Annotated in this window: 43 protein-coding genes, 1 tRNA gene and 1 pseudogene; 25 read left to right on the top strand and 20 right to left on the bottom strand. The window is 54.9% G+C overall.

What is annotated here, in order from left to right:
• From IK012_RS07100 to IK012_RS07075, 6 genes and pseudogenes are all read left to right on the top strand, one after another.
• Positions 1 to 462, top strand: a pseudogene (locus tag IK012_RS07100) (hypothetical protein); the annotation flags it as partial.
• A 141-nt stretch (positions 463 to 603) separates the two neighbouring features.
• A complete protein-coding gene (locus tag IK012_RS07095; protein ID WP_290952406.1) occupies positions 604 to 792 on the top strand; it encodes a hypothetical protein in 189 nt (62 codons plus the stop codon).
• Positions 789 to 2,330 (top strand): glycoside hydrolase family 11 protein, encoded by a 1,542-nt coding sequence (locus IK012_RS07090; RefSeq protein WP_290952403.1) that lies wholly within the window; start codon positions 789 to 791, stop codon positions 2,328 to 2,330. The genes IK012_RS07095 and IK012_RS07090 overlap by 4 nt, the downstream gene beginning before the upstream one ends.
• A gap of 149 nt (positions 2,331 to 2,479) precedes the next feature.
• Positions 2,480 to 3,490, top strand: coding sequence for a hypothetical protein (locus tag IK012_RS07085; protein ID WP_290952400.1), 1,011 nt, complete (start codon positions 2,480 to 2,482; stop codon positions 3,488 to 3,490).
• A 23-nt stretch (positions 3,491 to 3,513) separates the two neighbouring features.
• Positions 3,514 to 4,776, top strand: a complete 1,263-nt coding sequence (locus tag IK012_RS07080) for a CsgG/HfaB family protein (protein ID WP_290952397.1) — start codon at positions 3,514 to 3,516, stop codon at positions 4,774 to 4,776.
• 53 nt (positions 4,777 to 4,829) lie between these two features.
• The gene (locus IK012_RS07075; RefSeq protein ID WP_290952394.1) at positions 4,830 to 5,837 is read left to right on the top strand and encodes an outer membrane beta-barrel protein; all 1,008 of its coding nucleotides are present in this window, start codon (positions 4,830 to 4,832) and stop codon (positions 5,835 to 5,837) included.
• A 229-nt stretch (positions 5,838 to 6,066) separates the two neighbouring features.
• Here IK012_RS07075 and IK012_RS07070 read toward each other — a convergent pair whose 3' ends face one another.
• Both IK012_RS07070 and dapA read right to left on the bottom strand, forming a co-directional pair.
• On the bottom strand, positions 6,067 to 6,744 hold the full coding sequence (locus IK012_RS07070; RefSeq protein ID WP_290952392.1) for a hypothetical protein: 678 nt from the start codon (positions 6,742 to 6,744) through the stop codon (positions 6,067 to 6,069).
• Between the two features lie 106 nt (positions 6,745 to 6,850).
• On the bottom strand, positions 6,851 to 7,807 hold the full coding sequence (dapA, locus tag IK012_RS07065) for a 4-hydroxy-tetrahydrodipicolinate synthase (protein WP_173383040.1): 957 nt from the start codon (positions 7,805 to 7,807) through the stop codon (positions 6,851 to 6,853).
• Positions 7,808 to 8,570: 763 nt separating this feature from the next.
• Here dapA and IK012_RS07060 point away from each other — a divergent pair.
• The 4 genes from IK012_RS07060 to IK012_RS07045 all read left to right on the top strand — a co-directional run bounded on the left by IK012_RS07060 (position 8,571) and on the right by IK012_RS07045 (position 12,967).
• A complete protein-coding gene (locus IK012_RS07060; RefSeq protein ID WP_290952387.1) occupies positions 8,571 to 10,184 on the top strand; it encodes a phosphomannomutase in 1,614 nt (537 codons plus the stop codon).
• 18 nt (positions 10,185 to 10,202) lie between these two features.
• On the top strand, positions 10,203 to 10,943 hold the full coding sequence (locus IK012_RS07055; protein WP_290952384.1) for a hypothetical protein: 741 nt from the start codon (positions 10,203 to 10,205) through the stop codon (positions 10,941 to 10,943).
• Positions 10,944 to 10,984: 41 nt separating this feature from the next.
• Positions 10,985 to 11,728 (top strand): YebC/PmpR family DNA-binding transcriptional regulator, encoded by a 744-nt coding sequence (locus IK012_RS07050; protein ID WP_290952381.1) that lies wholly within the window; start codon positions 10,985 to 10,987, stop codon positions 11,726 to 11,728.
• A 177-nt stretch (positions 11,729 to 11,905) separates the two neighbouring features.
• Positions 11,906 to 12,967, top strand: coding sequence for a hypothetical protein (locus tag IK012_RS07045; RefSeq protein ID WP_290952379.1), 1,062 nt, complete (start codon positions 11,906 to 11,908; stop codon positions 12,965 to 12,967).
• Between the two features lie 51 nt (positions 12,968 to 13,018).
• Here the strand turns inward: IK012_RS07045 and IK012_RS07040 are convergent, their stop codons facing one another.
• From IK012_RS07040 to IK012_RS07005, 8 genes are all read right to left on the bottom strand, one after another.
• Positions 13,019 to 14,167, bottom strand: coding sequence for an N-acetylmuramoyl-L-alanine amidase (locus IK012_RS07040; protein ID WP_290952376.1), 1,149 nt, complete (start codon positions 14,165 to 14,167; stop codon positions 13,019 to 13,021).
• 8 nt (positions 14,168 to 14,175) lie between these two features.
• Positions 14,176 to 14,649 carry an SsrA-binding protein SmpB gene (gene smpB, locus IK012_RS07035; protein ID WP_173383768.1) on the bottom strand — a complete coding sequence of 158 codons (474 nt, stop codon included), beginning with the start codon at positions 14,647 to 14,649 and terminating at the stop codon, positions 14,176 to 14,178.
• A 3-nt stretch (positions 14,650 to 14,652) separates the two neighbouring features.
• Positions 14,653 to 15,693, bottom strand: coding sequence for a GTPase ObgE (gene obgE / locus IK012_RS07030; protein ID WP_290952373.1), 1,041 nt, complete (start codon positions 15,691 to 15,693; stop codon positions 14,653 to 14,655).
• A 24-nt stretch (positions 15,694 to 15,717) separates the two neighbouring features.
• Entirely contained in the window at positions 15,718 to 16,683 is a 966-nt protein-coding gene (argC, locus tag IK012_RS07025; RefSeq protein ID WP_290952372.1) for an N-acetyl-gamma-glutamyl-phosphate reductase, read from the bottom strand.
• A gap of 104 nt (positions 16,684 to 16,787) precedes the next feature.
• The gene (locus IK012_RS07020; protein WP_173343098.1) at positions 16,788 to 17,285 is read right to left on the bottom strand and encodes a YchJ family protein; all 498 of its coding nucleotides are present in this window, start codon (positions 17,283 to 17,285) and stop codon (positions 16,788 to 16,790) included.
• A 145-nt stretch (positions 17,286 to 17,430) separates the two neighbouring features.
• Positions 17,431 to 18,051, bottom strand: a complete 621-nt coding sequence (locus tag IK012_RS07015) for a methyltransferase (protein WP_290952368.1) — start codon at positions 18,049 to 18,051, stop codon at positions 17,431 to 17,433.
• Positions 18,051 to 19,118 carry a 23S rRNA (adenine(2503)-C(2))-methyltransferase RlmN gene (rlmN, locus tag IK012_RS07010; RefSeq protein WP_290952365.1) on the bottom strand — a complete coding sequence of 356 codons (1,068 nt, stop codon included), beginning with the start codon at positions 19,116 to 19,118 and terminating at the stop codon, positions 18,051 to 18,053. The genes IK012_RS07015 and rlmN overlap by 1 nt, the downstream gene beginning before the upstream one ends.
• Before the next feature lie 124 nt (positions 19,119 to 19,242).
• The gene (locus IK012_RS07005) at positions 19,243 to 21,498 is read right to left on the bottom strand and encodes a penicillin-binding protein 1A (RefSeq protein WP_290952362.1); all 2,256 of its coding nucleotides are present in this window, start codon (positions 21,496 to 21,498) and stop codon (positions 19,243 to 19,245) included.
• A gap of 117 nt (positions 21,499 to 21,615) precedes the next feature.
• Between IK012_RS07005 and IK012_RS07000 the strand changes: the two genes are divergently transcribed.
• The 4 genes from IK012_RS07000 to IK012_RS06985 all read left to right on the top strand — a co-directional run bounded on the left by IK012_RS07000 (position 21,616) and on the right by IK012_RS06985 (position 25,477).
• Positions 21,616 to 21,689 (top strand) — tRNA-Arg (locus IK012_RS07000).
• A 105-nt stretch (positions 21,690 to 21,794) separates the two neighbouring features.
• Positions 21,795 to 22,787, top strand: coding sequence for a metallophosphoesterase (locus IK012_RS06995; RefSeq protein ID WP_290952359.1), 993 nt, complete (start codon positions 21,795 to 21,797; stop codon positions 22,785 to 22,787).
• A gap of 42 nt (positions 22,788 to 22,829) precedes the next feature.
• Positions 22,830 to 25,112, top strand: a complete 2,283-nt coding sequence (locus tag IK012_RS06990) for a cytochrome c biogenesis protein (protein WP_290952356.1) — start codon at positions 22,830 to 22,832, stop codon at positions 25,110 to 25,112.
• A gap of 53 nt (positions 25,113 to 25,165) precedes the next feature.
• Positions 25,166 to 25,477 carry a YbjQ family protein gene (locus IK012_RS06985; RefSeq protein WP_173378289.1) on the top strand — a complete coding sequence of 104 codons (312 nt, stop codon included), beginning with the start codon at positions 25,166 to 25,168 and terminating at the stop codon, positions 25,475 to 25,477.
• Positions 25,478 to 25,631: 154 nt separating this feature from the next.
• On the opposite strand, the gene IK012_RS06980 is transcribed toward IK012_RS06985, so the two are convergent.
• The 3 genes from IK012_RS06980 to IK012_RS06970 all read right to left on the bottom strand — a co-directional run bounded on the left by IK012_RS06980 (position 25,632) and on the right by IK012_RS06970 (position 32,458).
• On the bottom strand, positions 25,632 to 27,224 hold the full coding sequence (locus tag IK012_RS06980; RefSeq protein WP_290952353.1) for an NAD(P)/FAD-dependent oxidoreductase: 1,593 nt from the start codon (positions 27,222 to 27,224) through the stop codon (positions 25,632 to 25,634).
• A 102-nt stretch (positions 27,225 to 27,326) separates the two neighbouring features.
• On the bottom strand, positions 27,327 to 30,539 hold the full coding sequence (locus IK012_RS06975) for a right-handed parallel beta-helix repeat-containing protein (RefSeq protein ID WP_290952351.1): 3,213 nt from the start codon (positions 30,537 to 30,539) through the stop codon (positions 27,327 to 27,329).
• Positions 30,539 to 32,458: a FecR family protein gene (locus IK012_RS06970; RefSeq protein WP_290952348.1), complete on the bottom strand. Its 1,920-nt coding sequence runs from the start codon at positions 32,456 to 32,458 to the stop codon at positions 30,539 to 30,541. The genes IK012_RS06975 and IK012_RS06970 overlap by 1 nt, the downstream gene beginning before the upstream one ends.
• A 114-nt stretch (positions 32,459 to 32,572) precedes the next feature.
• Here IK012_RS06970 and IK012_RS06965 point away from each other — a divergent pair, with 114 nt between their 5' ends.
• Genes IK012_RS06965 through IK012_RS06955 form a run of 3 tightly spaced genes read left to right on the top strand, consistent with a single transcriptional unit; the run spans position 32,573 to position 34,652 of the window.
• Positions 32,573 to 32,863 (top strand): hypothetical protein, encoded by a 291-nt coding sequence (locus IK012_RS06965; RefSeq protein WP_173378285.1) that lies wholly within the window; start codon positions 32,573 to 32,575, stop codon positions 32,861 to 32,863.
• Complete coding sequence (gene ybeY, locus IK012_RS06960; RefSeq protein ID WP_173378284.1) at positions 32,863 to 33,321, top strand: rRNA maturation RNase YbeY; 459 nt, start codon at positions 32,863 to 32,865, stop codon at positions 33,319 to 33,321. Before IK012_RS06965 ends, ybeY begins: the two co-directional genes overlap by 1 nt.
• On the top strand, positions 33,321 to 34,652 hold the full coding sequence (locus IK012_RS06955) for a hemolysin family protein (RefSeq protein WP_290952341.1): 1,332 nt from the start codon (positions 33,321 to 33,323) through the stop codon (positions 34,650 to 34,652). The genes ybeY and IK012_RS06955 overlap by 1 nt, the downstream gene beginning before the upstream one ends.
• Before the next feature lie 187 nt (positions 34,653 to 34,839).
• Here the strand turns inward: IK012_RS06955 and IK012_RS06950 are convergent, their stop codons facing one another.
• The gene (locus IK012_RS06950; protein ID WP_290952338.1) at positions 34,840 to 36,609 is read right to left on the bottom strand and encodes a long-chain fatty acid--CoA ligase; all 1,770 of its coding nucleotides are present in this window, start codon (positions 36,607 to 36,609) and stop codon (positions 34,840 to 34,842) included.
• A 79-nt stretch (positions 36,610 to 36,688) separates the two neighbouring features.
• Between IK012_RS06950 and IK012_RS06945 the strand changes: the two genes are divergently transcribed.
• Positions 36,689 to 37,018 carry a hypothetical protein gene (locus IK012_RS06945; RefSeq protein ID WP_290952335.1) on the top strand — a complete coding sequence of 110 codons (330 nt, stop codon included), beginning with the start codon at positions 36,689 to 36,691 and terminating at the stop codon, positions 37,016 to 37,018.
• A 104-nt stretch (positions 37,019 to 37,122) separates the two neighbouring features.
• Here IK012_RS06945 and IK012_RS06940 read toward each other — a convergent pair whose 3' ends face one another.
• The 4 genes from IK012_RS06940 to IK012_RS06925 are packed head-to-tail and all read right to left on the bottom strand — an operon-like array spanning position 37,123 to position 40,579.
• Positions 37,123 to 37,356 (bottom strand): hypothetical protein, encoded by a 234-nt coding sequence (locus IK012_RS06940; protein ID WP_290952332.1) that lies wholly within the window; start codon positions 37,354 to 37,356, stop codon positions 37,123 to 37,125.
• 15 nt (positions 37,357 to 37,371) lie between these two features.
• Positions 37,372 to 38,766, bottom strand: coding sequence for a hypothetical protein (locus IK012_RS06935; RefSeq protein WP_290952329.1), 1,395 nt, complete (start codon positions 38,764 to 38,766; stop codon positions 37,372 to 37,374).
• A 56-nt stretch (positions 38,767 to 38,822) separates the two neighbouring features.
• On the bottom strand, positions 38,823 to 39,380 hold the full coding sequence (locus IK012_RS06930) for a hypothetical protein (protein WP_290952327.1): 558 nt from the start codon (positions 39,378 to 39,380) through the stop codon (positions 38,823 to 38,825).
• Positions 39,381 to 39,394: 14 nt separating this feature from the next.
• A complete protein-coding gene (locus IK012_RS06925; protein WP_290952324.1) occupies positions 39,395 to 40,579 on the bottom strand; it encodes a hypothetical protein in 1,185 nt (394 codons plus the stop codon).
• Positions 40,580 to 40,890: 311 nt separating this feature from the next.
• Between IK012_RS06925 and IK012_RS06920 the strand changes: the two genes are divergently transcribed.
• The 5 genes from IK012_RS06920 to IK012_RS06900 all read left to right on the top strand — a co-directional run bounded on the left by IK012_RS06920 (position 40,891) and on the right by IK012_RS06900 (position 48,014).
• Complete coding sequence (locus IK012_RS06920; protein WP_290952321.1) at positions 40,891 to 42,885, top strand: pectate lyase; 1,995 nt, start codon at positions 40,891 to 40,893, stop codon at positions 42,883 to 42,885.
• Between the two features lie 74 nt (positions 42,886 to 42,959).
• Complete coding sequence (locus IK012_RS06915; RefSeq protein ID WP_290952318.1) at positions 42,960 to 44,315, top strand: tetratricopeptide repeat protein; 1,356 nt, start codon at positions 42,960 to 42,962, stop codon at positions 44,313 to 44,315.
• 125 nt (positions 44,316 to 44,440) lie between these two features.
• Positions 44,441 to 45,463: a fibrobacter succinogenes major paralogous domain-containing protein gene (locus IK012_RS06910; RefSeq protein ID WP_290952316.1), complete on the top strand. Its 1,023-nt coding sequence runs from the start codon at positions 44,441 to 44,443 to the stop codon at positions 45,461 to 45,463.
• A 59-nt stretch (positions 45,464 to 45,522) separates the two neighbouring features.
• Complete coding sequence (locus IK012_RS06905; protein ID WP_290952315.1) at positions 45,523 to 47,082, top strand: family 16 glycosylhydrolase; 1,560 nt, start codon at positions 45,523 to 45,525, stop codon at positions 47,080 to 47,082.
• A 29-nt stretch (positions 47,083 to 47,111) separates the two neighbouring features.
• Positions 47,112 to 48,014, top strand: coding sequence for a hypothetical protein (locus tag IK012_RS06900; protein WP_290952313.1), 903 nt, complete (start codon positions 47,112 to 47,114; stop codon positions 48,012 to 48,014).
• Between the two features lie 80 nt (positions 48,015 to 48,094).
• Here the strand turns inward: IK012_RS06900 and IK012_RS06895 are convergent, their stop codons facing one another.
• On the bottom strand, positions 48,095 to 49,288 hold the full coding sequence (locus IK012_RS06895; protein ID WP_290952311.1) for a class I SAM-dependent methyltransferase: 1,194 nt from the start codon (positions 49,286 to 49,288) through the stop codon (positions 48,095 to 48,097).
• Between the two features lie 50 nt (positions 49,289 to 49,338).
• Here IK012_RS06895 and IK012_RS06890 point away from each other — a divergent pair, with 50 nt between their 5' ends.
• Entirely contained in the window at positions 49,339 to 49,755 is a 417-nt protein-coding gene (locus tag IK012_RS06890; protein WP_290952310.1) for a VanZ family protein, read from the top strand.
• Positions 49,756 to 49,848: 93 nt separating this feature from the next.
• Positions 49,849 to 51,366 carry a hypothetical protein gene (locus IK012_RS06885; RefSeq protein ID WP_290952308.1) on the top strand — a complete coding sequence of 506 codons (1,518 nt, stop codon included), beginning with the start codon at positions 49,849 to 49,851 and terminating at the stop codon, positions 51,364 to 51,366.
• A 78-nt stretch (positions 51,367 to 51,444) separates the two neighbouring features.
• Here the strand turns inward: IK012_RS06885 and IK012_RS06880 are convergent.
• Positions 51,445 to 51,896: Holliday junction DNA helicase RuvB C-terminal domain-containing protein (locus tag IK012_RS06880; protein ID WP_290952306.1), on the bottom strand; the 452-nt coding region annotated here is incomplete at its 5' end.

Here is a 51,896-nt window from a genome sequence, read left to right as displayed (position 1 = left end):
TGGGATGAACTCTTCACCGGTCAGAACAAGCAGCTCCGCGGTTCGAAGGGTGGTGCTTCTGCTTCGCTCAAGTTCGGTAACGTGACCGAAGTTATGCTCATGACCGAAGCCGGTGGTAACGCTACGGGTTCCGTGGACTACACCTACTTCAACATGACCGACAAGGCTGAAACTCCGAAGTCCAGCTCTTCTGAACCGCCGAAGTCCAGTTCTTCTGTGACTCCGAAGTCCAGCGCCACGATTCCGCGTTCCAGCAGCTCGACCATCGCTATTCCGATGGAAGTGCGTCTGAGCGCCTCTACCGGCATCTTCCAGGTGTTCGATATGCAGGGTCGCCATCTCGGTTCTGTCGAACTCGAACCGGGTATGTCCGTGACCGACCTCCTGAAGGCAAACTTCCAGAATTCTGGAATCTACCTCCTGAAGCAGGGCAGCACGATGTACCGCGTCTCGGTGCGCTAATACGGAATTTTTGATTCCTTAAGGGAACACTCCGGTTCAAAACCGGGGTGTTTTTTATTGCCTGCGCCGGGGGATGCAAAAGCTCGGTCGGGACGCTTTTTAATGCAAAAATGTAAAAAGATTTAAACAAAAATTCGGGTTTTGGCGATTCTGTTCAAAAAACGCCAAAAAAGTGCGTTTTTTTTGCGAAAATGGCGGATTGCTAATTTGCTTGAAAATGAGCGGTTTTTCGGTGTTGTTTTTTGCAACAACACAAAAAATGGGGAAATTAGCCTGTTTTGGGCGGTGAAAAGTATTTTCAGGGCAGATTTTATCCAGGAGTTAATATGATTAAAACGAATCTTTTTAAGGCTGGAGCCCTTTTGGCTTTCGGTCTTGCAACGTCTGCATTTGCAGTCGATGCCTGTAAGGACGCGATGTCTGTTCCCCAGGGACAGGGTCACTCCGTGAACGGCAACATGACTGGTAACATCAGCGGCACCAAGTGGGGCTATGAACAGTGGTCTGCGGGTGGTTCCAACTCCATGACGTACTACGATAACGGTACGTTCAAGGCCAACTGGAGCAACAACCAGGACTACCTGGCTCGCGTGGGCTTCCGCTATGGCGACAGTGGTCCGGGTAAGAATGTCAATGGCATGCAGTACACTGCCGATTACAAGTACACCAAGACCGGTAACGCCTCTTATGGTTACATCGGTATTTATGGCTGGACGGTGAATCCGCAGGTCGAATACTACATCGTGGATGACTGGTACAGCAAGCCGAGCGAACAGTATGTCGGCCCGAAGCAGGGTGAAATCACGGTTGACGGTGCTACCTACACGATCCATACGTTCATTCGTGACCAGGAAGCTTCCAAGACGGGTACTTCTACCTTCTTGCAGATCTTCAGCATCCGCCAGTCTCCGCGTCAGTGCGGCCATATCGATATCCAGGCCCACTTCAACAAGTGGAACGAACTCTTCACGGGTCAGAGCAAGACTTTGCCGACCTCTAAGAATGGCCAGAAGAGCATTGAACTCAAGTTCGGTAACGTGACCGAAGTTATGCTCATGACCGAAGCCGGTGGTGGCGCTTCGGGTTCCGTGGAATACACCTACTTCGATATGAGCGAAAACGGCCAGCCGTCTGAACCGCCGACTCCGATCGATCGCAAGCCGTTCGGTGGCAAGGCTATCACGCTCCCGGGCACCGTTGAAGCCGAAAACTTCGACGAAGGCAATTACGGCGATTCTTACTCCGGCACTCAGGGCGCCTCTAATGAAAATGGTGACCATGAATACCGCGGCGAAGACTATCCGACTGTCGACATCGTGAATGGCGGTACAGGTAAGGCTATCGGTTACACCGCTAAGGACCTCTGGCTTGAATACACTGTGAACGTGGCCCAGGATGGCGAATACGACATCGAAGCCAATGTTTCTAACGGCACCAGCGCCGGTACCTTGGAACTCTCTTGGGATGGCAAGGCTCTTGCTTCGCTTGAGTTCACGGGTGTCGAAAATGACTGGGATACCTACGAACTCGCCAAGGGCAAGGCAACCCTCACCAAGGGTGAACACGTGCTCCGCATTACGATTGCCAACGACAACACGAACGTTGACTATGTGAAGTTCTCTCTGCCGGGTGTCGTCATTCCGCCGGATACGGATTCGATTCCGCATGCGATTGCGCAGATGATCCGTATGAACAACATCGCAAGCACCGTCCAGGTGTTCGACATCAGCGGTAAGTTCATGGGCAATGTCGAAATCCTCCCGGGCAAGACTGTTTCTGAATCCATTGCCACCAAGTTCCAGAAGTCTGGTGTGTACATGGTCAAGAGCGCTAACGGAGTTAAGAAGGTCCGCGTCACTCAGCGCTAATCTCGACTTCAGGGTGTTTAGGGAAACACCGCCGAAAGGCGGTGTTTTTCTGCTTTTTAGGCGATTTTTGCCCTATGGAATCCTGTTGACCATGCCTGCCTTTAAAGTTATATTTAGGCAGGAATGTAATGAACTAAAGAGGTCCTTGCATGAAAAAGATAACGGCTCTTTCTGTTGCTTTTTTCGCGCTTTTCGCGATGGTATCTGCGGGCTTTGCCTACGATCTTACAGGTAGCGGTTACGATGCCGTGCAGAAGTCGCGCCCTTCTATCGCGTTCGTTCTCACCACATGGGAAAAGAAGGGAATCGTGACGACCTCGGTCGACCAGAAGAGCGAATCCACTTCGGCAAGCGAAGAGGTCGCGGATGAGGAATCGGACGTTTCCGCAGACAACAAAACCGTGCAGTTGGAGACTACGGTCGGCTCGTTTACGGAAGACGTGTGGAAGAAGGTTCCCGACAACCAGATTGTCGACAAGTTCCAGCAGCAGTTCGTGAAGTTGCAGTTCAACGTGAAGGCCACCGATATGGCGCGCAAGATTGCTATCGCCCCGAGCCTTGCGAAGACTGCGGTGAACCCGTCCGACCGTGCGGCGGTGCGCAAGTTCGCCGAGAAGGAAAACGTGAATTTTATAGCCCGCGGTGAAGTCGCCGTGCTCAGGTATGCGAGGGTGAACGGCGGCAAGATCAAGGCGTCGCTCCAGATTGGCGTCGAAGTCATCGACGTGAATTCGGGCGAGGTGGTGGCCGCTTTCTCGAATGCGGTACACACCGTCGCGACCTCCGTGGAAGTCGCCCGCAATGGCGGCATCAACAAGGCGGCGGTTGTCGCTGCCGGCAAGCTTTCGGAGCAGGTCATGGACGCCTGGATCAATGCGGCGGATAATGGTTCGCAGTTTACGGTGGAACTTCGCAAGATGAAGTCCGCGCGCAGCCAGAAGATTCCGTTCGAAAAAACTTTGAAGTCCGTCGTTTCCATCAATTCGCAGACCCAGCCCAAGAAGGACGTGGTGACTTACGCCGTTACATTCAAGGGCAGCAAGAGCGACCTCGGGATGGCGATTCTCGAGGCGGTGGGCGACAAGCCCGGTTTCGACGAGAAGTCCTTCGAAGGCCCGCAGGATATCGATGGCAAGATCGTCTTTGAATTCTTGAAGTGAGCGCAGTTAGGAGTTTTTACGCAATGAAAAAAATCTGGCTTTCCGCCGTCACCGCAGCCGCATTTGTTTTGGTTTCGTGTGCAGCGTCTGGCCCGCATGTGGATGCGTTCAAGCGCGCGCAGGCGGCCTACAACGACGGCAAGGACGACAGGGCGATTGAGGAGGCTCTCAAGGCCTTGAAGATAGAGCCCGATTACAAGCCCGCTATCGAATTTTTGAACAAGACCTTCGACGATGTGATTGCCGCGAAGAACGATACGATTGCGATGTTCAAAAAACGCCATGACCCGAATCCGAAGCGCTGGGAAAAAATCGTATTCATGGAAGAGCAGAAGGCGGAATACGCGAAGCAGCTCAAGCTGATAGCCCGCCGTAACGACAGGATCAAGTTGAGCGTGGAAGTCGACCCGTTTTCGATTCAGCTGGCACGCGACAGCGCCGCCGCGTCGCATTACGCCGCAGGCCTCGAGAAGATGAACGAACGCGGGAAGGCCGCTCAGCAGGCTGCCGCCATTCACTTCCGCAAGGCGTTCACGTACCATGCCGATTACGAGGATTCCAGACGGCTCTATGCGGAATGCAAGAACCGCGGGACCATCCGCGTGGCGGTGGACAAGTTTACCAACGATTTCAGCGCTCGGATGGATGCGGCCCTGATTGCAGAATTGCAGAAAGACAAGGGAGCCTCTGAATTTTTGCAGTTCTTGACCCGTGCCGATCTCGACCGCGTTCTCGAAGAGCAGACGCTCGCCGCCTCGGGCGATTTCCAGAACAGCGAGGGCGAGAACATGATGGGCAAGCTCAGGAGTGCCGAATACCTCATCGCGGGTTCCATCGGCAAGGTGGTCTGTTCCGACGAAGAAGACGGGGTTGAACGTACCCGCATGGAAAAGCGCAATTCAGTCCGCGTGAAGGTGGGGAGCCACCAGGAATGTGAAACGCTTTCGAGCGGCAAGCGCAGGTGCTTCAATGTGAACGAGTACGACGACGCATATGCGGATATCATTACGGATTCGCTCACGAAGAAGGCCGCCGTTACCGGGGCCATCCAGATTCTCGATTTTACTACGGGCGAAATCAAGAAGAAGGCCGATGTGCGCGTGGGCGTGCTGACCTCGGATATTGTCGCGGCCTGTTTTGGCGATTCTCGGGCCTACAAGCCCATTTGCAAGCGTACCGAGGTGTCGCTTCGCCCCTGTAGCGAGATGCAGGATCAGTTGACTGTTGATTTTGTGCGAAAAGCGGTCAAGGAAATCACGGATTTTACGAAAAATTTTTCTAGATAGCGTTAAATAAGTTATATTACAAAAAAGTTTAACTAATCAAGGAGAAGACCAAGATGAAAAAAATGTTCATGTTTCTTGCCTCGATGAGCCTCGTTGGCACCATGGCGTTTGCACAGGATGATTATGATTATGGTGACGGCTACGGTGACGATGGCTACGGCAGTTCCGAGCCCGCTCCGGCCCCTCCCGTTTACGATGAAGGCGCTTACGAACAGCCCAGTGCACCGGCTGGCGAACAGCTTGGCGCTACTGATGTAGAATACAAGAACATGGATGCCAACAAGGCGCCAGTCGAAGAGAAGGAACCGTACTTCCTCGACACTCCGTTTAGTATCGGCCTTCATTTGGGCTTGGGCTTCTCCATGCTCTCTTCCACTGAAATTTGCGGTAAGGATACTACTGGTGCCAGCCAGTGCACCAACTACGGTGACGACCTGTTGGGTGGCGCTTTCGAAATCGGTGCCGCTGTGTCTTACGCTGTAGCCCCGAATCTCGGTTTGGCCGTGGTGGCGGAACCGTCCTTCGAATTCAAGGTTTATAGCGCGAACCTCGGCTTGTACAGCATCGGCACTACCTACACGGATGAATATGGTTGGGACTATGACTCCTACTACCTGAGCAACGTGACTTTGGATGCCATGATGTTTGCGCTCAAGGTTCCCGTGTTCCTGCGCTTCTATCCGAAGAAGGACCTCTTTGTGCAGCTCGGTGTTAGCTTCGAATTTAACCTCGGTACCTCCGTCAGCTACTCCGACGAAGACGGCCATGAAGTCAAGGGCATTGAACACCAGGATTTGAACTACAATGGTTCCGACAAGAACGTTTACAAGTTCTTCGACGTGAATTCCACGGTCGTGGCGCTTAACTTCGGCATGGGTACCACGGTGCACATGGGCAATTACTTCGCCGACGCCGAAATCCGCTTTATCCTCGACATGACTCCGATGACCAAGTTCAACGGCGGATTCCACGATTACACCATGAAGACCTACGGGTACAAGTTTGAAGACAGCGAGGCCAAGGCCTGGCAGATTCAGCTTGTCCTGAAGCCCTGGTTCTAATCGATCAGTTTAAGAACAAACGAAAGGCCCCGCAAACGCGGGGCTTTTCTTGTATGAAATCGACATGCCTGAGTTGCGGTTCGCCTGATTGGCGCTAATTGAAGAATCGTCATGCCGCAGTCGGGCTCTGCCCGACAAAGGCATCCAAAGCATTTGTAGACCTTCCATAAACGACAAAGCCCCAGTTATTAAACTGGGGCGGTTGTGAGAGCAAAGTCAGACCGGAGTATTACTTCTTGCTCTTAGACTTTGCAGATTTCTTCGGCGGATGAGCAGCGATTTTCTTCACGCTGTTGTCAGCCTTCTCCGCAGCTTCGTAAACGGCCTGAGCCTGACGGAGAGCGTCGGTCGGGTCGATTTCGATAGCTTCGGAAGCTTCGTCCACGAGTTCGGCGAATTCGTCGTACCAGTCAGCGAAGATTTCCACTTCGAGGTGGTCGACACCCGGAACCGTGAGGCGTGCGCCGCAGGCTTCGCCGATGCGGTCGAGGAACTTTGCCATCTGCGGCTTGAGGAGCGTGAGGTCGAGACCGTCGAGGTCTTCGGGTTCAAAGTAGACGGCGTCGACATCGCTGTCGTCGTCCTTGGCCTTCTTCTTGCCCTTGCCGCACTTGCAGTCTTCGCCGCACTGGCATTCGACATTCTCGTTGCCGTAGAGCGCCATGTATTCGTCATCGTCCATGCCGCTGTCGTAGTAGAACTCGTCATCTTCGAGGTAGAGTTCTTCCACGAAGATTCCCTTTGCGCCGAGCGTCTTTGCCGCAGCGATGAATTCCTTGAGGTCGCCGCCGAAGTAGCGGGTCGATTCTGCTTCCTCGTTCAGGGTCTGAATGGGAATGGGGGAGAGTTTCTGCTTCTTGATGTAGTCGCAGATTTCGTCGATAATGGATTTTTTGTTCTTTGCCATTTTTTTATCTCCTATTTTAAACTTTAGGGGTCAATGGTCGTTGGTTGTTAGTTCCAATGATCGCGCCGTAGGCGCCTAACATCAACCAGCAACTATTGACTAATGACTAAACGTGATACTTCTTCAGGCTCGGAGCCTTCTCGTCGATGAGCTTCATGATGCGGGCGACAGCGTCTGCACCGTTGGCCGTGTCCTTCACGCTCACGAGCGGCTGGAACAGCGGGCTGTTGAACAGCGTGCCCAGCGGAATCGGGTTCTTGCGGCAGAACGTGATGTCGATGAAGTCGCGGGCGTCCTTCTGCAGGTTGTGCGCCTTGTCCTTGTCACCGGCCTGGAAAGCCTTGTAGAGGTCGACGAACGTCTTCGTGGCCTCGGGAATGTTGCCCGAAGCGCTGATGAGGCCCGTGCCGCCCATTTCGAGGAGGTCTGCGAACAGGCCGTCTTCACCGCTCATCACGGCGAAGTCCTTGCCCTTCGTTTCCTTGATCACGCGCATCGTGTCCTCGTGGAACTTCTCGCCAAAGCCGAACTCGACGGCCTGCTTGAGGCCGATGATGTTCTTGTCTTCGGCAAGTTCGATGAGGGTGTCGGGATGCACGTAGCTGGAGGTGCGGCCCGGGACGTTATAAATCACGATCTTTGCGCCGGTCTCGCTGCTGAGCGTGCGGTAGTGCTTCAGGAGGCCTTCCTGCGGCGGGTTGTTGTAGTAGCCTGTGACGCAGAGGACCGCCACCGGGGCAATCTTCTGGACGTTCTCGATCATTTCGATGGATTCGCGGGTGCAGTTGGAACCGGCACCGGCAATGACGGGCACGCGACCGTCCACATAGTCGAGCGTAAACTTGATGACATCGAGGTGCTGCTGCGGGGAAACCGTCGCACTCTGACCCGTGGTCACGGCAGGGAGTACGCCACTTGCGCCGTTTGCAATCACGTCGTCAATCATCTTGCCCATCTTCTCGTAGTCGATGGAATTGCGAAGGTTCTTGGGGTCGTCGTTCTTGAGCGGGGTGAACAACGCGGGGAAAACACCAGTAAGTTGAGAAGCGTTAGTAATCTGCATAGTGTCCAAAATATAGTATTAGACGAGAGCCGAATGTTGAAACTCGGAATAAAAATGGGCCCAAAGGTTGATGCTAGAACACGTAACGGAAGTCCAGAAGCAAGGAGTGCGATGTTTCGGATGGCCAGATTGTTGGAGTGAATATCAATATGTCGATGCCGAAATGTTTCCCGAAGTCTACGTTTATGCCGTTGGCCACTTCGGCTCCGTAATTTCCGAAGGGACTGTATTGGAAACTGTTTAGGGTACCAAAGAATACGACGTTTATTAATGTTCCGCCGGTAACGAAGTGGAAGTGATCCTCATCTTCATGCCAAGACCTAAATCTGCAAGGCCTCCATGTATAAAGAAACTTGTCCTTTTCCATCCGGTGTTTTCTTTCGTTACCGTGGACGGCTGTAAATCGGCCTTGTCGAGATAAACGTTGTCGGCAAAGCAGAAAATTGCAGAAAGCAACAGGCTCCCCAAAAAAATTTTATGTTCATAACAAACAAATTAGCATTTGCGCTTTGCTTTGTCAATTCTCGGTTGAGTCTATGCATCTCGACGGGCGATTTGCTTTTGGAAGGAAAAGAAAAGTTTTTCGCTTTGGTTTCCGAATGGGGTTACACTTAATGTAATGCGTCGAAGAGCTGTTGCTTGCCCAATTTATATAGGAGGCTTTCTTCCATGCTTTTTTTCATGTCAATCTGCAATTTTGACGCCTTGTTTTTTTTCTCTTTTTTCTAAATTTCACCCGTAAAACTTTAATATAGGAACCCCTATGGAAAACATTACGCAGATTTGGAAAAAGATCCAGTCCCCGGAATTCAACCCCGCAACGGATATGGGTTTGGTCGAACAGGTGAAGCAGGTCGCCCTGACCTCGCAAGAAAGTGCCAAGGTGAGCTTCGGTACTTCCGGCTGGCGCGGCGAAATTGGTTCTGAATTTACCCTCCGCAATCTGCAGGTCGTGGGTGCCGCTATCGTGCGCCTCTACAAGGAAGCCACCCCGGAACTTTTCGAAGCTCTCGGCGTGAAGGACTTTGCCGAACTCCAGAAGAAGGGCGTGGTCGTGGGGCACGACAACCGCCTCCTCGGTCATGAATTCTGCGAAGCTGTTGCCGACCAGTTTGCCAAGGCTGGCGTGAAGGTCTACTACGGTGGCGAAATGCCGACTCCGGAATTCAGCGCCGCTATCGAGATGCTCGGTGCCGCTTGCTCCATCAACATGACTCCGAGCCACAACCCGAGCCACTACAACGGCATCAAGTTCAACCCGGCCGACGGCGGTCCTGCCGGTCCGGAAATCACGAACGTCATCACCAAGCTTTCTAACGAAATGATGGCCACCTGGAAGTTTGAACCGGTGGGCAAGGTCGACTGGGAATTGATCGACTCCCTCAAGATCTACAAGGAATTCCTCGTGAAGCAGGGAACCATCAAGTTCGACCGCATCAAGGAATTCATCAAGAAGGGGCGTCTGACCCTCGTGTGCGACCACGTGCACGGCTCTACCCGCCGCCGCCCGGCCGCCCTCCTCGACAATCCGGAATGCCTCATCACGCTCCGCAACGAAGACGACTCCCTGTTTGGCGGTATCGCTCCGGAACCGTCCAGCAAGAACCTCGAGAAGGTCCGCAAGGCCCTCGACGAAAGCAAGAGCGAATTCCGCCTGGGTGCGATTTTCGACCCGGATGGCGACCGCATCCGCTTCTACGACGGTACTCGTGAAATCGACATGAACCAGTTCGGTGCCATCGCGTTCCACTACATGGCTACCTGGCGCAAGGAACAGGGCTGCGTGGCCAAGTCCGTCGCTACCTCCAACTTCGTGAACATCATTGCCGAAAAGCTCGGCGTGCCCGTGATGGAAACTCCGGTGGGCTTCAAGAACTTCCGCCCCTGGCTTTCCCGCAACGCCAAGCAGAAGGCCCTCGTCGCGTTCGAAGAATCCGATGGTATTTCCGGCCTCAACAACACGCTCGAAAAGGACGCCCAGTTCGGCCTCCTCATCGCGCTCGAAATCATGGCAGTCACCGGCAAGAACCTCGGTGAATACCTCGACGCCCTCTACGAAGAATACGGCCGTTTCTATCCGACCCGCTCGGGCTTTGAAGTGGACAAGTCCCTCGTTGGTGCTCCCTTGAAGGCCAAGGTCGACGCCATCGCCGATATCGCGAAGCCGGGTGCGAAGGTCATGGTTGGCAAGAACGAAAAGACTGTGAAGCAGCTCCTCACGCTCGACGGCGTGAAGGTCATCTTCGACGACGATTCCTGGATGCTCGTGCGTCCGTCTGGTACCGAACCGAAGGTGCGTATCTACACCGAATGCCGCGAACCGGACGAAAAGGACCCGATGTTCGAGGCTGCGAAGGCGCTGTTCTTCAAGAACTAATTTTAGGAAGGAGAGAAAATGAAGAAAATATTGGCATTGCTTGTGCTTGCGCTGGCTATGGTCGGCTATGCACAGGAGGGTAACATCAAGCCGAAGTTCCAGGCGTTCTCCGGCGCACTTCTCAAGCTGAAGGAAGCCGATAAGGGATTCCACAAGTTCTCGCTGAAGGTCGATGTCGCGCCGTGGGCGTTCCAGGCGATCGGTGAGGTGCGTGTGCCCAATGGCGATACGGAAGCTTTGCGTGAAGCGCTTTTTGAAGGCGACCTCTATGCAGTGCTGGCCTACATTGACAATTCCCCTGTCGAAGTGAAGGGCGAGGAATATCAGGTAGGGCTGTTCGACATTATGCTCTATTTCGACGACGAACCGACTACAGTCCGTAACGTGAAGTTCAAGTTGCTGCCTCCGGTCGACGATGACTGGTCCAAGTCGGGCCTGCAAGACGCTCAGTCTTCGGGCTCGCTGCTGGGCAAAATCTGGGACGGCAAGTACGAACGCGAAATCACGAAGGCTTCCGCCGACCCGATGGACAAGGGCAAGCTGAATGCGCTCAAGCGCAAGAAGGCTGCCGCCGCCGAGGAAGCCGCCGCCATGAGCGTTTCCGAAAAGAAGAAGAAGCGCATGAAGGAATTGGCTGAGGAAGACGCCAAGTCGAAGAAGAAAAAGAAGAAGAAGGCTTCTAGGAACGAGGACGAGTGCGACGATCCGAGTCTCACTCCGAGAGAAAAGAAGCGCTGTCTCATGAAGAAGAAAGGCTAAATTTTTAACCAAAACGAAAACCGCAATATTTGAGGTAATCTATGTCCGGTCACTCCAAATGGGCCACCACCAAACGCAAGAAAGCCAAGACTGACGTCGCTCGCGCCAAGGCTTGGAACAAGCTTATCAAGGAAATCTCTATCGCTGCCAAGCTCGGTGGCGGAAACCCCGATTCGAACCCGCGTCTGCGTGCCGCTATTCTTAAGTCCAAGTCCCAGAGCTTGCCGACCAAGAACATCGAAAGCGCCATCGCCAAGGGTACGGGTGCCAACTCCGGTACCGAAATGACGGAACCGCTGTACGAAGGACGCGGCCCGGGCGGAATCGCCATCATGGTGCAGTGCATGACCGACAACAAGGTCCGCACCGTTGCCGAAATCCGCAACATCTTCAACAAGAACAACGGCTCCATGGGTGAATCCGGTTCCGTGTCTTGGGCCTTCACGTACAAGGGCGTTATCATTGTCGATGCCGAAAAGTACCCCGAAGAACAGGTCATGGACCTCGTGATCGAGGCCGGTGCCGATGACATGTCCACCGAAGACGGCGTGCATGAAATCTCCACGAGCCCCGAAGCCTTCGACGCCGTTTCCAAGGCCCTCGAAGCTGCGAACATCGAAATGATGAGTGCCGAAATCACCTACGTCGCCAACGACCCGGTCAAGCTCGGCCACGACGACGCCGTGAAGCTCCTCAAGCTCATCGACAAGTTCGAAGACCACGACGACGTCCAGGACGTTTACCACAACGCCGAAATCGACGAAGCCGACATGGACGCTGAGTAGCGCCTTCGGCGCAGTATCTAGTTACTAGTTACTGGCGTGGAAGCCTATAAAACCGGTTGCCGCAAAGCAGCCGGTTTTTGTTTTTAGACATATTGTCAATGACTTTGTTTGACAAAACGAATCGGCACACTATTTTTAAGGTAAATTATATTCAGTATCAGAAAGATGGAGAAAATTATGAATATCCGTAGAGTTTTGCGTCTATCCTGGCTTTCTGTCGCAGCCTTCTTCTGGGCGAGCTGCGGAGATGATTCAAATTCGCAAGCCCCTGCCCCGGATCCGGAATCGTCGACGGATGCTGCCGGGACAAGTTCCAGTTCTGGCAATGAGACGGTGAGTTCCGCAAGGGAAGATTCCTCCAGTTCATCCGAGGCCGTCCCTGAATCGTCTGCGACCGTGGCGAGTTCTTCTAGTGTGGCGAGTTCATCTAGCGCTAGAAAATATATCCTGGCGAGCGATACCTCCGTGACGTGTGAAAAAGAGAAGGCTACGTATTCTACATGCACAAAGCCCGAGAGTTACTCGTGTATGGAATTGCAGAAATTCCTGGAAAAAGATACGTCGGTAACTGCAAAGGTTTTGGAAAAATGGGAAGAGCAGCTTGAATCCTGTGGTGCCATTTTAGAGCCTGTTACCGTTTATGGCGTTTTCTATGATCCTTGTTCCGGTGCGCCCACCTATACTAAAATTGAAATGAAATGCTCGAACGGCTTCTATTATTCCGACTATAAGACGGACGGGGACCTTGTTTATAAGACTGTCGAAGAATACAATCAGGCTCATGGCATAAGTTCTAGTTCTGTTGCTCAAAGTTCCAGTTCTGTGGCCGAGGATTTGAAGAAAAACTGCCCGCAAGATGATTTTGTGTTGTTCTCGGGTATTCTTGCGGACGTGCAGAAAAAACTGTACGAGGCGCTTATCAGTGAGGATGCGCTCACTATCCTCGGTATAAGTGATAGTATTTCTGATGCGGGCAAGGCGTATATAGATAGCCTCATCGATCGCGAGAACAAGACCTTGAAGGGACGATTCGCTCCGTATATTCTAGGCGATTTCGGTTCTGAAGACGATTACGAATTGTCTTTCCATTCCGATTATTGGTTTACTGGGTATGTCGCCAAGACCAAGACATGCGACGACGGTACACCCGAAACGACGGAACGTTATACAAGGCTGTTTACGGATATTCTTGAGGAATGCGCTCAGCTCATCCGGAAAAACGCATTGGCTGCAAAATAATTGCCTGAGTTTCTAGGCGCTTGCAATTTAAACCCCTGCTCGGCAGGGGTTTTATCGTCCCAGCGTTTCGCGGTAGCTGTGTACGGCTTCCTTGTAGGTGCTGACCGCTTTCGAAATGCGCTTGGCGATATCTTCTTGCCCGGCTTTGCTCATCATGTAGGCTTCGTCTTCGAGGTTGCTGATGAACCCGATTTCGAATAGCACCGCGGGCATCAGGGCGCCTACGAGCACCATGAAACCAGCACCGCCGACACCGCCGGCCTGGCGCTTGATCTTGCCACCGTCGAGGGCCTTGAGCATCTCTTCGGTGAACATGTAGCTGTTCTGCTTGTACTTTTCGAGACGTGCTTCGAGCTTGAACCATTCGATGGGGGAGAGCTCTTCTTTCGCGTTCTTTTCGCCGTAGAGCGTGGCCACCTTGTTTTCACGGCGGGCAATCGCCTTGTCTTCTTCGCTTTCGGGGGCGCGCAGCACGTAAACGTGGTAGCCCTTGATTTGCTTCTTGCGTTCCGGAGCCGCGTCGATGGCGTTGCAGTGCAGGCTTATGAAGAGGTCTCCGTCCCACTGGTTCGCGAGGTTCGCGCGTTGCCCGAGTTCGATGAACACGTCCTTGTCGCGGGTCATCTTCACGTTGAAGCCTTCTTTCTCGAGGGCCTTCTTCAGGAGTTTCCCGATAGAAAGCACGATGTCTTTTTCTTGCGCGTTCTTGCCGAGCGCTCCGGAGTCCTTGCCGCCGTGGCCCGGGTCAATCACGATGGTCTTCACTTCGCGCGTGCCTGCGGTCTCGTTCTTGGGCTTCGTGGCGACAACCGTCTTTTGGTCGTTTTTCGCTGCCGCGGGTTTTGCCGCATCGGACTTCTTCGCCGCGTCCTTCGCGGGTTCGGCCTTTGCTTGCGTATCTTTTTCGGGCGCTGCCTTCGCGCTATTTTGGGTCGGGAACAGTTTGTCGATGTCGTCTTCGGCAATCCACAGGTGTCCTTCGTCGAGGACCGGGCTTGCGGAAAGGTCGATGGTGCTGCCGTTAACCGAGGCGTAGGGGATGCCAACCGCGAATTTCGCGGTGTCCTTGCCTGCGACCATGATAAAGGATTTCTGTACGGGGAACCAGTGGAAAGATGCTCCGATTTTTTTCGAGAAGGCTTCGGCGTCGACGGCGGTCACGTCGGCAAAAGAGAACGCCCAGCCGACAACCAGCAACAAGGCCAGAACTAGCGGTGTGCCTTTGCGGCGCGATCCATTTCCAGCTTTGCTTCGCGGTTGATTATGTCCTGTCGCTTGTCGCGTTGATCCTTGCCTCTGCATATTCCGATTTCGAGTTTTGCACGTCGGTTCTTAAAGTATAGTTTTAGCGGGACGATGGTGCAACCCTTGAGTTCCTTAGCCTTGCGCATTTTCTGGATTTCGTGCGCGTGGGCGAGGAGCTTGCGCTTGCGGGCGGGGAAATGGTTGAACCGGTTTGCGAAGAGGTATTCGTCTATGCGGGCGCCGACGAGCCAGAGCTCGTCCTTCTTCTCGTCCACGTCGACCCAGGCTTCACCGATGGTGCATTTGCCGTCGCGGATGGACTTGACTTCGGAGCCGATGAGCATGATGCCGACCTCGAACGTCTCGTCGACGAAATAAAGGTGCGACGCCTTGCGGTTCATGATGACCGGCGTGCTCTGTTGCTCCTTCTTAGCCATGTGTTAAGCCTTTTTGCCCCAGCCGCTCTTCTTGCCGCCAGTGGTGGGCTTCGATTCCCAGCCGACCTTTTTCTTGTGTACGTGCGGGACGGCTTCGTCGAGCGCTTGTACGAGTTCCTTGCAGCCGTCGCCGTTCATGGCCGACGTCACGATGACTTTTTCGCGGTGCGTCTTGAACTGCTTGATGGCGTCGTCGATGCCGAGGTCGGACTTGTTGAGCGCAATCAGGTAGGGCTTCTTGGCGAGTTTCGGGTGGAAGGCCTTGAGTTCGTCCTTGAGCACGGTGAACTGCTCGTAGGCGTTCTCCGCAAAGCCGTCGATGACGAACAGGAGCGTATGGGTGCGTTCGATATGCTTGAGGAACTGGTGGCCGAGGCCCTTGCCTTCGCTGGCGCCTTCCAGGAGACCGGGAATGTCGGCGACCACGAAACTGTGGCCGTTCGTCTGCACGATGCCGAGCACCGGTTCAAGCGTGGTGAAGGGATAGTCGCCGACCTTGGGGCGACCGCTCGAAATCTTGTTCACGAGGCTCGATTTGCCGGCGTTCGGGAACCCGACGAGGCCCACGTCTGCCATGAGCTTGAGTTCCAGGAAGAGTTCGCGGACTTCGCCTTTTTCGCCCGGCGTGCACTTGCGCGGGGCCTGAATTTTCGGGGTAGCGAAATGCTGGTTGCCCATGCCACCCTTTCCGCCGCGTGCAGCAATCCATTTTTGCCCCACTTCGGTGAGGTCGGCCAGGATGCGGCCTTCTTCGTCCTTGACGATTGTCCCGCGCGGAACGTCCACGATAAGGTCGTCGGCGGAAGCTCCCGTGCAGCGCTTGGCGCCACCGGGTTGCCCGTTCTTGGCCTTGTAGAGGCGGGCGTTGCCCATGTCGAGGAGCGTGGAGAACTGCTCGTTCACCTGGAGGATGACGTGACCGCCACGGCCACCGTCACCGCCGTCCGGGCCTCCCAGAGGCACGAATTTTTCACGGTGAAAGCTAACGATGCCGTCACCGCCCTTGCCGGAGCGAACTTCGATGGATTTTTCGTCTAGGAACATAGGATAGTGACTGCGGGTTGTGGGCTAGACCAGGCTGATGGATTCATCAAGGCCCAGAGCGATATTCATGTTCTGGATGGCGGCGCCGCTTGCGCCCTTGCCCAGGTTGTCGATAATTGTCGTCACCTGCATCACGTTCTCGTTGCCGAAAACTTGGATGCGGGCGTTGTTCGTGTCGTTTTCGACCGTCGCGTCGAGCCTTCCGTTGAACAGCACGGGCGCGGCTTCAAACGGCATCACCTTCACGAAGCGGCTGCCTTCGTAGTGCTTCGCGAGAATTTCGGTAAGGCCTTCGGGGCCGACCTTCTTCGTGAGCATGTTCGCGAAGATGGCGACCGTGACCGCCATGCCCTTGTAGTAGGGGCCGAGCACCGGGTTGAAGAAGGGAACGTTGTCGAGTTCGCAGTACTTCTTCATTTCGGGCAGGTGCTTGTGGGCGAGTGCCAGAGCGTAGGGCGCGGGAGCCATGATGGCCTTCGATTCGCCGGCCTTGTGCGCGAGATTCGCTTCGTCTTCGTATTCGGCGATGAGCTTCTTGCCGCCGCCGGAATAACCCGTGATGCTGTAGGCTGCGAGGTTGGCGCTCTTCGGGAGGATTCCCGAGGCAATCAGCGGGTGCACGCCCAGGATAAAGCCCGAGGCGTGGCAGCCGGGGTTCGCGATGCGCTTGCTCTTGGCGATGGCTTCGCGCTGGGCGGCCGAAAGTTCCGGCATCCCGTATGTCCAGTCGGGGTTCACGCGGTGCGCCGTGGAGGCGTCGATCACGCGGGTGTTCGGGTTTTCGCAGAGGGCGGCGCTCTCGACGGCTGCCGCATCGGGCAGGCACAGGAACGTCACGTCGGACTCGTTGATAAGCCTCTTGCGCTCGGCGGTATCCTTGCGGAGTTCGGGAGCGATACGCAACACTTCGATGTCGCTGCGCTTTGCGAGTCTTTCATAAATCTGCAGGCCGGTCGTTCCTGCTTCGCCGTCAACAAAAACTTTGAACATCTTTTAGTTGTTAGTTATTGGTTGTTGGTTTTTGGTTTATGAATCGCGGCTGCGCCGCCTATTTATAAACCAGTAACTATTGACTAGTGACTATGGGCTAAGAATTACTTTCCAGCGCCGCAGCACTTCTTGTACTTCTTGCCAGATCCGCACGGGCACGGGTCGTTGCGGCCGACTACCGGACCTTCGTGGCGGACGGTTTCCTGCTTCACTGCACGGCCGTCGTAGAAGAACCATGCGCCGCCCACCTTGTGGAACTCGCCGAGTTCGTGGTGGTTGCGGGTGATGTTGCCCTGCTTGAAGCGAGCGACGAATTCGACCCAGCCGATGTTCTTTTCTTCTTCGGTCTTGGTCTGCTTGATTTCGATGCCGAGCCATTCGGATTCGCGGCTCCATGCTTCTACGCTCGGTTCGTCAAAGTCGCTACGCTGCGTGGCTTCGAGGGAATCCTTGAGCCATGCGATTTCGTGCTTGGCGTATGCGGTGTAGCGAGAGCGCATCAGGGCTTCGGGGCTCTGAGCGAGAGCCGTACCCTTGATGATGGGTTCGCAGCATTCCGAGTATTCCTTTCCAGATCCACAGGGGCATAAATCTTTAGCCATAGTCCAATCCTTATTTGTTATGAGCAGCGGGCCTTGGGTGTTGAAGCTTTTGACACGACGCTCTTTTTATTTTTCAAAAAAATAGTTAATGTCTGAATGAAATTTCACTGTTGGTTTCGCCTACGGTGCATCGCACAAAGCGGAATTACAGGCACTTCTTCATGAGCCAGAATTCTTCCTTGCCTTCGCGGCCGGGGAGGCTGTTCACTGCCGGAACGCGTTCGACGATATCGAACACGCCGTCGAGGCGCGCCATGAGTTCGCCTTCGCTGGTGCAGTGCGGCGGGCCCTGGAGGGTCTTGCCGTTCATCAGCGGGAACATGAGGCAGATGAAAAGTCCGTCGTCCTTGAGCATCTTGTAGCAGACTTCGAAGAACTCGTCACGGCGTCCCGGGTGGATTGCGGAGAACGTGCCGTAGTCGTACACGATGTCGAACAGCTGGCCGCCACGCTTCGGGTCCTTGGGGGAGAGCGTGAACAGGTCGAGGTCAAGGGAACGCAGGTTCTTGTGCGCACGGCTCAGGTGGTCCAGTTCGTCGACTGCGGTTGCCGCGAAGTCGACTGCGAGGACTTCGTGTCCGCGCTTCGCCCAAGCCTCGGCATCGTAGCCGAAGCCTGCGCCGGGAACCAGAACGGAGCCCTCGGCAGGGCAGGAGGGATGCTTGAAGAATTCAAGCAGGGCCGGAGTCGCCTTCTTAAAATTCCAGTAATCCTTGCCGTTGGCGTAGAGATTGTCCCAGAATTCCGGGAGGTTCTGCGTTAACATTATTTACCTTCCTTTTTATACGCAAGCTGTCCGCAGGCGGCGAGGATGTCGCGTCCCCGCGGATTGCGAATCGTTATTTGAATTTCTGCTGCTCGCACCGCGGCGAGGAAGTCTTCTACCTCTTCCGGTGTCGGAGCGTGGAGTGTAGGGTCGTCCCCGTCGTTAAGCACGATTGCGTTCACCTTTACGCGGCGGGGGGCGCAGATGCGGATAAGCTCCTTCGCGGCCTTCGGGGTGCAGGTGATTCCCTGGATGAGGACGAATTCGAAAGTTACGTAGTTGTCGGTGCGGCGGATGTAGTCGTCGACCGCCTCGAGCAGTTTCTCGATGGGCCACACCCTGTTCACGGGCATCACGGATGAACGGTATTCGTTGTTCGTGCTGTTGAGGCTCACCGCGAGGCAGCAGGGCGTGTTCCTGTCCACGAGTTCCTTGATTTTCGGGACGACGCCCGAGGTACTCACGGTCATGCGCTTTGCGCCCATGTTGAAAAGGCTCTGGTTATGGAGCGTGCAGCACACGCGGTGCACCTGTTCCAGGTTGTTGAGCGGTTCGCCCATCCCCATGAAGATGATGTTGGTGACCTGGGCTACCTTTCCATCGGCGTCGAGGATGCCGTTATCCTTCAGGTACCAGTTCACGCAGAGAATTTCTTCGAGAATTTCGCCTGCCTCGAGGTTCCTGGTGAAACCCATCTTGGCGGTACGGCAGAAGGCGCAGTTCTGGGCGCAGCCGATCTGCGTAGAGACGCATACGGAAAAGCGACCGTTTGCCGGAATCATGACCGTTTCGATGTGGTGGCCGTCGTGGGTCTCGAAAAGCCATTTCACCGTGCCGTCGGTAGAGACGAGGTGCTGGTCTTCCTTGAGGGCGAGCATGCTGAATTGTGCGGCGAGTTTTTCGCGGAGCGCGGGCGGGACGTTCACCATCTCGTCAAAACTGCGCACCTGTTGGCAAAAAAGCCATTTCTGGATTTGGTCGGCGCGGTACTGCTTTTCGTTTACGTCCCTGAGCCAAGCTTTCAGCTCGTCTGTCGTTAGGGACTTTATGTTGCGCGGCCATTCCATAGTGGTGTAAAGATAGAAAAAAAACAGATTTTTGTTAAGGGCTAAAAACGCGTAAAACCCTTTAAAATAAAGGGTTTCCACGCTTTTTACAATTCGAATTGTACTTGTTTTTTATGAAAGGGTTCTAGAACATCTTGCGCGTCTTTTTCGCGCCTTCAGAATGCTCTATGCTGCCCTTGTTGCTGAACAGAGTCGCGTCGTCGGCGGACTTGGTGCGCACCTTGTAATGGTCGCCGTCGCAGACTTCGTCGGGGTAGTTGTTCGTCGTGTAAAGGCAATAAGTCTTTTCGGTGCAGAACTCGCCTGCTAGTTTACCTGTAAGGTTGCAGACGCCCTTGCCGATAACGCCCTGTGGCATGGGGAAGGATTTCTGCCTGAGGCCCTTGTGGATTTTGGTCATCACGGCGATCCACGGCGGGAGCGCGTAGTTGCCGCCCGTGTGGCCCACGCCCATGGAAACTGCCTGGTCGTATCCGACCCACACGCCCATGGTGTAGTGCTTGGTAAATCCGATGTACCAGGCGTCGGTATAATCGTTCGTGGTACCGGTCTTGCCGCCGCTCGGGTGGTTGAACCCGCTCGCTGTCACCTTGTAGCCCGTACCGCGGAGGTTCACGTCCTTCAGGATGTCCACCATCAGGTAGGCTGAAGGCGGCTTCATCACGACGCTTTCTATCTTGGAATTCTTTTCGATGACCTCACCGTTCTTGTCCTCGATGGATTCAATCATGTAGGGCTCGATTCTCGTGCCGAGGTTCGGGAACACCGTGTAGGCGGAAGTCATTTCGAGGAGGGTCGCGCCAACAGAACCGAGGGCGAGGCTCGGGACCGCGACGAGCGGTGCCTTGCGGATGCCGAATGCGCGGGCGTAGTTCACCACGGCGCTGAGCCCGTATTTAGATGCGGTGAGGACCGCCGGGATGTTCTTGGAGCGGTAGAGCGCCTTGCGGAGCGTCATCATGCCTTCAAAGTTCTTCTCGGAGTTGTGCGGGCGCCACATGCCGTTTGCCGCCGTTTCGTCGGTCATCGTGATGGGGGCGTCGTTCACGGAGTCGCAGGGGGAGGCGCCGTTGTCCATCGCCACGGAGTAGACGATCGGCTTGAAGGAGGATCCCGGCTGGCGTAGGGACTGGACTGCGCGGTTGTAGCGGGATTCGTTGAAGTCGTTTCCGCCCACCATCGCACGGATTGCGCCCGTCTCGTTCTCGATGACGACCATCGCTATCTGCGCGTCGTGGTAGCGCACTTCGGGCGGATAGCGCCATTTCTTGGGGTTCGGGCCGTTGTCGCTGGCCAGGTAGTCCTTCTTGAACAGGGCGTAGACGCTGTCGAAGTGGGCGTAGACGGAATCCTTGTCCATTTCGTACTTTTCGGCGAGCTTCAGGTTCTTGATGGCCTTGCGCTTGAATTCGGTACGGTATTTCGCGACCGTCGCCTTGGCTACGCTGTCGGCCACGCTCTGGATGTCGGGGTCGATGGTACTGAAGATGGAGACACCGTCGGCGTAGAGCGAGCTTTCGCCGTACTTCTTTTCCATGTACTTGCGGATTTCTTCGAAGTAGTACAGGCCGTTGCCCGTTTCGGGTTCCTTTTCGGCGAGGACGATCGGGGTGGCGACGTACTTGCGGTAGTCTTCCTTGCTGATATAGCCGGCGTCATACATGGCGTAGAGCACCGTGTTGCGGCGTTCGAGCGAGGCCTTCGGGTGCCTGTCGGGGCGGTACGATTCGGGGGCCTTGAGCATGCCCGCGAGGACGGCGTATTCCGGAATGGAGAGGCTATCGAGCGCATGCCCGAAGTAGTACTTGCCAGCGGCTTGGAAGCCGTAGTTGCCACCGCCCAGGTACACCTCATTCATGTAGAATTCGAGGATTTCCTGCTTGGTGTACGTCTGCTCGATGCGGATGGCGGTCATCGCCTCCTTGATTTTACGGGAAATAGAGCGTTCCGGTGTGAGGAACAAGAGCTTGGTCAACTGCTGGGTGAGGGTGGAGGCACCGCGGAGCTGCTTGCCGCTCAGGGCGCTCTCGATGATGGCGGACGGGATGGCCCAGACGTTCATGCCCCAGTGCTTGTAGAAGGCGCGGTCTTCGGTCGCCATAACGGCGTGAATCGCGTTTTCGGGGATGGAATCGAACGGGGTCCATTCGCGGCGTTCCACGAAGTATTCGTGCGCAATCTTCCCGTTCATGTCGTAGATGTTGGTCACCAGTTTCGGGTTGATCTGCTCGAGCTGCGTGAGGGACGGGAGTTCGGAAGAGAAATGGTGGTAGGTGATGATGACGCCAATGATTCCGAAGAATACGGGCGCGCACAGGATGGCGAGGCAAATCAGGAACTTCCTGTCCGTAAAGAGATTCTTTAGGTAGGAACCTGCCAAATTGAGAAAAGTCTTTATTTTTTGCATCGTAGACACTTCGCAAGAAGAAATTATTCAACAAATTTAGAAAAATCCCTTGACAATTCAACCGATGTTGCTATATTTGGGGTCGTTCAAGCGGATGTAGCCCAACTGGATAGAGCGTTTGGCTACGAACCAAAAGGCTCCAGGTTCGAGTCCTGGCACCCGCACGAGAAGAAGGCCGGTCAATAAGACTAGCCTTCTTTTTTTTGTATATCTCGGGTCCGAATTGCGCGGCGAGGGGCCTTGACCCGTAAAAAATATATCTTTATCGCATGAACCCATCCATCGACTTTATCGGCGATATCCATGGCCACTGCTCCGAACTGCGGCTTCTTTTGAAGAAGCTGGGGTACGAAGAAACGCAGGGCGCCTTCCGCTATCCGGGCGGAGAGCGTACCGTCGTGTTCCTGGGCGACTACATCGATCGAGGGAACGAGGCCCGCGATACGGTGAACCTGGTGCGTGCCATGCGCGATGCGGGTTCTGCCGTTGCCCTGATGGGTAACCACGAGTTCAATGCGCTTTGCTTTTGGCAGTTGAACGGCGCGGGCGGATCGCACGTGATTCACTGCATCCGCGGGGGCTACCTGCGCGAACATAGCTTCAACAAGGTGGCGATTCACGCGAAGACCGTCGAAAGTTACAAGGGCCGTAAGGCGGAATTCGAGGAAATGCTTGATTTTTTCAAGACGCTCCCGTTCTATATAGAAGCGGAGACGTTCCGGGCGCAGCATGCCTGCTTTGATGCGGGTGCAGCCGCGAAACTGGCGGGCGAAAACGTGCGCTGCTTTGCCGACGGGAACTATGACGAGCTGCTAGCCCGTGCGAACGACCAGTTCCACGAGTATAGCGATTCGCTTTTTGACCCGATAAACCTCTTCTTGAAGGGGCCCGAGATGGACCTGCCCGAGGGAATCACGTTCCGCGATGGCGAAGGCGTTCTCCGCAAGCGGGCGCGAATCCGGTGGTGGATAGACCCGAAGGGAACGACGATGCGGGAACTCTCCTTCCAGCCGGGAGTGGAACTGCCTGCCTGCGATGTGCCAGCGGAAGTTCTCGGGCGTAGCTTCTATGGTGAAAAAGAGCGTCCCGTATTTTTCGGGCACTACTGGCTGACGGGGCTCCCGAGGCTCATTCGCGACAATGTGTGCTGCGTTGATTTTAGCGTGGCGGGCTACCGCGGCGATGGCCGGCTTGTGGCGTACCGCTTCGACGGTGAGCAGAAACTCGACGAAAGCAAGTTCGTGTGGGTGGAGGCAATCTAGACGAAAGAGATGCTCCCTGTTCTGATAAAAAAGCTGTCGTCCTTGAAATTTACCGCGGCGTTGCTGGTCGCGTTCCTGATTCTTACGTTCTGGGGCGTGCTTGCGCAGGCGAATGCGGAAGAGGCGGGGTTGTCGGCGTCGGTTGCCGTGGACCGCTTCTTTGACAGTTTCTTCGTGTGGGCCATGGGCGTGGTTCCGCTCCCTGCGTTCAAGAGCGTCGCGATTGCTGCGTGCGTAAACCTTGTCGCCTCCATGGTGTACCGCTTGCCCCGCGGGTGGAAGAATGCGGGTCTCTGGCTAATGCATGTCGCCCTGCTCGTTTTGCTTGCGGGTGGTGTCGTCGGGAGTGCCGCAAAGCGGGAGTACAACGGGTTCGCGGTCGTGCCCTCGGGCTCGGCGGTGGAACAAGATGCTCTGCAGGAACTTTCCGCCGGTACGGACGTTCCCGCGCAGAATGTGAAGTTCTTTGCTGCCGAAGACAGCCTGGGCAAGGAACAGGTGGATGGAATTCCGCTGCAGGGAGGCTGGCCCTATTACGTGCAATACCGCGGGAGCATGGAAATGGCGCCGGGCAAAAACATCGCGATGTACAAGGCGTTTTACGACCCGTTCCATTTGGTGCCTTATGTGTTCATGGTGCTGTTTCTGTTGGGGGCGGTGTTCCATTATGCGGTGAAGGTGCGTGCGTCTCGGAAAGGTGGTTCTCGAACGGAATATTCTCGGGAGGAATCTTCCCGGACAGAATATTCTGATGGGGTCGAAAAAATCGTGCCGCTTCTGGCGCTTGTGATGCTTGCGGTGCCGATGAATGCGCGTGCGGATGAGATCCCGAGTGATGCCTTGGTAACGTTCTCGGTGAGGCGCGACGCCTCGGTGATTGTCTGGGAAGGCCTGAAGACGGATTCCCCCGTGCTGGTAGATTCTGCTATTCGCCCGTTCGATTCGTTTGCCCGCGGGTTCCTCGATGATTTGAGCGGGCGCGTTACTTACAAGTGCCGGGAAGGGGAACCATGTTGCGAAAAAATGGGTGTGGGGAAGGTTGCCGCAAGGAACGTCGTAAGGCAGATTCTGCTTTACCCGGAAGAAGCTGCCCGTCTGGCATTTTTTAAAGTTCTCCGCAGCGATGTCCTGGAAGCATTGCGCTTGCCGAGCGATTCGCGTTATGTTAGCTATGCGGAGTTGGCGCCGTCGCGCGACTTGCTGGAACTCTATGCGAGCAGAAACGACGACCATCCGGCGACAGTCGAGATGAAGCGGCTTTATTCGAACGTTTTGCAGTATGAATCTGTCGCGAATCGGACTGCGTTTTCGATTGTTTCCGGCGAGCCTATGAAAGCGGATTCAAACCAGCGCTCGGTAGAGGTCTTCTACCACAGTGTGAATTTGACCTTGTGGAGTTTTGTGGTGGCCTTTATGGCATGCCTGCTTTCGCTGCTGAACCTTATTTTCAAGAAGCGGCAACTTGATGTCGTAGCGAATGTGGCGTGTATCGCTGCTGCGGGAATTCTCGCTGTTTTGTTCGCTCTGCGCACTTATGTTGCTTCCCGCGTTCCGCTTTCTAGTTTGTACGAAATTGTGTTGCTTGTATCGATGCTCCTGATGGCGTTCGAGTCCGGAGCATTCATATTCTGCAAACGCCGGACCTTTACGCTCATGATTCCCGTGATGTGCATGGCGGCGGCCCTCCTGTTCTTCGCGAAGTTCGTGCTGGAGCCGGGCGATACGTTCAGGCCGATTCCTGCCGTATTGAATTCCTCAGTATTCCTTACGGTTCATGTGTTCACGATTGCGCTCGGGTTCGCGGGCATGATCCTTTCGGGCGTCATTGCCCATGTGGCGCTGTTCCGCGAGGCGGTTGCCGGTAAAACCTGCGGGCTGCTTGCGGGCAATTCGCATGATGCCTTGGCGCGGGAACAGGACGGTGCGGGTACTCCGCTGGATTCCCTCCTGTACGGCACGCTCGTATTCGGCGCTGTCTTTACCATAATAGGCACGCTCCTGGGCGGCGTGTGGGCGGATTTCGCATGGGGGCGTTTCTGGGGGTTCGACCCGAAGGAATGCGGCGCGTTGTTCGTAATCCTGTGGGCGATGCTCGCGCTTCATCTGCGCGCGGGCCGTCTCGTGTCGCGGCGCGGGTTTACGTTGTTCAATAGCTTCAATGTGGTGGTGACGTTCCTCTGCTGGTTCGGCGTGAATTTGCTCGGGGTAGGGCTGCACAGTTACGGGTTCCAGAGCGGAACTGCTTTGTGGCTCGGTATTTTTGTGCTCGTCGATGTGCTTTTCATCGTGCTTATTGGGCGCTTTGTCAAGAGAAGCGCTGTGTAATACACGCTTATCCGCGCTATTTTATATATTCATGAAAAAAGGAGGCATGGAATATGCAATTAGTGACGACCGATTTTATTACGGGCAAGGAAATTCAGACCATCCAGATGGTCAAGGGCAGCGTCGTGTTCAGCAAGAACGTGGTTCGCGATGTATTTGCTGGCCTCAAGACGCTTGTTGGCGGCGAGATTGCTGGCTATACCGAAATGCTGAATGACGCCCGCAATATTGCGACGAAGCGTATGGTGAACGAAGCTTCCCATCTCGGCGCCGATGCCATTGTGAATGTCCGCTTTATGACATCTTCCGTGATGGCGGGGGCTTCCGAAATTATCGTTTACGGCACTGCCGTGAAGTTTAAGTAGATTCATGTTTGCTTCAAGGGACTATTTGCACGCTCGCTTATAGCGACCGTTCGTGCTAGATGCTATAAAACAAGTATAGGGCTGGCGCTCACTTTTGCAACCGCGCCTCGTTGATTCGGGGCGCTTTTTGTTTTCGGAATTCAGATTGCTTTTTTTATTTGCTCTTTTTCGCGCGGACAGCGAGTCTTACGCCGTCGGCGGCGCTTGTGACGATTCCGCCGGAATAGCCGGCGCCTTCACCGAGCACGAAAAGCCCCTGCGTGTTGACGCTTTCAAGCGTGTCGTTATTGCGCGTGATGCGTACCGGTGAACTCGTGCGTGTTTCGGGGGCCACAATCAGGCCCTGTTCTATAAATCCCGGAATCTTGCGGTCAAAATTCTGGAAGCCTTCCGCGAGCGAATTGCAGATTTTCTTGTCGAGCCAATCCCACATGTTGCAGGCGGCAAGCCCGCAGGGGTACGTGGATTTGGGCAGGCTCTTGTCGGCGCGGTGGGCGAGGAAAGCCTTGATGGTCTGTGCGGGCGCGGCGTAGCCTTTCCCGCCGACCTCGAATGCGTCGCGTTCTGTTTTACGCTGGAAATCGAGCCCGCCGAAGGTTGTTTCGCTTGCTTCTACGGGCACGACAATCGCCCCGTTTGCGGTATGCCCGTTGCGGCGGCTGTAGCTCATGCCGTTGGTGGCGAGCGTCCCCGGCTCAGAGGCGCAGGGAACAAGAACTCCGCCCGGGCACATGCAGAAACTGTAGGCGCTGCTCGTCTTGTTTAGCGTCGGGGTCGCGAGGAAGTATTCCGCAGCTCCCGTGAGGCGTGTGTCTACGCCTTTCCCGAGTTGCCGGAGGTTGATAAGCGTTTGCGGGTGCTCCACGCGCACGCCCATCGCGAACGCCTTGCTTTCGAGCGTTACCCCGCGGGCTGCTAGGAGTTCGTATATTCCGCGTGCGGAATGTCCCGTGGCAAGAACCAGCGCTTCGCACGGCTGCCAGCGGGTGGCGCTGTTTAATTCATTTATTTTTATCGCGCAAATCCTGCCATCCTTTATCTCCACGTCTTCCAGCGCGGTATCGAAGTGGATTTTCCCGCCGAGGCGTGCAATTTCCGCACGGATTTTTCTCAGCATCAGCACGAGCCTGTCGGTCCCGATATGCGGCTTTGCGAATGTCACGACGCTTTCGTCGACCCCGAAATCCACCATGTCGCGCAGGACTGTCTCGGAGTATATATTGCGGCTGCGGGTATTGAGCTTGCCGTCACTGAATGCGCCGGCCCCGCCTTCGCCGAACAGTACGTTGGAATGCTCGTTGAAGATTCTGTCGGCGAAGAACCTGCGGATGTCGCGGAACCGCTCTTCTACGGGTTTGCCCTGCTCGTACAAATCTACGGAAAATCCGCGACGCAGCAGGTGGAGGGCTGCCCACAGCCCTGCGGGGCCCGCCCCGATGATGTCCACGTGCGGTGCCATCAAAACGCTCCCTGCCAGCGGATCGCTTTCCAGGGATTCGCGTTCCCGCTTGGCCTCGATTAGCCCGCGGGCCGCATTGCCCGAAGCGCGAAGCGGACGTTCCACGTCGAAGATGACGTTGTAGCTCCAGTGCGGCGCTCCCTTGCGGCGGCTGTCCAGCGCGAACCGCTCCACCTCGAGATTGAAAATTTTTTCGGGATGCAGCCTGAGTTCGCGGGCGAGCGCCCCGCGAATTTCGCCCTTCTTTTCGAGAGCGACCGGCAGTTCTCTGTAGCGGTACGTGAACATCGAAAACAAAAATAAAAAAAGCGAGCCTCTCGGCCCGCCTTTAAAATATCATTGCTTGCTAAAACACGCCGTGAGCAACAAAGCCCCGTGGGACGGTTCGCGTCAGAATACATAATGGGCGTTCACACCCATGTAGATGTCGCTGTACTGGTAGCTCTTGTTGTCGGGCCTGAGATAGATGGCCGTTCCCGCGAACCATTCCGTGTAGAACTTCTTGTTGTGGTTTACGCGCAGGTTTGCGTTGCCGAGGATGTCCATTTCGGTTTCCTTGAAGTCCTTGCCCTCTTCGTTCCAGTCCGTGTTCATGTAGCGGAACGAAGAAGAGATGTCCAGCACCAGGAAGCGGTTCATGAACGGAACTTCGATTTCTTCTTCGACCGTGTATTCGATTTCGCTCATGTCATCGCGGTTGTAGCTCTTGTAGCGGGGCGTGAAGGCGAAACGGTTCTGCAGTATAGGGAATATCGTAGTCACGGAAATGGGATATGCCTGCTCAAAGTAGTTGGCTCCGCTGAAGTAGTATCCAAGCTTGCCCCAGGTGGAGTTCGCGAGATCCATGTCCTTGATCAGTTCGTCCTTGTGGAATACGGAAACGTCGGTGCGCATGGCGAATATGCCGTTGGCCTTGATTACGGATTTCTTTGTTGCACGGAACGTTGCGCCGGCATTCCAGATGTTCTTGAAAATTTTTTCCTGGAAGCACGAGGCGAGATAAGGTGCTTCTATGAGATCCATGTATTCTTCCCATCTTTCGCTGTCGACATAGGTGGAATCGCCTTTGTTCACGAGCAATGTCGAATCGCGTCCCTTGCGGGCGCTGAACCAGTCGTCCCTGTAAATGCCGTCTTCCAGGTTGCTGCTGGCGTGCAGCTGGAACGGACGGTGCTGAGTCATGTATTCAAAGTTGTACGAGAAACTCGCGCTTAGGTTCTTGTTCATCTTGAAGATGTTGTCGATTCTCACTTTCTGGATGTACTTTGTGCGGTCGTTGTCGAGTTCGTGTTCTTCCAGCCAGGAATCGCTTGTTCCGCCGAACAGCCCCCATTCCGATCCTTCGCTCAGGCCGAAGATGTTCGTCTTGTCTTCATGAGCCGCTTTTTCCACGTTCATCTGGTAGCCAAATCCGAGGTTCCAGAATCCGAAAATATCGTGCTGGTCTACGCGAAACCCGAATTCACGCGTGTCCGAAAGCTGGTCCGGTGAGCCTGCGCTGTAGAAATCTTCGCCCACGTACTTGATGTGGGTATTTATGCTTGTTTTGTTAGTGCTCCAGTTGAGCGATGCGCCGATGGCGAAATTCTGGCTGCCCCAATTGAGGCCCATGACGCGTCCCTCGTCGCGGTCGTCCTGTTCTTGCTTCTGTACGGATTTAGCTTCGCTGATGAGCGTGCGCAGGGATTCGCGCATTTCGCTCCTGCTGAGCGTCGTGTTTTCACCGAAGATGGAATAGAGTTCCGCATCGGAGAGGCTGTTGATTCTGGACTGGTTCTGCATCAGCTGGCGCAACAAGTTGAACGATGAGGGATTGAGTCCCGCTTCATAGAACACCTGGTTGATTGCCCTCTGGCGGATGGCGTCCGTGGTGTCGGCTCGGCCTACGGCAATCTGCCCGTTGAGTTCGATGTTTCCCGGGAAGAACAGCCAGTTTCCGTCGGCATAGAACGTGACGGATTCCTGCATCGGGTCATTCGTCGCCCATGTGCTGCTGGCACCATCGCGCAGGATGGGGTCCTCGAGTTCGTCGTTCGCGTAGATTACGCCGGCCTTTATGTCGAAGCGGCGCAGCGGTGCCCACTTGATGAATCCGCCATAGGCGATGCGCTGGGCCTGCAATTCTCCGTCTTCAATATAATCGTTGTAGATGTAGGGGTGGCGTGCGCCTTCCACGAGGCTGCGCTTTGCTTCGCCGAAGAATCCGTTGAGTTCGAACAGGGGCTGGTTCGCATTGTTCCTAAGGAGCGAGACCGTGTAATCCGCACCGAAGATCGGGATGCCGGCCATGTATGTTTCGCCGCCCGCTTGCATGAAGTCGCCGAGGGTTACCTTGTTGAAACCGTCCATGTAGCTCAGGGTTACGGGGTTCGGGGCGAAATGGTTCCATGCGTCGATGCTGAGGTCGGTGTTGAACTCGATTGTCTTTCCGTCGGTTGACTGCATCATCAGGAATACGCTGGCGGCACCGGCGAGTCCTGGAACCTGGAAGGTATTCTTGTACTTTTCACCCGGGAGGATGGTGTCGTTATCGACAATGTCGAGGCTGTCGTTTTCGTTCTTGGTCGTATTCACGATGTGGTACGAGAGGCCTATCATCGCGTTGCCGATGATTTTCCAGCGCGTTTTCGAGGAATCGTTCTTCGAAAGTTCATCTAGGCGTTTTTCGGAGACGGATATAATCCTGTCCGAAGCCTTGAATGGACGGGCCTGTATTCCAGGAATCTCGGGTACCGGGGGCAACACCGCCATTGTCGCTTCGGCCTCGCTGCTGATATTTTTCTTGTTCCCCTTGGCCGATTCGATGATTTCGGGTGCGAGAATTTCTGCCGAAGCGACGCCGACGTCGTTCTTGGCGATTTTGGTCTTGCTCAGGGTGACAAGCGTATTGCCCATGTTGAGCACGCCGGTCTCGTTGTTGCTTATGCGGCTGGAGATGATTTTCGTTTCTGCAAGTTCGGAATTGAGGATGGCCACCTTGTTCTTTTCGAAGGCGTTGCGGTCTATCTTTACATTGGCGTAGTTTGAAACGAGGAAGCCGACCTGGTTTCCGCCGAAATAGCAGTCGTTCGCCGTGACGCTAGCGTTGCGTGCGTAGACGCCGTGAATACCATTTTCGATACTGACCTTTTGCAGGTCTACCGAGCCGTTTTCGACCGCTATATTTGCAGCCGCTCCGCTGATATGGGTGTTGCGAATTTCCGCCCTCTCTTCGCCCGTAATGGAGATTCCCTTCCAGTCCCCGGCCTTGGAGTCTTCGCTTGCGGGAAGGAACCTGACGGGCGACATCCTGGAGCCGGCGATGACGAGCTGGCCGTTGTCCACCTGGAGGCCGGTTCCCGGCTTGAAGTAGAGCTCAACGCCGGGTTCGATGAGGAGGCTCGTGTTCGGGGCGACGATGAGGTCGCCGGTAACGAGGTAGGGCGATTCGTCCTGCTTGAGGAAGCCGTGGACTTCGCCTTTAATTTCGGTACTTATGGAAGGAACTGACGTGGATGCCGTATCGGCAATTGCCGTCGAATCGATCGGGGCTTCGGTCTGCGCAAAAATCATGGCGGACCCGATGGCGATGGTCGAAAGGAGGGACTTGCAGGGAAGGTGCATTAGTTGACCTCGTAAGTCTTGACGGCGGTTGTTTTCCGGCCATTCTTCATTTCAACGAGAATCGTCACTTTGGATACCTTTGCGTACGGAAGTTCCACTGGGATGCTGTAGTCCAGTTCCGTAATCTGGTCGTTGCGGAGATCGAGGAGTGTCGAATTTTCCATTGAAACGCGGATGTGTGCGATGTGGATGGGATTCTGCTGTACGACATTTGAAATCCTGAAGCGCAAGGTCTTGTAGACGACTGCTTTGTCCACCTTCGGGGGAGGCGGAGGCGGACGCAGGAGTTCGTAGCTGGCGCCCGATAAGGTGATGGCCGGCTTGTTCTTGGGGTAGCAACCGAAGGTGTGCTTTGTGGTGCTGCTGTTGTCCGCCTGGTCCTTGACCATGAGGGTGTAGTTGTGGATTCCCGGGTTGAGTTTCACCTTGAAGGTGGCGTCTTGCGTGAAAGATCGTTCCTTTGTGGCCACTTCGTCGACTTCGGTAGAAAGGAATACCAGGTCGTCGTTTGCGCCCTGGAGCGAGAAGAGCGCCTCGCACTTGAGGGAGTCGGAATGGATGAGGGACACTACCGGCGGAAGCTGGTTCACCTGCGGGCAGTTCTTCTTGATGTTCAGCGCGAGCTTCTTGGTGTATTTCTTTTTCTTGCCGGTGTATTCCACGACGGCTTCTTTCTCGTTCCAGTTGTGGAGGGCGTCGCTGATGGAAACGGTGTGCTCGAATTCTCCGTTCACGCTCAGGGGCACGAGGTTCTTCGACTTGTATTCCCCGATTTTTACGAAGAGGGAACCTTCGGTGTCGGTCGGGTCAAATCTTCCTTCTATGGTCACGGCTCCCGGTTCGCAGACCGTGGTGGGCGAGGGGGTCGTAATTTCGAGAGAATCCGTGGGTGCCAAATTCTGTGCCTGGTAGTACGTGGTAATCAGGCCGCAGTCTGCCGAAATTTGCTTCTTGCATGTCTGGGAGGCCTTGCTGTTCTTTTTCGTGTTCTGGCATTTGGTTTCGATTTCGACGCTGCAGGTGGCGGGGAATTTCTTTTCGCCGCTGATGCCCGCGTCCCAATCCGCGGTGTATTCGAAACGCCTTGCGTCCTGGAAGGTCTTGCTGTCCAGGGTGAGGCTGACGCCTTTACTGCAGGAACCCGTGATGGTCAGGTAGTTTGCCGTGATGGTGTCCTTGACGGAATCGAAGTGGCATTTGAACTTGTCCTTGATCTTCTCGAATTCAGCCTGGATTTCGCTGTCGGCCTGCTGGGCTTCCTTTATGATCTGGTCGTCGGATTTGTTCGGGTCGTCGATGAGTTGTTCGAGGAGTTCCTGGAAATGGTTGCTGCCCGAGGATTTCGCGTTAATGGTATGGCATTTCTTCGCATCGGGCCTGATGTACACGGTCTGGCCGCCGTTCACTTCGCATTCCAGACCCTGGGGCGTCTGGAGCAGGGCGTTGCCGTTTGCGAGCGCCATAAAGGTGGCCTTCGGAGTCTGGCCGAATATGCCGCTTGTACCGCGAATGGCGGCTATGGCTGTGGAAGTCTTGAAGTTGAAGCTTCCTCCGGAACGCTGCTTCTGGGCGTTGAACCGGACCTTTCCGGTCTTCACGTCGGTGAATACGGTCTGCGCCCCGTTCTCAATCTGGAGGGTCGTGAACTCGACGAGGGAAATCTCCTGGACGGTGATGGTACTTCCGTCAGAAAGCACCAACGCGACGCTGGATTCGATGCCGGTGTGGATCTGGTCTCTTTCGTTGACCCGGGTGCCCACGTAGATTTCGTTCCATTCGCCAATATTGGTCTTTTTTTGGAACTTGGCGTCACCGAGTCTGTCTATGACCCTGGCCGAGGTGCTTTTGGCGGCCATGGCGCACGTTCCGGTCGCCATGAGCAGGGCCATTATTGCCTTGATTTTCCCAGAAAATGACATAAATCCTCGTTTGCGAGTTGTAAACACATTGCAAATATATTCTTTTTTGGTGAAAACCTTGCAATAATTGTATCTTTGGAATAAGAAAATTGTGTTATTTAAAAGAGGTCTAAAATGAGCATGGAAACAGAAGAACCTACCGTTGAGATGACCGACCCGGAAACGGGCGAACAGGTTATCAAGGAACTGGACAAGGCAGTCCTCACCAAGGGTGCATGGCAGACCATGATGTTCCTTTGCCAAGAGAAGAACGCCAAGACGGGTGAATTCGGTGAACCGAAGGTCTACCTGCGCCGTTACCAGAAGGCCGGCGGTGCGTTCAAGGCACGCAGCAAGTTCAATATCAGTGGCAAGGCCCAGGCCGAGGCCATGATAGAAACCCTAAAGAAGTGGTATAATATTTAATGGCAGACCCTGCTAGTAGTAAAAAGAAGAAATACAAGATTGATTTCCTGTGCGAGGGAGATATCGAGGCTTTCCCGTGGAAGGCCAAGTTTGAATCTATGGCGCGTAAGCTCCTCGCCGAAGAAGGGAAAGAGAAAAACGTAAACATCGTCCTCTGCACCGACAGCTTCGTGCGCGAGATGAACCGCGATTACCGCGGGCTCGACAAGGTGACGGACGTGCTTTCTTATGAATGGCACGAGGAGGACTTCTTGGGCGAAATCTATATCGCCCGTGACCAGGTGAAACGTCAGGCTCCCGAATACGGCAATACGTTCTATGCCGAACTGAAGCGCGTGATTGTCCACGGGCTTCTGCACCTGTCGGGCTACGACCACATCAAGGCCTCCGACCGCAAGGTCATGCGCAAGCGTGAATGCGAATTCCTCGGGCTCGACCTGTACAAGGAGCGTGCGTGATGGAGAATCCTGAAATTCTCGCGATCGTATTCCTGTGCATTTTCATCCTGACATCGGCCACGTTCTCGGCGACCAAGTGCGCGTTCAGCCTGATTTTCGCGAAGCGTGACCCGAAGGAACGCAATGAGCGCGAAGAGAAGATTGCGGGCCTCGTGAAATGGAACGGGTTCAATGAATGCGTCTCCATCGGGCGCATCTTCGGCAACGTGAGCGCCGGCGTGCTCGGCTTTTTCCTGTATACGAAGTACCTGTTTACCTTTGTGACCCAGCACCTGTACGCGAGTGTCGTCCTTTACCTGATTGTGGTATGTGGCGTACTGTACGTGTTGACGGTTTTCATCCCGTACCTGCTGGCGAGCCTCAAGCCCGATACTTTGTCTGTAGTCCTTGTGCCGCTGTTCCGGGTTATCCGCCTGCCGTTCGTGCCCGCGGCCAAGTTCTGCCATGTGATTTTCGTGAAGCTGCTTGAACTTCTGGGTTACGATTCGAAGCTCAGTTTCTTGCCCGAAGAAATGCGCGATGCCGTGCAGGCCGACCTTTCCGACATGCAGGACGGCGAGGACGAGGGCCTCGAAAAAGAAGAGCAGCAGATGATCCTCAACATCTTCGACTTCGTGGAAACCCCGGTGCGCGAAATCATGACCCCGCGTGTAGACATGTGCGCTATCGACGTGGATACCCCGCTTGCCGACTTGGTGAAGGTCTTGAACAGCGAACGCCATTCGCGCCTGCCCGTTTACAAGGACACGATGGACAACATCGTGGGTATCCTTTCGAACCGCGACTTCCTGGAATGGTACACCGAACACGGGACCGAACCGTTCAACATCATGAAAATCGTGATGCCGCCGGTGTTCGTGCCCTATCACAAGAAGATTGACGACCTCCTGACGGAACTGCGCAAGACGGGTAATCAGCTCGCCATCGTCGTTGACGAATATGGTGGAACTGCGGGCCTCGTGACGCTCGAAGACATCCTGGAAGAAATCGTGGGCGAAATCCGCGACGAAGACGATGTCGACGAAGAGGAAGACGTGCAGAAACTGAAGGACGGACGCTATATCCTCGATCCGCTCATGACGCTTTCCGACTTGGAAGACGAACTCGAGGTGGAACTCACTCCGCCCGAAGGCTCCCATGTGGAAACGCTTTCCGGCCTTATCCAGGCGACCCTCGGGATTATCCCTTCGCCGGGCGCTGAAGTCGAGATCAAGGGCTACAAGTTCCGCGTTCTCAAGATGGACGGAACCCGCATGGAGAAGGTGCTCATGATTCTCCCGCCGGGCAAGGGCGGCCCCAAGACCGCTGGCTTTAAAGCAGTCGGTAAGTAGTTACTGGGCACCTGCGGTGCAGTTCCTAGTCAATAGTTACTAGGGCCACTTCGTGGCAGTTAATAGTTACTAGTTATTAGTATAGCTTTTATCAAGAAGCTTCTCGCTATAAGAAATCCTAGTAACTAGTAACTCAGAACTAGGAACTGTTGCGAAGCAACTTCAGTAACTCGGAACTAGGAACTCACTAGGAGTACATCGCTTCAATCTGCTCCGCGTAGCGGGCTTCGGCGAATTTGCGCCGGATTTTCAGCGTGGGCGTGAGTAGTCCGGATTCTACGGTGAGTTCGTCGCCCACGAGCGTCCACTTGCGTATCTGTTCCCAGTGGTTGAGCTTCCGGTTTACGCGCGTGATGTGCCTGTTGATGGCTTCGCGGACGCGCAGCGACTGTAGCGCCTTTTCGATATCGAATTCTTCTTTTGTGAGCTTGAGCAGGCGGCGTGCGCCTTCGGGGTTGAGCCAGATGACGGCGGATGCGAACTTGCGGTCGTTCGCGATGACGAGCGCCTGCTCGACTGCCGGGTGCCGGCATATTTCGAGCTCGATGGGGTTGGGGCTCACGTACTTGCCGGTGCTGGTCTTGAGGAGTTCCTTGATGCGTCCCGTGAAGTTCAGGAATCCGTCCTCGTCGAAGAATCCCTGGTCGCCGGTCTTGTAGAACCCGTCTTCGGTAAAAATCTGTGCGTTCAGTTCGGGTTTGTTGCGGTAGCCCCTGAAGACGCTGTCTCCCTTCACCTCGATTTCGTTCTGTGCGCCTATGCGGACCTTTAGGTGTGCTAGCGGGAGCCCTATGGTGCCGGGTTTCGATACGCGAGGGCAGTTCGCCGAAATCACGGGGCTGCATTCCGTCATGCCGAATCCTTCGTATATGGGGAGCCCGATGTTCAAGAGAAAGCGCAGTATGGACTTGTTCAATGCGCTTCCGCCGCTCACGATGAGCTTGAGGTTGCTGCCGAGCGCGGAACGCATCTTCTTGTACACGAGTCTGTCGTAGAACCTCTGCAAGAGAGGCTTGCATTTCGAGGGGTCGCTGAGTTTTGCGAGTTTGACGGCGTTCTTGATGAATAAACTCTTCGGGCCCTTCGCGCGGTCGGCGATTATGGTCATGCTTTCGTAGAGACGTTCCAAGATGCGGGGCACCACCACCATGATGGTCGGGTGGATTTCGGTGAGTATCTGCGCCGTATTCTTCGGGTCGTCCGCGAAGTAGATCCTGATGCCGTTCAGGGTATAGAAATATACGGTCATCCGCTCGAGCACATGCGCTACCGGCAAAAGGGTGAGGGCCGAGTCCTCGCGGCGATTCATGTGGTACAGCCCGAGCAGGCTCTGTATTTGCGAGAGCATGTTCCGGTGCGAAAGTTCGACTCCTTTCGGGGTACCGGTAGAACCGCTCGTGTAGATGACGCTGAAGATGTCGTCCGGATGGATGCTCTGGATTTTGTCGTCGAGCCAGCTGAAGTATTTCGGGTCTTCGCTCTGCTTGTGACCTTCCTCGATGAAGTCGTTCCAGTAGATGCCATTAGCGGGAAGCGGTGACGAACCGTCGATGCACACCACGCGTTTGAAGCGGGAGAGCATGCCCTGCAGGGGCAGGTCGAGGTCCGTTATCGCGTTGACGATGAGGACCTGCACGCGCGATTCTTCGCACTGGTATACGAAATTCTCGGGAGCGATGTTCGGGAACAGCGGGATGGTTTCCTTGTGGTTCACCTGTGTCGCAATGTCGGCGAGAATCCATTCTGGCGAACTCGGGGCTATTATGCCCACGTTTTCGCACGGTTCAAGCCCGCTGTTGTCGAGGGCGATCGCGCCGTATATTGCGGTGTCCCTCAGAAATTCTCTGGAGTAGTGCAACCACTCCCCGTTGATCCGCTTGTACCAGCCTCCGAAATCGTCACAGGAACAGTTGGCGAAGAACATGGACGGGAGTGATGTGAACTGCAATGGTTCCATGTCTACAAAATACGTTATCTTGCCCGAAAAAGAGTACTTTTTTTTGTTTTTTATTTATTTTTCTTTAAAAAGGCATGTTATGATTAAGAAACTGTCCGATTACGAAGCGTATCTGAATACGCTCCTGAAGGCGGGTTGTCCGCTGGATGCCGAGCAGCTGCTGTCGGTGCGCACGCACATCGGTTTTTTCCAGCATGAGCGTCTTGCGCACGAAATCGTGCTTGTGCTTTTTGCCCTCCTGACAGTCGGTAGTTTTCTGTTTTTTGCGGCGTGCCCCGATATTCCCGTCCTCGTGCTCGCGGCTCTTTTCCTTTCGCTTCTGGTGCCCTACATCAAGCACTATTACGGGCTTGAAAACGGCGTGCAGCGCCTGTACGATTTATACGCATCTCTCGAAAAACTTCAGTAGGCTTGGGCCCGAAACGCGGCGTGCGTGCCTAGCGTGAATTGCAAAAAAAGACACGTCCCGGAGAACGGGGCGTGTCTTATGCAAAAGGATACTTTCAGAATTGCTTAGTCAGTGAGCGTCTTGCATTCGGAACTCGAGCAAATGTACATCTTGTCGTTGTCTTCACACGAGTAGACGACTCCGTTTGCGGTAGACGACACCATGTTGTAGATGGTGCAGTAGTTCTCGATGAAGGAGCCCATGCGCGGCGAGCTGATGGTGCTGTCGCTTGCAGCAGAGCAAGCCGAGAGTGCTGCGATCATCATGGAAGAGAAGAGAATAGCAATAATTTTTTTCATGATTGAGCCTCCCGATTAGAAGTAGATGAATCCGCCGAAGTTGGCGAGGATGTTGTTGTTGCCGTCGGAGAATCCACGGAAGGGATTGTTGTAGAAGGTGTTCTCGATGGAAGCTTCCACGGCGAAGTTGCTGTACTGGAAGCGGACACCGAGGTTGACCCTGGTTGCGCCCGTGAGCGAACGGATCCTGGTCGTGTAGTTCTTCACGATGTCAAGTTCGTCGTCGTAATCCGTGATGTACTCTTCGTCTTCCATGGTGAAAACGGCCCAAGTGTAGTCGGCTCCGCCATAGACCATCCAGCATTTGCCGAGAGCGATTTCGGCGAAGATGTTCGGCTGGGTGTAAACGCCCATCGTGAAGTAACTGTCTTTTCTCTTGTTCCTGATGTCATCGAATTCATCGTAGAATACGAACGGAATGCGGGTGTTGAGGCCGAGCAAGACTCTTGCGCCGTTCCCCTGGAGGATTGCCGTACCGACGTTGAGAGACGGCTGGATATAGACATTGGCGCCCTTGCCCGTGGTATCCAGTGTTTCAGTCTTCGTACCATCTTCTCTCGATTTCCTAGTGGCTTCCCGCGAGAAGGCGTCCTCATGACGAGTGAACGTAACAGCGGCGTTCCAGAACATTTTCTTTGCCGAGGGGTCGTTGCTCACGGCCACCGTGGCACCGAAATCCCAGAAGTCGTTTTCGGAGTCAATCGTATTTTTGTTGTCGGCGTCCTTGTAACCTTCAGACCTGGAAACTTCATTTTGGTAGGTGAGCCAGAACATGGAGGCGTTCAGGTCGATGCCGCCCAACGGGAGAGCGAACCTTGCGCGGACGATGTCGCCTGCGGAGACCGTGTAGATGTCTTCGGTTTCCTGTTCGTAGGCGTCTGTGCTTTCGGTGAAGACGAGCTCCTTGCCGAAGGCGTAGCTGATGGAGGCGCCGAATCCCTTGTTCGCGATACCGATGGTGGTGCGTCCGAGGTTGTCAGCCAGTTCGAAGGAGAGGAACTTCGTGCTTCCTTCACCGAACGAGACGGCGCTGAACTTGCTGGTGGGTTCCATGTAGACGAACTTGGAACCGGCCATCTTGTAAGGCTTGTTCAGGTTGTCGGCGACGGTCGCGTCAGCAGCCTGGTTGCCGACGTTGTTGTACGCGATGCCGTGAAGGGCGGGCTTTGTGGCGGTCGTCTCTTCTGCGGGAGCAGGAGCGGGCTGGGGTGCCGGTGCAGGCTTGACTCTGGGTGCCGGTGCTGGAGCGGGAGCCGGTGCCGGAGCCGGAGTCGGCTCATAGGCGGGGGCTGTAGCTTCTTCCGATGCCGGGGCTGACGTCTGGAGGTCGGCACTAGTCATCAGTCGTTCCTGGGCCATGGCGGCAGTCATCGCTACCGCTGCAGTCAAGGTGATCAGTTTTATGTTCATTCTGTATCCTTTGTTATGCATTTAAACTTTTTGTGTTAAACCTGAAGTCTTTTGAATCAATCTTCGCTCGCAGAGCTGTCGGGTTCTTCGGAACTGCTGGATTCCTCTACGCTGGAAGAAGATGCTTCGCTTGAAGAAGTGTCGGGCGGTTCAGAACTGCTGGATTCTTCTACGCTGGAGGAAGATACTTCGCTTGAAGAACTTTCGGGTTCTTCGGAGCTGCTGGATTCCTCGATGCTGGAGGAAGATTCTTCTACGCTGCTGGAAGAAGATTCCTCTTCGCTGCTGGAAGAAGATTTGGCTTCGCTCGAAGAACTTGCGGGAGCGGAAGACGAACTGGATGTCGCCGACGAACTCGACGAAACGGACGAACTGGAGTATTCGGAACTGCTGGATTCCTCTTCGCTGCTAGACGAGGATGTCGCGCTGCTGGAATACTGGGAGCTGGAAGATGCCGTGCTGCTCGAGTATTTTTCGGAACTGCTGGAGTACTCGGTGAACGAGTGGCCGTGCGGCGTCCTGCTGTTGAAGGGGCCGGTGATGGTGGTTTCGTTAGAGCACGCTGCGATAAGGGCGAAAACCAGGAACAAGGCTACTGAAAAAATCTTTTTCATATTCTTTTCCTCGGTTAGAATGTTATGATTCCGGAGAAGTCATACGCAACGGCCGCTCCGTCGAAACCCCTGAAGGGATTGCTGTACATGCCGGCTTCGATTCCCGCTTCGAGCGTGACGTTCTTGTAGTTGAAGCGAGCGCCCGTGCTCATGTAGGGGATGCCTGTCTTTGTCGAGAACTGCATGAGGTTGTTTCTTCTTTCCTCGCTGATTTCCCAGTGCTCGATGTACCTTTCGCGAAGGCCGGATGTACTCCATGTATAGTAAGTGCTTCCCCACAGCATCAGGTTTTCGTTCAGGGCGTATTCGACAAGGATGTGCGGTGTGAGGGAGAGTGTGCCTTGCAGGTAGTAGTCCATGCGGTGGTTTTCTTTGTCCTTGAGCCAATCGTAGATGGTAGCCGTGATGGAGGCGTTGTTGCCGACATGAACACGGCCGTTCTTGGATTTCAGGACGATGTCACCGAAGTTGTAGAAGATGTTCGCGTAGGTGTAGTTCTGGTTCGAACGTGTCTCGACGTCATAGTTATCGTCCGGGAATTCCGTGCTGGTGTATGAGGAATCGAGGGTATGGAAATAACGGGTGGCCGATGCTCCGAAGCTCCAGGAGAAGTCCTTGGCGGAGGGCTTGTTCGTGAAGGTGAGGCCGCCACCGAAGTTATGGCTGAGCTTGCTGTATTCCTTTACGGATTTGCCTTCGCTGTCAGCGTATTTCCATGTGTAGACGGAATCGCCGTTAGACTGGGAGTAGCGGAGGAACGTGGTGAAATCGACGGAGGTGAACGGAAGCGACAGACGGAGCGTGAAGTTGTTGGCGGAGGAACCGACGATTTCATCGGTCTTGAGCTTGTGGTAAGGGGAGCTCTGTTCGAAGAAGCTCAGTTTCTCGCCGACGCTGAAGGCGAAGCTGAAACCGAGGGACTTGGTGGCGATACCGAGCATGGCCTGGGAGTTTATGTAGGCGGCGAAGGTGGTGTGCTCACCGGACGTGTAGCTGGCGATGCCGTAGACGTTGGTCGGGCCCAGGGCTACCAGGTTGCTCCCGTACATGAGGTAGGGCGTGTAAATGTTCCGATGCACGGAAGGGGCTTCGCCAGGAGTTCTCGTGGCGTTGTAGTAGGCGCTCCCGTGTAGAACATTGAAGTTGGCCGTATCGGGTTCATTTTCTGCAAATGTTGTTGCAAAAAATAGGGACAACATTGTCAATAGTAATTTTGGCTTCATCATCGTTCCGAATTAATTTAGATGAATGATAATAAAAAAATAGTGTTTTTTGGGGAGATGTGCCCAATATTTGTGTTGTTTTTTGTTGTGGCCTTGTTTTATTCGACGCAAAATTTGCGTAAATTAAAGTTGTTTAGAATAAAATGAGAACATATTTTGTAAAATAATCATAGAGAAATTATAAAATAGCGACTATTGAGTTATATTTGTTTAAAATTTTTGAGAACATTTAAAATTGGTGTAAAAGGGGATGTTCCCGTATGTTCTCGAAAGAAAGGGATGTTTATATGAATTTTTCTGCGACGATCGCGCTCGGGATCGGCCTTGCGGCCGCATCCTATGCCGAGATTTCCTTGGAGGCTGCCGGAGGGTGGCTTGAATCTGCCTACGCGCAGTGGGCTGCGGATGGTTCTGATAGCTACAATGTCTACTACTCGGGTGCCGGCAAGACCGATGTGAAGGTCGATGCCCCGCTTGTCCGCAAGTACGGTTCGACTTGGCGCGTGGATGTGCCGGGTCTCAAGGCGGGTGACTACACGCTCAAGGTTGTGGGCGTGAAGGGCGGCAAGGAGGGCGCGGCTGTTACGACGAAGGCCCTTTCGGTGAAGTCCCTCGACCGCTCGGGATTTGCCTTCAGCGACGGTCATGTCCCGGGCGCTTACAAGGCGGATGGCACGCTCAAGGACGGAGCCGTAATCGTCTATGTTTCCGAAGGTAACAAGAATACGGTGAAACTCGACGTGGCGACCAACAGCAAGGGCGGTATGGCGGAATTTACCGGTTTTCAGGCGATTCTTGCCGCTATCAAGAAGGGCTACGACAAACGCCCGTTCGATTTCCGCCTGATAGGCAACGTTACGGATCCAGATTCTACGGACAAAGGCGATATCCTTGTCGACATGGGTTCGAAAGAAGGACTTTCGATGACGATCGAAGGGGTGGGGCCCGATGCGACGGCGAACGGCTGGGGTCTCCGTATCAAGGGCGCGCAGGATGTGGAGGTCCGCAACCTCGGGTTCATGAACGTGAGCAGCAACGAAGGCGACAATGTCGGGCTCCAGCAGGACAACAAGTATGTGTGGGTGCACAACTGCGACTTCTTTTATGGAGATGCTGGCAGCGACAAGGACCAGGTGAAGGGCGACGGCGCCCTCGACTGCAAGAAATCCACCTACGTGACCTTCAGCTATAATCACTTTTGGGACAACGGCAAGTCGAACCTGCTCGGGCTCAAGGAGAATACGACCGAAGGGCTCTACATCACTTATCACCACAACTGGTTCGACCATTCCGACTCCCGCCACCCGCGCGTGCGGTTTTACAGCGCGCACGTCTACAATAATTATTACGACGGTATCGCGAAGTACGGTGCGGGCGCTACGCTCGGCTCGTCGGTGTTCATGGAGAACAACTATTTCCGCAATTGCAAGTTCCCGATGCTCACCTCGATGCAGGGGAGCGACGTGTATGCGGGCGGAACCAAGCGGGATCCCGGCAATTACGGCACGTTTAGCGATGAGGACGGCGGGACTATCAAGGCGTTCGGCAACCATTTCGAGGGCGACTACACGTTTATCCCGTACGGCGCAAGTACGTATAAAGTAAAAGGCTCGGAGACGGCTGCCGCAAGCCAGGGAATCAATACTTCCGTGGATTTCGACGCCTACGTGGTGGATAGCCGCAATGCGAAGGTGCCCTCTATGGTCAAGTCTTATCAGGGCGCCAACACCTACAACAATTTCGATACCGACAATTCCGTGATGTACAGGTATACGGCCGACGAGCCTGCCGTGGCGAAGGCGAACGTGGAGGCTTTCGCAGGCCGCGTGCAGGGCGGAAATTTCAAGTGGAGTTTCGACAATTCCAAGGACGATGCCGCTTCCGAGGTGAATCAGAAGTTGAAGGATGCACTCGTGGCGTACAAGGGCTGGGACGGAAGCGTCATTCCCGGTTCCTCCGTCGATTCACCGTCGAGTAGTTCCGCCGTCGCACCGCAGTCGAGCAGTTCTTCTTCCGTCGCACCGCAGTCGAGCGACAGCGAGACAAGAGTGTCTACGGCAAATTCTCCGCGTGGTCCCGCCCTGCGCTATGCCGTCGCGGATCGCCGTCTCGAAATCGGCGTTGCGGGAGCCTTCCGCGTGGACTTGCTGCAGATGGACGGCGCGAAGATCCTTTCCAGTTCGGAGCGCGTCGTTGACCTTTCGGGACTCCGTCCGGGTATTTACGCTGTACGGCTCATGACCGCGGGCGGTGTGCTCCGCACGACGGTTTTCAAACAATAGCTTGGACCAAAGAAAGTATGGGTGTGCACCCGTGGGGTAAAACCTGCGGGTGTTTTTTTACTACATTATTCGACATGAATATCAGACTTTCTGTAGCGGCACTTACGCTTGCCTTCTCGTTCGGTATATCCTTCGCTGCTGACCCGCGCATTGAGCAGGGCGCAATTTTCGAGGCCAAGGGCGATTACGAAATGGCTCTCGGCGAATACAGGGCACTCCTTGCGGAACAGCCCCAGAATTCCGAGGCGTATTTCTTGGCTGCGGAAGTCTACCTCAAGATGCCCAAGCAGGATTTTGCACGTGCATTGGCCAACTACCGCCTGGCGTACAAGTTTACGCCGACCATGAGCAAGGCTTACGAAGGGGCGGCCAAGGTCTACAGGCTTATGGGCCAGAAGGCCAAAGCCGAAGAAGAACTTGCGAAGGATCCGAAGAATAGGCCTGTCGAAGAGGTTGCCGCTCCTGCCGCGGAATCCGTTCCGGCCGAGGCTCCTGTTGCCGCAGCGCCTGCGCCGCAGAAGGCCGCAGAAGTTGCTCCGGAGCCTGTCAAGGTAAGCGAACCCGCACCGCAGAAGGTTGCGGAACCTGTCGAAAAGAAGATTGCCGAAACGCCGAAGCCGGTCGAGGCTCCCAAGGCGGAACAGCCCTCCGATCCGTTCGAGAAGGGAAAGGCGCTGCTCGCCGAAGGCAAGTACAAGGAAGCTGCCGCGATGTGGCGCGAAGTCCTCGCGAAACAGCCCGGACATGCTGGCGCGTATTTCTATGCGGGCGTGACCCGTTACGAGATGGGCGAGTACGACAAGGCTGAATTCAACTTGAAGAAGGGTCTTTCCTACAAGGAACAGGGAAACGACGCGAACTACTACTTGGCCTTGGTCTACCAGAAAACCAACCGCAGTGAACTGGAAAAGAAGGCTCTTTCTGCGTATATCAAGAAGGCTGCCCCCGATGCTAAGTTCCGTGCGTTGGCAGAGAATCGAATTGCCGAAATGAAGGCTGCGGCTGAAGCGGCGAAGGCGGAGACGGAACCCGTTGCCGCAACGAAGCCCGCTGAAGAACCTGTCAAGGCTAATGCTCAGGCTACAGCTCCGGCGCAGAAGGCCGTTGCCGCGGCTCCCGCTCCTGCAAACGATGAATACAGCGTGGCGAATGCGAACAGCCTCTTCAAGAGTGGCAATCTCGCCGAGGCGCTTCGCATCTACAAGGCACTCCTGGACAAGGAAATCAGTACCGACGATCGCTATTTTGCAATGCTCCAGATGGGCAACATTTACCGCGAACTCCGCGATTTCCATAGTGCCGTGACCCGTTACCGCACCGTGGTGCAGCAGTATCCGGAATCCGACTGGGCTGCCGAAGCCGAACGCGCTCTCGAAGACGCCGTGTGGCTCGAAAGGCATGCTTCGGAACTCCCGCGCCGCACGCGTTAGTTTTTTGGAAAAAATCCTTGAAACACCCTGTAAAATCGGGGTGTTTGCTGTTTGTCGGTGGTTGCCCCTATTGCTTTTTGGGGCGTGAAAACATAAATTAAGTATAAACTTTTAAGGGGTTAGGTATGTCCATCAAAAAAACAATCAGACAGTGTTTTCTCGCAGGCCTGCTTTCTGGAGGAGCGGTCCTTTCCGTATGTGCATTCTCCGCGTGCAGTGATGATTCTGCAACTCCCAGCAGCGCCGATGGCGAAATGAACGCTGCGGAAAAAATTGCGGTCACCGACGAAGTGGTAGAGGAGAACGGCTTTGAGGTCTCGAACCAGTCTGCGCCGGAACCCAGCGAAGGCGCTGCCAAACCGGCGGTGCCGGACGTCTCTTCTTCTAGCGAAGAAACCGTTTCTGATGTGGTGGATTCGGAAACCTCTTCCCTTGATTCCGTTTTCAACATCCTTTTCCCCGACGGCGTTGAAGGCATCGATACGGCGCGTCACGATCCGGACAGCGTGGGCGTATGGCATTTCTACGACCCCAGGGGAACGCACGACAATCCGGACTTTGCCTATGGCTCCATGACGGACCCGCGTGACGGGATTGTCTACAAGACGACGACTATCGGCGGCCAGGTATGGATGGCCGAAAACTTGAACTACTTCGACATCGAAGGGGCTCCGAGCTCTATCAAGAACGACTGGTGCTACTGGGATAAGCCCGAGAACTGCGAATCGGCTGGCCGCCTCTACACGTGGAAGGTGGCGAAGAGGGTTTGCCCCGAAGGCTGGCGCTTGCCGACGAACGAAGACTGGACCGCATTGTTGACGGCGGTCGGTGCCGATACCCTGAACCCGATTGCCTGGACAGGCGCGAACGTGCTCAAGTCCAAGAGCGGCTGGGAAAACAGTGGCAGCGGTACGGACGACTTCGGCTTTACGGCGCTCCCGGCGGGCAAGGCGTTCTTCAACGATTTACAGTCCGGGTTTACCAACCATGGCTGCAGTTCGTACATGTGGTCTGCGACGGAAGCGGATCCCAGTGCCGGTGGGGATACCTTGGCGTTCAGCGTCGAACTGAATTGCAGCAACGAGTTGGCGATAGTCAATACGGTCAAGAAGTACAGTGGGTTCTCGGTCCGCTGTGTGAAGGAATGATTTTTGGCGGGAGGCTAAGGATAATGCGCCTCCTGCTTTGATTTGGATTGAGTGTGGATATGAAATTTTTAAATGTTGCCGTACTTGCCCTCTTGTCTGCCGGAGTTTCCTTTGCGGAACCTCCTTCGAACTTTAGCGGCTGGGAACTCGTATTCGAGGACAACTTCGACGGCACTTCGCTCGACAAGAAAAAGTGGAACCCGACCTACAACTGGGGCCCCACCCATAACCATCGTGCTTATTGTGCCGAAGAAAACGTGATAGTCTCCGACGGTACGCTCAAGCTCAAGGGCGAAAAGAAAAAGCATCCGGATGCAAATGGGCGGAAGGCCAAGTTCAACAACAAGGAAATTCCTGTCGACTACACCTCGGGCGCAATTGACACCAAGGGCCACTTCGAAGTGAAGTATGGCTACATCGAAGGCCGATTCAAGGCCCCGTGGCAGAAGGGAACTTGGCCTGCATTCTGGACTTTGCAAGACGGCTGGCCTCCGGAAATCGATATTCTTGAAATTCCGGCGTCGCGCAAGCAGCACCATTACTACCTGCATTACACGGACCCCAGCTGGTACAACAGCCATGGCTCGGCGTGGGACCACGAAGCCTCCTTCGGCGGGCACAAGGACGACAATACGGACCGTTCCGCCGGTTTCCACAACTATGCCGTGGAGTGGGACGAGTCGACGCTCAGCTTTTACTTTGACGATAAGAAGTTTGCGAGCTACAACCGCCCGACCGAAATCAAGCAGCTTTCGGCTCAGTACATCATCGTGAACCTCGCCATCGGTGGCTGGGCGGGTGACGATATCGAAATCACCGCGGACAAGCCCGCGTATTTCGAGGCGGACTGGGTGCGCGTGTGGCAGGCTAAGCCTGCGAAGCCCGATACGGTGCGCATCATGTCGATGAACTTCGGTACGTGCATGGTCCGGACCAGCGAAAACAAGCTCGCGCTGGGAGACTGCAAGGGCGACAACGCGATTGCGACGATTACGCCGCTCTCGGGTTCGGCCTACCGCATCAACTTCGGTGACCTCTCCCTTGATACACCGGATGAATCGAAGGATGCTGGCCACACGATGAGCCTGTACAAGTGGAATGGCGGTGCCCACCAGAAGGTGACGATGCAAAAGCAGTCCGGCTATGAGGGCTCCGTGGTGCGAATGAAGATGCAACACAGTGATTTGTACCTGCGCGCAACTACGGATGGCGAACGCGTGGTGCAGAGTTGGGCCGACGACTGGGAATGGAACCAGATGTGGCGCCTGCTCAAGCCCGACGAAGCTATCCCGGCCAAGGATACGACGGGCAAGAAGGATACGACGGCAACGGACACCACGAAGAAGGATTCGATTCCGCATGTAGCTCCGTATCTCGGTAATTTTGCTAATGTTTACGGGTCTTCTGCGCACTATGTCGACAATCGTTTGTTCGTGGAACTCGGAAGCGCGTTCAAGGATGGCGCGGATGTGCGCATCCTGGATTTGCAGGGCCGCGAGGTATTGCGTAGCAGGGCAAGACATTCGTCCGTGATGGATGTGCGAAACCTTGCTCCGGGAATATACCACGTGGTCGTGCGCGACGGAGTTCACGCCGATATGATGCGGTTCAAGAAATAGTCTAAAACCTTATAGAAAGGAGTATGAAAGTGAAGATTAGATACGCCAGCTTGTTGGCTCTGAGCATAATCTTCTCCGCCTGTGGAGACGATTCTTCTATGGATGGTCCCTTCCTCGACAGGGATTCCAAAGGCAAAGTACTTTCTTCCAGCAGCGGGTCCTCGGGTGAGGTTACTTTAGGCTGCGATTTCAGCATAGATGACGATGAATGGACCTTTGGGTTCCCCGATATGCTGGATATGGGCGCTGAATACAAGATGTCCATTGTCATCGAGGATGCCGATCTTATCGTTACGACGACGTCGGTTGATACGGGCTCCCTGGCCAGGACCTATTGCAAGTTTGCCGACCCCGTCGAAGTCGAAGATGTCGAAGGAGACGGCTCTCATATCGAAACGACGACTTGCGATGATGGGGTCATGACAACCGTGTCTGTCGAGAAGAAGATTGGCTTGCTTGACGAAGATTCGGTGACACGTGAAGGCCTTTTCGCGGAAATCATGGCGGAGTGCAAGACGTTGAACGGCATAGAAGACGAGCCTCAGTCCTCTTCTTCTGATGACGAAGAAGAATCCTCCAGTTCCGTGGAATCGTCTAGCTCCGTATCCTCCAGTTCGGAAGAATCTAGCTCCAGTGAGGAATCAAGCTCTAGCGAAGAATCCAGTTCAAGCGAAGAGTCCAGCTCGAGCGTGTACGAATACGAAGAAGTGGCCGGATGCTCGTTTGTCAAATCGGATTCCATTTGGGCGTTCGTATACACGTACGCCGGAGTCGAAACATCTGTTCGGTACGAATGGCTTGACGATTCGACGGTGTCTTACCTGAAGAAGCAGACCTTCCTGGACGAACCCACCACGCAAAGTAACGTCGACCGTCAGGAAAAGTTTGAAGAAGCGATGGAAGACTGCATCTATTACAAGAAGCGCGAGTAAGCGGAATCCTTGAATTGTAAAATGAAAAACTGGCCTTGCCGGCCAGTTTTTTTGTAAACGCTGAATCTGTTGTGGTGCTATTACACGACCTGCACCAGCAATCCCTTGAGGTACTGGCCTTCGGGGAAGGCGGTGTTCACGGGATGGTCGGCGGGCTGGCCGAAGCGTTCAATGATTTGAACGCGCCGATGGGCATCGGCGGCGGCATCCGCGATAATCTTCTGGAACAAGTCCATTTCCATGAGCCCGGAGCAGCTGAAGGTCGCGAGCATGCCGCCCTCGGCCAGTAGCTTCATGGCAAGCAGGTTGATGTCCTTGTAACCGCGTGCGCCTTTCTGCAGGTTGTCCTTGCTTTCCACGAATTTGGGCGGGTCCAGCACGATGAGGTCGAACGTTTCCGCTTTGTCGCGGCATTTGCGCAGGTACTGGAACACGTCGGCTTCCACATGCGTGGCATGCGCGGTGCTGAGCTTGTTGCGCATGATGCCTTCCTTCGCGAGCTTGAGGGCGTCCTTGGAAACATCCACTTGGTAGACTTTCTCGCAACCGCCACGGAGGGCGTACAGTCCGAATCCGCCGGTATAGCAGAAGCAGTTCAGCACCTTCTTGCCTTTGGAGATTTCACCGATGCGGCGGCGGGCGTCGCGCTGGTCGAGGTAGTAGCCCGTCTTGTGGCCGTTCTTCACGTCGATGGGGAAGAGGATGCCGTTCTCGTTGATGATGACGGGCTCGTCGGGCACATCGCCGAATACTACGCCCGTGCGGAGCGGCAGGCCTTCTTTTTTGCGCACTTCGGAATCGCAGCGTTCGTAGATGCCGCGGCAGTGCGTCTTTTCGGCGAGCAGCTCATAAATCGTGTTGCGGTGGACTTCGGCGCCGGCGGCAAGGATTTCTACCGAGTATATATCGGCGTACTTGTCGATGATGCATCCCGGGATGCCGTCATTTTCGGCATTGATCAGGCGGAAGGCGCTTTCTTTGTCCTCGATGTCGAATCCGCGGCTCTTGCGGGCGGCGATGGCGCGGTCTAGCAGGTCGCTGAAGAATTCGCGGTCGATATTGCCCTTTTCGCCGAATGTCCAGAAACGTCCGCGTATCTGGGACTTGGGCGAATACGCCGCAAGACCCAGGAAGTCGCTCCGGTAGCTGTAAACCTCGACGGTGTCGCCGAGCATCGGGTCGCCGACAACTTCGTCGACGGCTCCGCTAAAGATCCACGGGTGGTAACGCAATGCGGACTTTTCGCGTCCGGCCTTCAGGGTAATTGCTTTCATGCAGCCAAATGTAGAAAAACCATGCGCATTTTTCTACATTTGTCGCCAAGATGTTTGAATCGCTTTTTGACAAGTATCCTTTTTTCCGCGTAGTTCCCGCAGTGCTCTGCATGGCTGTCATCTTCAAGCTGTCATCCATGACGACCGAGGAACTGGAAGATTTCCCGCAAATCTGGGACAAGCTGGCTCATTTCTGCGAATACGCTACATTGGCCGGCTGCTATGCCATGCTCTGGACCCGTAACGAATGGTCCAAGCGCCAGTGGCTTCGTGTGCTTGTTGTGGGAGTTCTCGCTCTTGCTTACGGCTGTACCGACGAGTTCCACCAGAGTTTCGTGGATGGACGCGACAGCAGCGCCTTGGATTTGGTCGCCGACTTTACGGGTGGCCTTATAGGCGGTCTCGTCTATGCGCTTGTCTGCCTTGTTTTGAACAAGTTCGACCCGATTCGCGAAAAGGTCGAGTAGATTTTCTCCGTCAATAATTTTAAATTATGGGCGATGGCCCGGGTGACTTATATCGCTCACGGATTTGCTAGCCGAAGGAGGATTCTGCTCTCTTTGGCTTTTCTGCTTTTCCTTGCGGTGGCCGCCGCTGCGCAGGATTCTGTCTCTGTGCAAACTCCCGTGCCGGCAGATTCGGCTGTTTCTGATTCCTTGAAGACAGAAACCGAGAAACCGGAAGTTGCGAAAGACGATACGGCGATCGTCGAAACGGGCCGCCCTTCGTGGACCCGCTTTTTTGTCTGGCCGTTCGAACATATTATCCAGCCCGTCTTGAACGGAGCCGTTTACCCGATTGCGCAGCCCATCCGCTATGCGTTTGACAACGGTGTCATTGAGACGGCGGTCGACCTCATCACGTTCGGGCAAAAACGCAACGTGCTCCTGTACCCGATAATGAACTTGAAACCTGGCAACTCCACGATGCTCGGTGTCACGTATCGCCACAGGAATCTTTTCTTGAATCGCGACTACCTTGTCATGTCGTCTGAATACTTTGCGAATAGTGACTGGTTCTTTGATGTTCGCTATACGAAGCATGAACTCTTCGGCACCAAGCTCTTTGGAGGCGTGAGGTTCCGCCAGTATTGGGATCGCGATGCGCAGTTTATCATTCCGGGAACGAAGGAAGCCTTCGTGATGCCCGATTCGGCGTCGATAATCGATTACCGTACGGGACTCCCGCTGACAAGCGACGGCCATTGGAGCCTGGAATTCAACGGGCGAGTCGATTTCGTGAGGTTCAGCCTGCCGGACAAGTCGCAGGACAGCATCCTCATCGACAAGAAGTTCTTTATCGAGGACCACGGGCTTTACCAACACTATATGCAATATCCGGTGGGTGTGTCGCTCCTGTTCGACAACCTGGATTTCCCGTATACCCCGAGCCGTGGTAGCCGCATGCAGCTTTCCGCTCGGTACGTGTTTGTTGGCAAGTACGGGGGCATCTCGCAAACGGATGTGGTGAAGGCGACTGGAATCAAGGACGCAGGGCCGTTCAAGGATCGCGGAGAGAACCATGACTTCTTGCGTACCGAGTTGATGTTCCAACATTATTTCTATTTCGGGAAGGCGGAAACGTTCCATTTCTCCAAGAAGGAAGCCCGCCAGAACAGGCGGTTCTACACCGACTTCAACTGGGACGCGGCGTTGCGCATGTGGCGCCCCGAAAACGTGCGCGAGACTTTGTTCGAACGTCGCGTTATAGCGCTGCAATACCGGCTTATCGACATATGGGAGAGGGAAATCGGGCATGCGAGCGTGGACGCTTACTCGCTTATTGGTCCGAGGTTCCCGCTGCGCGGGTACAGCGACTACTGGTCGGCAAGGCATGTCATGAGCCTTTCGACGGAATACAGGTGGCCTATCGACTACTACGTGGATGGAGTGCTGTTCAACGAGTACATGATGCTTGCTCCCGGCTTCAAGGACTGGTCGTTTGATAATCTCTACAATTCATGGGGTTTCGGCGTGCGTGTGCGCAGGCCGGACATGTACTGGTTCCGTTTGCAGCTCGGGTTCCACGGACTGCACGGCGTGAATCTCGTGATAACTATCGCCCCCGAATTCCGGTAAGGTTACTTACACGCGTTGATGGTGCGTGGGTATGTGGTGCCCGCGTCGAACTCAAACCCGCATCGTCATTGCGGGGCTTTAGAACAAGTTAAGCTGGTCGCCTTCGATGCCCTTGTTTGCGGGGATTGTCTTGTGGAGCATCATGTAGGCGTTCCTTGTGGCGACGCGCCCGCGGGGGGTGCGGTTCAGGAGCCCCTTCTGGATGAGGTAGGGCTCGTACACTTCTTCTATCGTGTTCGCTTCTTCGCCCATGGCGGCGCTGATGGTGCCGATGCCTACAGGGCCCCCGTCGAACATGTCTATCATCGTGGATAGGATGCGGCGGTCGGTCGGGTCGAGGCCTTCACTGTCGATTCCGAGCATGTCGAGCGTCTTTTGGGCCGATTGCACGTCGATGATGCCGGTTCCCCGCACCTGCGCGACGTCGCGGCAACGGCGGAGCACGCGGTTGGCGATGCGGGGCGTGCCGCGGCAGCGCCCGCCTAGCAGCAGTGCTGCGTCTTCGGAAAGTTCCACCCCGAGGATTGTCG

The sequence above is a fragment of the Fibrobacter sp. genome (assembly GCF_017551775.1).
GTDB lineage: Bacteria > Fibrobacterota > Fibrobacteria > Fibrobacterales > Fibrobacteraceae > Fibrobacter.
Note: the sequence above shows the minus strand (reverse complement) of the source record. Positions and strands in the feature narration are given on the sequence as shown.

Coding starts and splice junctions, on each gene's coding strand:
- IK012_RS07090 (WP_290952403.1), top strand. CDS start 789: ATGATTAAAACGAATCTTTTTAAGGCTGGAGCCCTTTTGGCTTTCGGT.
- IK012_RS07085 (WP_290952400.1), top strand. CDS start 2,480: ATGAAAAAGATAACGGCTCTTTCTGTTGCTTTTTTCGCGCTTTTCGCG.
- IK012_RS07080 (WP_290952397.1), top strand. CDS start 3,514: ATGAAAAAAATCTGGCTTTCCGCCGTCACCGCAGCCGCATTTGTTTTG.
- IK012_RS07075 (WP_290952394.1), top strand. CDS start 4,830: ATGAAAAAAATGTTCATGTTTCTTGCCTCGATGAGCCTCGTTGGCACC.
- IK012_RS07070 (WP_290952392.1), bottom strand. CDS start 6,744: ATGGCAAAGAACAAAAAATCCATTATCGACGAAATCTGCGACTACATC.
- dapA (WP_173383040.1), bottom strand. CDS start 7,807: ATGCAGATTACTAACGCTTCTCAACTTACTGGTGTTTTCCCCGCGTTG.
- IK012_RS07060 (WP_290952387.1), top strand. CDS start 8,571: ATGGAAAACATTACGCAGATTTGGAAAAAGATCCAGTCCCCGGAATTC.
- IK012_RS07055 (WP_290952384.1), top strand. CDS start 10,203: ATGAAGAAAATATTGGCATTGCTTGTGCTTGCGCTGGCTATGGTCGGC.
- IK012_RS07050 (WP_290952381.1), top strand. CDS start 10,985: ATGTCCGGTCACTCCAAATGGGCCACCACCAAACGCAAGAAAGCCAAG.
- IK012_RS07045 (WP_290952379.1), top strand. CDS start 11,906: ATGAATATCCGTAGAGTTTTGCGTCTATCCTGGCTTTCTGTCGCAGCC.
- smpB (WP_173383768.1), bottom strand. CDS start 14,649: ATGGCTAAGAAGGAGCAACAGAGCACGCCGGTCATCATGAACCGCAAG.
- obgE (WP_290952373.1), bottom strand. CDS start 15,693: ATGTTCCTAGACGAAAAATCCATCGAAGTTCGCTCCGGCAAGGGCGGT.
- argC (WP_290952372.1), bottom strand. CDS start 16,683: ATGTTCAAAGTTTTTGTTGACGGCGAAGCAGGAACGACCGGCCTGCAG.
- IK012_RS07020 (WP_173343098.1), bottom strand. CDS start 17,285: ATGGCTAAAGATTTATGCCCCTGTGGATCTGGAAAGGAATACTCGGAA.
- IK012_RS07015 (WP_290952368.1), bottom strand. CDS start 18,051: ATGTTAACGCAGAACCTCCCGGAATTCTGGGACAATCTCTACGCCAAC.
- rlmN (WP_290952365.1), bottom strand. CDS start 19,118: ATGGAATGGCCGCGCAACATAAAGTCCCTAACGACAGACGAGCTGAAA.
- IK012_RS06995 (WP_290952359.1), top strand. CDS start 21,795: ATGAACCCATCCATCGACTTTATCGGCGATATCCATGGCCACTGCTCC.
- IK012_RS06985 (WP_173378289.1), top strand. CDS start 25,166: ATGCAATTAGTGACGACCGATTTTATTACGGGCAAGGAAATTCAGACC.
- IK012_RS06980 (WP_290952353.1), bottom strand. CDS start 27,224: ATGTTCACGTACCGCTACAGAGAACTGCCGGTCGCTCTCGAAAAGAAG.
- IK012_RS06975 (WP_290952351.1), bottom strand. CDS start 30,539: ATGCACCTTCCCTGCAAGTCCCTCCTTTCGACCATCGCCATCGGGTCC.
- IK012_RS06970 (WP_290952348.1), bottom strand. CDS start 32,458: ATGTCATTTTCTGGGAAAATCAAGGCAATAATGGCCCTGCTCATGGCG.
- IK012_RS06965 (WP_173378285.1), top strand. CDS start 32,573: ATGAGCATGGAAACAGAAGAACCTACCGTTGAGATGACCGACCCGGAA.
- ybeY (WP_173378284.1), top strand. CDS start 32,863: ATGGCAGACCCTGCTAGTAGTAAAAAGAAGAAATACAAGATTGATTTC.
- IK012_RS06955 (WP_290952341.1), top strand. CDS start 33,321: ATGGAGAATCCTGAAATTCTCGCGATCGTATTCCTGTGCATTTTCATC.
- IK012_RS06950 (WP_290952338.1), bottom strand. CDS start 36,609: ATGGAACCATTGCAGTTCACATCACTCCCGTCCATGTTCTTCGCCAAC.
- IK012_RS06945 (WP_290952335.1), top strand. CDS start 36,689: ATGATTAAGAAACTGTCCGATTACGAAGCGTATCTGAATACGCTCCTG.
- IK012_RS06940 (WP_290952332.1), bottom strand. CDS start 37,356: ATGAAAAAAATTATTGCTATTCTCTTCTCTTCCATGATGATCGCAGCA.
- IK012_RS06935 (WP_290952329.1), bottom strand. CDS start 38,766: ATGAACATAAAACTGATCACCTTGACTGCAGCGGTAGCGATGACTGCC.
- IK012_RS06930 (WP_290952327.1), bottom strand. CDS start 39,380: ATGAAAAAGATTTTTTCAGTAGCCTTGTTCCTGGTTTTCGCCCTTATC.
- IK012_RS06925 (WP_290952324.1), bottom strand. CDS start 40,579: ATGTTGTCCCTATTTTTTGCAACAACATTTGCAGAAAATGAACCCGAT.
- IK012_RS06920 (WP_290952321.1), top strand. CDS start 40,891: ATGAATTTTTCTGCGACGATCGCGCTCGGGATCGGCCTTGCGGCCGCA.
- IK012_RS06915 (WP_290952318.1), top strand. CDS start 42,960: ATGAATATCAGACTTTCTGTAGCGGCACTTACGCTTGCCTTCTCGTTC.
- IK012_RS06910 (WP_290952316.1), top strand. CDS start 44,441: ATGTCCATCAAAAAAACAATCAGACAGTGTTTTCTCGCAGGCCTGCTT.
- IK012_RS06905 (WP_290952315.1), top strand. CDS start 45,523: ATGAAATTTTTAAATGTTGCCGTACTTGCCCTCTTGTCTGCCGGAGTT.
- IK012_RS06895 (WP_290952311.1), bottom strand. CDS start 49,288: ATGAAAGCAATTACCCTGAAGGCCGGACGCGAAAAGTCCGCATTGCGT.
- IK012_RS06890 (WP_290952310.1), top strand. CDS start 49,339: ATGTTTGAATCGCTTTTTGACAAGTATCCTTTTTTCCGCGTAGTTCCC.